The following is a 57671-nucleotide window of genomic DNA, read 5'->3' on the forward strand; positions in this document are numbered from 1 at the left end:
CCGCCGCGGCGGCACCCCCATGGGCCGGCGTGCCTCGGGCGAGATCCACACCCGGTCGGCACCCGCCGATCCGGCACGTCGCCGACGCCCCGGCGCCGACGACCGCAGCGGCGCTCCCGAGCGCGCGGACAGGCCCGCCGACGACAAGCGGGCGAAGGGCGCCGAGGCGGACGCGACCAGACGTGCCGCCGCGAAGAAGGCCGCGCCGAAGAAGCCGAAGCCGACCGGCGGTGCGGGGCCGAAAGTCGGCACGAAGCCGTCGGGTGCGAAACCGACGGGCTCCAAGCCGGCAGGCTCGAAACCGGCAGGGGCGAAACCGACGGGCTCGAAGCCCGCCAGGACCCCCTCGGACAAGACCCCGCCGTCGAAGGACACCACCCGGAAGAAGACACCCGGCACCCCGGCAGGCCACGAGACGCCGAGGAAGCGCCGGCTTCGCGCCGGTGCGGCGGCCGCGAGCGCGGTGTCGGCCGCAGATCTTCCGGCCGACGCGTCGGCCGGCGACTCGACGACCCCGCCGACCGGCACGGACATGCGCACCCGCCGAGGGTGGGCGTCGGGCGCAGGCTGGGGCCGCGCCCTGATCGCGCTCGCCTCGGTCGCGGTCCTGCTGTGCACCGGCTACGCGTGGAACACGATGTCCGACCTCGAGTCGAGCATCACGCAGCTCGGCGGGCTCGGCCTCGGCGGCGCCGAGGACGGCGCCGTCGACATCCTCCTGGTCGGCACCGACTCCCGCACCGACGCGCAGGGCAACCCACTCTCCCCCGAGGAGATGAAGCTGCTCCGTTCCGGCGACGAGGTCGCCACCAACACCGACACCATCCTGCTGATCCGAATCCCGGAGGACGGCTCGTCGGCCACCGCCATCTCCATCCCGCGCGACTCCTACGTCGACGTGCCCGGGATCGGGATGAGCAAGATCAACGCGGCCTACGGCACCACCCGCGAGGGGGTGCGCGCCCGCGCCGTCGAGGCCGGCAAGTCCCCCGAGGAGGCGGAGAAGGAGGGCACGCTCGCCGGCCGGAAGGCGTTGGTGGACACCGTCGCCAAGCTCACCGGCGTCCACGTGGACCACTACGCCGAGGTCGGCCTGCTCGGTTTCGTCCTGCTGACCAACGCGGCCGGCGGCGTCGACGTCTGCCTCAAGGCCCCGGTCCGCGATCCCTACAGCGGCGCCCGCTTCCGCGCCGGGGTCCAGACCCTGGACGGCCCCAAGGCGCTCAGCTTCGTCCGCCAGCGCCACGGACTCCCCCGCGGCGACCTCGATCGCATCACCCGCCAGCAGGCGTTCATGGCGTCGCTGACGCAGAAGATGCTGTCGGCGGGCACCCTCACCGACCCCGGCAAGCTCCGGGAGCTGCAGGATGCGGTGGCCCGCACGATCGTCATCGACGACGGCTGGAACATCCTCGACTTCGCCGACCAGCTCAAGGACCTCAGTGGCGGCAAGGTGAAGTTCGCGACCATCCCGATCGTCACCGAGCAGGGCTGGAGCGAGGACGGGCAGCAGAGCGTCGTCGAGGTCGACCCGCAGGCGGTGAAGGTGTTCACCGACGAGCTGCTCACCCCCAAGAAGGACAACGACGTCGCCCGCGGCGACTACAAGGTGGACGTGGTCAACGCCGGCACCATCGACGGCCTGGGCGCGAACGTCTCGAACATCTTGACCAACAAGGGATTCCAGCCCGGCACCACGTCGAGCGGCAAGGCCGACACCAAGGACTCGGTGGTCTTCGCGAAGGAGAACAACGACGCCGCGCGGGTCCTCGCGAAGGACCTCGGCGGCGTGAAGATCGTCGCCGACGACTCGCTCGCCGACGACCAGCTCAAGGTGGTCCTCACCAACACCTACGACGGACCCGGCTCGCTTAACGACACCGGCGATCAGGCCGACAACGTCCCGGCCAGCGAACGCGTCGGCAGCAAGCAACCCCCGATCACCGCGGGCACGAAGGGGCCGATGTGCGTGAACTGACCCCGAACACCGTCACCGACGCCGTCTTCGGCGCGGTCGCCGACCACTCGCGTCCGATGCTGACCTACTACGACGACGCGACCGGTGAGCGGACCGAGCTCTCGGCGGCGACGCTGGGCAACTGGGCGGCCAAGACCGGCAACTACCTGCTCGACGAGATCGGCCTGGCCACCGGGGACGTCGTCGTGGTCGACCTGCCCGAGCACTGGCAGACCGCCGGCATCCTGCTCGGCGCATTGTGGGCGGGCGCCGATGTGCACTGTGGCGGAAGCGATTCCGATCTCGACGCCGCCGTCGTGTTCACCTCGCTCGCCCGCCTCGACGATCATCCGGACGCCGACGAGGTCGTCGTCGCCTCGCTCGATCCGTTCGCGCTCCCGCTGCGCGACCTCCCGCCCGGCGTGGGTGACTACGGGTCCGCGGTCCGAGTGCACGGCGACCAGTTCGTCTCCCGCTCCCCCGCTGCGGCCGCGCTCCACGGCACGCCGACCGCCGAGGTGATCGCCGCGGCCCGCGCGGCCGCGGAGACCGACGGCATCTCGCCGGGAACCCGGGTGGCCTCGGCCCGTCCCTGGCACACCGCGGACGGCATCCGCGACCATCTGCTCGCCCCGCTGGTCGCCGGCGGCAGCCTGGTCCACGTGGCGGCCGGCACGCCGGAACGCCTCGCCGCCGTCGCCGAGGTCGAGAAGGCCGCACTCGTACTCTGATCCGTCCGGTTCGTCGCTCTCGCCCGACCCGATCGGCGACGTTCGCCCCACGGGCGCGCGTCTCGTGCGGCACAGTGGGGACATGCGACTGCCGAAAGCCCTCGCCCGATTCAACAAGGTCGTCACCAACCCGATCCAGCGACAGTGGGCGCCGCACCTGCCGCCGTTCGCCATGGTCGAGCACGTCGGCCGCAAGACCGGGAAGAAGTACTCGATCCCGGTGCTGGCCTTCGTCGAGCGCGACAAGGTGACCATCATCCTGACCTACGGCAGGCACACCGACTGGGTGCGCAACGTCCAGGCCGCCGGATCGTTCGGCCTGATCCGCAAGGACCGGCACTACCGGGTGACCGGCCCGCGCGTCGTGCCGTCCGATTCCCCCGACCTCGCGCGCGCGGCGAAGATCCCCGCGCTGCTGTTCGAATCGGCGCTCCTGGGCACCCTCATCGAGGACTGATCCGCGATGGCCGACGACCCGCTCGACGATTTCGCCTCCGAGGACGTGACCCTTCTCGGCCGGACACGACGCGTGCACCGCAAGGGCAGCGGTCCCGCGGTCATCGTCATCGCCGAGATGCCCGGCATCAGCCCGAAGGTCGCGAACGTCGCCCGACGCATCGCCGATCGCGGCGCGACCGCGATCATGCCGTCGCTGTTCGGCGTCGACGGCCGCGACCCTCGCCCGGACAACCTCGGCGTGGTGGGCGGGGTGACCAACATGCTCGGCACCATGGCCAGGGCGTGCATCTCCCGCGAGTTCACCGTCCTCGCAACGGGAAAGACCTCACCCGTCGCAGACTGGCTGCGGGAGCTGGCCGCCCGCGAGCACGACCGCTGCGGCGGCCCCGGGGTCGGCGCGGTCGGCATGTGCTTCACCGGCGGGTTCGCGCTGGCGATGGCGACCGACGAGCGGATGGTGGCGCCGGTCCTCTCCCAGCCGTCGTTGCCGTTCGCCCTGCTCCCGGGACGCGGCCGCAGCATCGACGTCTCCGACGCCGATCTCGCCGTCGTGCAGGCGCGATGCGCACGGGGACTGCAGGTGATGGGCCTGCGTTTCGCCGGCGACCGCCTGTCCCCGGGGTCGCGTTTCGAGCACCTGCGCGAACTCCTCGGCGACGCCTTCCTCGCCATCGAACTGCCCGACGACTCGGCGAACCCGGATTCGTTCCTCCCGCAACCGCATTCGGTGCTGACCGAGGACCTCGTCGACGAGCCCGGCCAGCCCACGCGGGAGGCCTTCGACCGGGTTCTCGACTTCTTCGCCGACAAGCTCGACCTGTCCGGGCCGGGCGGCGACGACGCGGCCGACCGGGGCGGCGGCGTCCCGCCCTCGCGGTGAGGGCGGTGCCGACAGGTCTCGGCTACTCCCCGAGCAGCTTCTGCTGCAGCGCGGCGTCCTTCTCGAGCACCATCTGCTCGAGCCCCTTCTGGAAGGACACCATCCGTTCGCGCAGTGCGGCATCCGACGAGGCGAGGATGCGGACCGCGAGCAGGCCGGCGTTGCGCGCGCCGCCCACCGACACGGTGGCGACCGGGACGCCGGCGGGCATCTGCACGATCGACAGCAGCGAGTCGAGGCCGTCGAGATGACGCAGCGGCACCGGCACGCCGATCACCGGCAACGGCGTCGCCGAGGCGACCATGCCCGGGAGATGGGCCGCGCCGCCGGCTCCGGCGATGATGACCTCGATGCCGTTGTCCGCGGCGCCGGCCGCGTAGTCGAGCATGCGCTGCGGAGTGCGGTGCGCCGAGATCACGCCGACCTCGAACGGCACGTCGAACTCGGCGAGGGCCTCGGCCGCCGCCTGCATCGTCGGCCAGTCGGAGTCGCTGCCCATGATCAGGCCCACACGTGGACCGGCCTTGAATTCCGTTGTCTCACTCATGAATGCACATCCCATCCATCGGTCCACGTCCCGTGCGACATCCAGGTCGCCGCACGCTCGGCGCGCTCGCGCACCGCCTCCACCGTCTCACCCTCGCGGCCGACGATGTTCACGTGGCCGATCTTGCGGTCCTTGCGCTCGCCCTTGCCGTAGAGGTGCACCTTGGCCTCCGGCATGCGCGCCATGAGGTGGTGCAGGCGCTCATCCATCGACATCTCGGGCGCTTCCGGCGCGCCGAGGATGTTGGCCATCACGGTGAGCGGCGCGCTCGGCGCCGGGCTGCCCAGCGGGTAGTCGAGGACGGCCCGCAGGTGCTGCTCGAACTGCGAGGTGACCGCACCGTCCATGGTCCAGTGCCCGCTGTTGTGCGGACGCATCGCGAGCTCGTTGACGACGAGCGCGCCGTCGACGGTCTCGAAGAGCTCCATCGCCATCACGCCGACCACACCGAGGTCGTCGGCGAGCCCCATCGCCATCTGCTGGGCGCGCGCGGCGACCTCGTCGTCGAGCTCCGGTGCCGGGGCGAGCACCACGGCGCATTGCCCGTTGCGCTGGATGGTCTCCACCACCGGCCATGCCGCACCCTGGCCGAACGGCGACCGCGCGATCATCGCCGACAGCTCGCGGCGCATCGGCACCTTCTGCTCGGCGAGAAGCGCAGGCGCGTCGGCCGGGTAGTCGTCGAAGACGGCCAGTGCCTGCTCGCGTCCGTCGACGAGCCAGACGCCGCGACCGTCGTACCCGCCGCGCACGGCCTTGATGACGATCGCCCAGTCGTTGGCCTCGCCGAACTCGACCAGCCGGGCGCGGGCGGCCTCGCGGTCGCCGGACAGGTCGGCGAAGCCCGGTACCGGCAGGCCGAGTTCGGCCAGCCGCGTCCGCATCGCGAGCTTGTCCTGGGCGTAGTGCAGGGCCTTCGACGGCGGGAGGACGGCGACGCCCTCGGCCTCGAGCGCCTGCAGGTGGTGCAGCGGAACACCCTCGTGGTCGAACGTCAGCGCGGCCGAACCGGCGGCGGCGCGACGCAGGTCGTCGAGTTCGTCGTGGGAGCCCAGCACGATGTCGGCGCTCACCTGCGCGGCCGGGTCGTCCTCCGACGCGGCGAGCACGCGCAGGCACTGACCGAGCGCGATCGCGGCCTGATGGGTCATGCGCGCGAGCTGGCCGCCGCCGATCATCGTGACCGTCGGCATCCCCGACGCCGACTTCTTCGCCCGGCCCGCCTCCGGGGCGGGCGGTACCGGAGAAGTCGAGGTCACGGGTGCTGCGTCCGACTCGGGTGAATTCACGCGAACCATCGTGGCATGCCCGCCGCGGCATGCGCACAGCCGCCCGCAGAACGGGTGCCGGGATTTTGTTTCGTACACTCGGATCTTGTGCCATTGATCGACGAGTTGATCGCTCGCCTCCCAGCGCCGGTCCGACGTCTCGTCCTACGGCACCACGAACTGATCAAGTTCGCGATGGTCGGCGGCACCACGTTCGTCTTCGACCTCGCGGTCTTCTACTCGTTGAGCCTGACGATCCTCGAGTCGAAGCCGGTGATCGCGAAGGTCATCGCGGGCGTGCTGGCGACCATCCTGAGCTACATCCTCAACCGCGAGTGGGCGTTCAAGAACCGCGGCGGCCGTGAGCGCCATCACGAGGCCCTCCTGTTCTTCCTCATCAGCGGCATCGGCGTCGTCCTGCAGGCCGCGCCGCTGTACATCGGCAACAACGTCTTCGACATGCGCGCGAACCTCAGCGTCTCCGAGGTCGTGGTCGTCGACTTCGTCCTCGGCTACATCATCGGCAACCTGCTGCAGATGGCGTTCCGGTTCTGGGCCCTGCGGAAGTTCGCGTTCCCCGAGGAGCTGCTGCACGGCGGCGAGGCCGGATCGACCGATCTGCACCCGAGCATCGCCGACCTCAACGATGAGGAACTCGGTCACGCCTGAGGCCGTCCGGCCCGGCGCCGTCGGGAGCCGCGCCCGGCCCTGACTCGTCGCCGTCCGTGTCGTCGTCGTCCGTGTCGTCGTCGTATCCGCTCACATCCCGGGACGGCACGACGATGGCGAACACCGGCGGGCGACGCTCGGTGAGCTCGAGCCGGCCGCCGTCAGCCTCGATCAGGGCACGTGCCAGCGACAGTCCCACGCCGCTGCGGCCGGCGCCCTGGCCGGCCGAGAAGCCGCGCCGGAAGATGTGCGCGGAGATCTCGTCGGGCACCCCGGGCCCCTCGTCGGAGACGGTGATGCGGACCAGGTCGCCCGACTGGAGGGTGCTCACCGCGATGCGGCAGGTGCCCTGCCCGTGTTGCAGCGCGTTGTCGACGAGGACGCTGACCGCCTCGCGCAGGCGACCCGACTGCGTGGTGAACGCCTGCGGAGACCCCTCGTAGGACACGGTCAGCTCCCGCCCCTGCGCCTCGAACGCCTGCCGGAAGTCCTCGGCGAGCGTCGTCAGCATGTCCCCCACGTCGACGATGTGGGGTTCGACGTCGGAGTCGTCGGCGCGGGAGGCCTCGACCAGCTCGTCGAGCTCGGTGGCGAGTCTCTCGACCTGGTCGAGCGCCGCCTCCGCCTCGGCGACGACGGCCGGGTCGTCGTGCAGGGTGAGTTCGTCGAGCCGCAACTGGATCGCCGTGAGGCGGCTGCGCACCTGATGCGACGCGTCGCCGGCGATCTCGCGCTCGCGTTCCAGCCGCAGCGCCAGCGCGGTGTTGGCGTCGGCGAGCGCCCTCGACACCCGGTCGAGTTCGGCGATGCCGTACATCTTCCACTTCGTCCGGAAGTCGGGGCGGGTGAGCGTGGCGGCCCGGTCGGCGAGGTGGGTCAGCGGTTCGATGATCCGGCCGGCGCTGACCGCCGCCACGACGGAGCCGCCGATGATCGACGCGACGGCCACCAGGATCACGGTGCCGGACGCGGTGACCTGGTCGTCGAGCACCTGGTCGCGCGGTATCGACAGCGCGATCGTGCCCGCGCCGCCCAGCCCGATCGACTCCGTGACCGCGGGGCCGTCGAAGTCGTCGCCGATGACGGTGCGGTGGACCGTGCCCTGATCGTCGGGGTAGGTGATGACCAGGCGCCCGTCGGGCGGCAACAGCAACTCGAAGGACTCGCGGTCGACCGACTCGGGGGTGAGCGTCCCGTCGGCCCCCTCCTGGCGGATGAGCTGATCGGCGATCACCTTGAGCCGCCCGTCGAGCTCCTCCTGGGCGATGTCCGACACCCACCACCAGGCGACGACGCTGAGCGGGATGCCCAGCAGGCACCCGACCGCGACCAGGACCGTGATCATGGTCGTGATCAGGCGACCGCGCATCGAGCTCTGTCGCTTCACGGTGTCGGCCTCATCCCGGCGTCGGTGTCATCGGGGCGTCAGGCGTCGTCGGCGCCTGGAGGGCCGCCGGTGCCTCGAGTGCCGTCAGGGCGTCAGGGGTCATCACGGGCTCAGGGGTCGAACCTGAACCCGACGCCGCGCACGGTGACGATGTGCCGGGGCCGGTGGTGGCGGTCGTCGCCGATCTTGCGGCGCAACCACGAGATGTGCATGTCGAGGGTCTTCGACGACCGGAGGTCGGCCGAGCCCCACACCTCGGTGAGGATCTCCTCGCGGGTGACGACCTGGCCGGCCCGTTCCATCAGGAAGCGCAACAGGTCGAACTCCCGGTTGGCCAGGGTGAGGTCCTCCCCGTCGACGAGGACGCGGCGGGCCCGGGCGTCGAGCCGGATCGACCCGCCCTCGAGCACGAGATCGCCGTCGACCGGCTGTCGCCTGCGCAGCAGGGCCCGGACCCGGGCGAGCAGTTCGGCCAGCCGGAACGGTTTGCCGACGTAGTCGTCGGCGCCGGCGTCGAGCCCGACGACGAAGTCGACCTCGTCGGTGCGCGCGGTCAGCATGAGCACCGCGAGCGACGGGCGTCGGGCGCGGACCCGGCGGCAGACCTCGAGGCCGTCGAGGTTCGGCAGCCCGAGATCGAGGATGAGCAGTCCGTACCGCGGGTCGAGGGCCTTGTCCAGTGCATCGGTGCCGGTGGCCACCACGTCGCACTCGTAGCCCTCGCGTGTCAGGGCGCGCGCGAGCGGCTCGGCGATCGCGGCGTCGTCCTCGGCCAGCAGTACGTTCCTCATCGCTCGCGTACCCCACGCTCCCCGCGCTCGTCGGGCCGGCCGGCGACGCGGCCCGGGGGATCGTCGCGCGGGTCGTCGAAGCGGTCGTCGTCCTCGCCGTACATCTCGAGAACCTCGTGGTAGAGCAGGGCGTGGACCTTCTCCACCTGCGGGATGTCGTCGAAGGACAGCGGCTCGTCGGACGCCGACTCGATGACGAGCGTGCCCGTCCGCAGCATCCGGTCGACGAGGCCGTGCCGGAACTCGACGGTGTTGATCCGCCGGATCGGGATGTCAATGCCGGACCGGGTGAGGATTCCGTTGCGGAACATCACGCGTCGGTCGGTGAGGACGAAGTGGGTCGTCTTCCACGAGAGCAGCGGCCGCGCGAAGTACCAGATGAAGCCCAGCGCCCACATCAGGCCGACGATGATGCCGAGCACCGTCTTCGGGGTCTGCCCCAGCGACGACCCGACGATGACGCCCGCCAGGACGCCGCCCGCCGCGGTGATGACCGCGAACACCAGGAGCGGCGCCAGCAGACACTTCCAGTGGGGGTGCCGGTGGAGGACGACCCGTTCCCCAGGCGCCAGGTTCTCCCGCGGGTATGCCATGCGGCCCAGCTTAATCGGCACGGGCCCGCACCGGGCTGTGCTGAGTAGACTGCGAGACGACCGGTACCGATCGACCGCCGAGCACGTGGGCGGTCGGCGAGGAGAGTGGAATGAGCTACCAGGACCCGCGCGGCCCGCACCGGGATCCCGATCCCCGGACGGCCCGATACGAGCCCGGTTACAACCCGGATTCACGTGCGTACGGCCAGCAGGGCGACCCGTACGGAGGGGCGTACCAGGCCCCCTACCCGGGCGACCCCTACCCCGCCGACACCCGCGGGGCCGCTCCCTACCGCGCCGCGGACGGCTACGCCGACAAGCCTCCGGCGCGCCGCGGCCCCCAGGTGAATCCGGCGACCTTCGCCGGCGGCGTGGTGATGACCGGCGTCGTCACCGGCCTGGCGGCGTGGCTGGTCGCCTGGATCATCTCCGCATTCGTGGAGAAGGTGAACGAGTCCGGCAAGCTCGGCGTGTGGAATCCCGTTGCGAACAGCGAGATCTGGTTCGGCGTCGTCGGATTCCTCTGCGCGCTGGCCGCGGGGGCGCTCTGGTACGTGCTGCAGCTGATCACCCCGGCGCCCAACCAGTTCTATCGCTGGATCGTGGCGCTGCTGCTGATCGCGGCCGTGGTCATCCCGATCCTGACCTACCGTCAGGTGTCGGTGGGCATCGAGACCGCGATCGTGCATCTGGTCATCGGCCTGCCGTCGCTGACGATCATCCCCGCGATGGGGAACAAGAGCCTGCAGCGGTAGCGCCGCGGGCGGAGCGGCTAGACGGGCCGCAGGTGGGTGACGTCGCCCGCCGCGGCCACCACTTGACGCCCGTCCGCGTCGACGACGATCCGGCCCGACGCGTCCACCCCGGTCGCGGTCCCGATCACCTCGTCGTCGCCCGGGAGCACCAGCCGGACCCGGCGCCCGATCGTGTCGCTGTCCTCCCGATACCGCTCGGCGAGCCCGTCGACGTCGTGCGGCCAGAGGTCGAGCAGCTCGGAGAGCGCGCGCAGGTAGGCCGCGGCGAGCTCGGTCGACGGCACGTCCTTGCCGGTCGCCAGCCGCAACGACGTGGCGGTGGGCACCGGCAGCTCGTCGGCGGCCATCGTCGTGTTGAGCCCGGTGCCGATCACCGCCACCCCTCCGTCTCCTCCGCGGGTGTGGGGCGAGCGGGTGTACTCCGACAGGATCCCGGCGGTCTTGCGTCCGTCGATCAGCACGTCGTTGGGCCACTTGAGGGCAGGGCGCACCCCGCACACCTCGGCGATGCCCTGCACGGCGGCCAGCCCGGCCAGCAGCGACAGCCAGCCGAGGTATTCGGTGTGGTCGCCGACGTCCACCGCCGCCGACATCGCCAGTTGCGTCCCGCGCGGCGCGGTCCACGTCCGCGCGTGCCGGCCGCGGCCCGCGGTCTGGTCGGTGGTCAGACGGACCGTTCCGTCGATCTCCTCGGTGGCCGCCCGGGTCACCAGGTCGGCGTTGGTCGACCCCGTCGCGTCGACCACCTCGATCCGGTGCCAGCGCGTGTCGGCGAGTCGTCTCCGGAGCAGGTCGGCGTCGAGCGTCATGTCTGAAGAACCTACCCCGGCCGCCCCGGGAGCAGACGACGGCGGACTCGGGACGGGCACACCCCCGCCGACCTGCGAAACCACCGCTGACCAGGGCACCGACCGATCGCTCGGGAACCTGAGGGATATCTCACGTTGATCCGGTTGACGTGGCTCACATCCGGGTCGTTAGCATCGTTGGTCATGACCACAGCTTCACGCGACGACTCCGCCGCTCCTGACATCCACACGACTGCGGGGAAGCTCGCAGATCTGCGTAATCGTCTCGAAGAGGCGAAGCACCCCGTGGGCGAGGCCGCCGTCGAGAAGGTGCATGCCAAGGGCAAGCTGACCGCCCGCGAGCGGATCACCCATCTGCTCGACGAGGGGTCGTTCGTGGAGCTCGACGCCCTCGCCCGGCACCGGAGCACCAACTTCGGTCTCGCCGAGCGTCGTCCGGTCGGCGACGGTGTGGTCACCGGCTACGGCACCATCGACGGTCGTGAGGTCTGCGTCTTCTCGCAGGACTCCACCGTCTTCGGCGGCAGCCTCGGCGAGGTCTACGGCGAGAAGATCGTCAAGGTCATGGATCTCGCGGTCAAGACCGGTCGCCCGCTGATCGGCATCAACGACGGCGCCGGCGCCCGCATCCAGGAGGGCGTGGTCTCGCTCGGTCTGTACGGCGAGATCTTCTACCGCAACGTCCGCGCCTCGGGCGTCATCCCGCAGATCTCGCTGATCATGGGCGCCGCGGCCGGCGGTCACGTGTACTCCCCCGCGCTCACCGACTTCATCGTCATGGTCGACCAGACCAGCCAGATGTTCATCACCGGCCCCGACGTCATCAAGACCGTCACCGGCGAGGAGGTGACGATGGAGGAGCTCGGCGGCGCGAACACCCACATGGCGAAGTCGGGCACCGCGACCTACGTCGCCTCCGACGAGGAGGACGCGCTCGAGTACGTCAAGGAGCTGCTGAGCTACCTGCCGAGCAACAACCGCGCCGAGCCGCCGCGCCTTCCGGTCGCACAGCCGGCCGCCGGGTCGATCGAGGACACCCTCACCGAGGAGGACCTCGAGCTCGACACGCTGATCCCGGACTCGCCGAACCAGCCGTACGACATGCACGAGGTCATCCGTCGCATCCTCGACGACGACGAGTTCCTCGAGGTCCAGGCCGAGTACGCGACCAACATCATCGTCGGCTACGGCCGCGTCGACGGCCGCAGCGTGGGCATCGTCGCCAACCAGCCGACCCAGTTCGCCGGCTGCCTCGACATCAACGCCTCGGAGAAGGCCGCCCGGTTCGTCCGCACCTGCGACGCCTTCAACATCCCGATCGTCACCCTCGTGGACGTCCCGGGCTTCCTCCCGGGCACCGACCAGGAGTACAACGGCATCATCCGCCGCGGCGCCAAGCTGCTCTACGCCTACGGCGAGGCGACGGTCGGCAAGATCACCGTCATCACCCGCAAGGCCTACGGCGGCGCCTACGACGTCATGGGCTCCAAGCACATGGGCGCCGACGTCAACCTCGCCTGGCCGACCGCCCAGATCGCGGTCATGGGCGCCTCGGGCGCGGTCGGCTTCGTCTACCGCAGCCGCCTGAAGGAGGCCGAGCAGAAGGGCGAGGACGTCGACGCGCTGCGCCTCGAGTTGCAGCAGGAGTACGAGGACACCCTCGTCAACCCGTACGTCGCGGCCGCCCGCGGTTACGTCGACGCGGTCATCCCGCCGAGCCACACCCGCGGCCAGATCGCGACCGCGCTGAGGCTCCTCGACCGCAAGGTGGTCAACGTGCCGCCGAAGAAGCACGGGAACATCCCGCTGTGACCGGGACCCCCACGAACGAGGCAACTGTGAGCGACAAGAGCGAAAACGCTTCGGAGAAGCCGTTTCTGACGATCGTCAAGGGCAACCCGACCGACGAGGACGTCGCCGTGCTGGTGACCGTCCTCGCCGGTGCGGCCTCGGCCGGCGGCGATCAGCAGCCGCAGCCGCGCGACGACTGGGGTCGGCCGATCGACAAGCTGCGTCCCGCGCTGTGGGGCCAGCCGACGAGCTTCACCAACCTCCGCTGGTGACGGTGGGCGACACGACAGGTGGGATCGGGCCGGATTCGTCCGGCCCGATCTTCGTTCTCGGGTCCGCCTCCCCCGCCCGGCTGAGGGTCCTGCGCTCGGCCGGCGTGGAACCGGTCGTCCGGGTGTCGGAGGTCGACGAGGACGCGGTGCTCGCCGCGCTGCCGCCGGACACCCCGGCCGACGTCGTCGTCGCCGAACTCGCGCGCGCGAAGGCCGAATCGGTGGCCGCGCTCGACGAGCTCGCCGCGGCCGCCGCCGGCGGCCGGACGGTGGTCGTCATCGGGTGCGACTCGATGCTGCTCCTCGGCGACCGCCTGCTCGGCAAGCCGCACACCCGTGAACGAGCACTCGAGCAGTGGGCCGAGATGCGCGGCGGCAGCGCAGATCTGCTGACCGGCCACCATCTCATCCGGCTGGGCGGCAAGGACGGTCCCGTCACCGCCACCGGCACCAGCTCCACGCGGATCGATTTCGCCGATGCCGACGACGAGCTCGTCTCCCGCTACGTGGACAGCGGCGAACCGCTGAAGGTCGCCGGCGCGTTCACCCTCGACGGTCTCGGCGCCTGGCTCGTCGAGGGCATCGAGGGCGACCCGTCCTCGGTGATCGGCATCGGCCTGCCGCTCGTCCGGCGACTGCTGACCGAGGTCGGGTTGTCGGTCGGCGACTTCTGGCCGCACTGATCGTCGGACCGGACCGGACCGAGACGAGCCCCGAGCCGCACCCCGGACGACGAGGGTCCGGCGGTGTCACCTCACGGAGTAGAACTCGGGCCAGTACTTCGTCAGGCAGTCCGACGGTTGTCCCTGCCGGTTGAACTGCGGACCGGTCAGCCCGATCGTCAGCGCCTTGGCGCGCTCGACGGCGGAGCCGTGCCCGGTCGCCCCGCCCGTGTCGCCGATGATCGGCAGCAGCGTCGCGACCTGCAGGATCTCCTTGGGTCCGAGCGCATCTCGCTTGTACGCGGTGGACGCCCAGTTCGACGCGAGGCAGTCGGCGAGCAGTTCGCTGTTCTTGCCCTGCGGAAGCCGTACCGCCGGGATGCCGAATCTCTGCGCCATCCGGTGGACGACGTTGTGACCGTACTCGTGGGCCACCACGATCGCGGCGGTGAAGTCGCCGACGATCGGCGACGGCACCCCGAAGACGTCGCCGTCCCAGATGGCGGCGAACGTGTCGACCGGCAGCACGACGCTGCCGACCGTGGACCGTCCGTCGCCGTCGGGTGCGCGGTCCACGCTGCAGAAGAAGGCGTTCGCCTCGTCCGACCGGATCCGCGGCGAGACCCCGTCCTCGTCGGTGCAGTCGGTGCGGTACGCCGTCCCCGACCGGATCAGGACCCGTCCCGGTGCCGGGTCGCCCCAACCGAGTTCGGTGAACCATCCTCCCCACGTCTCGTCGAGGTCGTCGAGCAGCGTCGTCAGATAGCGCGGGACGGCCGTACGCGCGTTGGAGCCGTCGACCCCGCTCCGCATCAACGACGTCGCCGGCGTCGCGAGCTTCGGGCAGTCGTCGGGGCGGCACCGGGTGGGATCGGCCTCGGACGATGACGGCGTCGGGGTCGGGATGCGCGAGCGTGACGCCGAACCCGGCGACGTCGATGTCGACGACGCGGTCGGCACCCGCGACGACTCGGCCGGCGGTGCCTGGTCGTCGGCGGGGATCAACGAGCACCCGCTCGTCGCGGCGAGCACCGCCACGACGCCCGCCGACAACAACCAACGCAGGGTCCCTGCGCCTCGCCGACGCGGCGCCGCGACGACGTCCCGGCGATCCGCGCGGGGTCCACTTCCTCGAGCCACCCGGCGAATCTAGCAGCCGGAGACCGTGTGACCTGCAGTTCGTCATCCGACCGAAGCACGTCCGCACCCTGGCCGGAGACCCGGAGCCGATCGGCAACCGGTCGGTAGGCGCGCCGATGCCCTACCCTTTGTATCCGGGACCGACGACCGGTCCGCGCGAGAGCGCAGAGACGTCCGTACAGCAAGCTGGAGAACAGACCTGTGAGTGTTGAAACCGACCCGAACCCGGCCTTCGCCGACTACGCCCATCCCGAGCGGTTGGTGTCAACGCAGTGGCTGTCGGCTCATCTCGGCGCCAAGGGCCTGAAGATCATCGAGTCCGACGAGGACGTGCTGCTCTACGACATCGGCCACATCCCGACCGCGCAGAAGATCGACTGGCATCTGCACCTCAACGACCCGGTCACCCGCGACTACATCAACGGCGAGCAGTTCGCAGAGCTGATGCGCAGCAAGGGGATCGAGCGCGACGACACCATCGTCATCTACGGCGACAAGTCCAATTGGTGGGCCGCGTACGCACTCTGGGTGTTCACGCTCTTCGGCCACGAGGACGTGCGCCTGCTCGACGGCGGCCGCGACGCGTGGATGGCCGAGGACCGGGAGACCTCCTTCGACATCCCCGAGTACCCGCGTTCGGACTACCCGGTCGTCGAGCGCGACGACTCGCTGATCCGCGCGTTCAAGCCGCAGGTCCTCGACGCGATCGGCAAGGAGCCGCTGGTCGACGTCCGCTCGCCGCAGGAGTACACCGGCGAGCGCACCCACATGCCGGACTACCCGGAGGAGGGCGCGCTCCGCGGCGGCCACATCCCCACCGCGATCTCGATCCCGTGGGCCAAGGCGGCCGCGCCGGACGGCCGGTTCCGTCCGCGTGCCGAACTCAACGAGATCTACCGCGACCTCGATCCGGACACCCCGACGATCGCCTACTGCCGCATCGGCGAGCGTTCGTCGCACACCTGGTTCGTGCTGACCTACCTGCTGGGCTTCACGAAGGTCCGCAACTACGACGGTTCGTGGACCGAGTGGGGCAACGCCGTGCGCGTGCCGATCGCGGTCGGCGAAGAGCCGGGTGCCGCACCCGGCGTCGAGTAGGGCCGGCGACCGACGATGACCTTGCCCCCAGCCCTGGCAGAGATCGTCGAAGACTTTGCCGCACTTGGTGATTCCGACAAGATCACCTTGCTCCTGGAATTCGCCGCGGAGCTTCCCGACCTCCCCGAGCACCTGCAGCAGGAGGCGATGGAACCGGTACCGGAGTGCCAGTCGCCGGTGTTCCTGTCCGTCGACGCCGGTGACCCGGAATCGGTACGGCTGTACTTCACCGCGCCGCCCGAGGCACCCACGACGCGCGGTTTCGCGGCGATCCTGCACCAGGGACTCGACACCGCGTCGGCGCAGGCGATCCTCGACGTCCCGTCCGACTTCTATTACGAACTCGGGCTGGGCAGCGCGGTGAGTCCACTGCGCCTGCGCGGGATGGCGGGCATGCTGGCCCGGATCAAGGCGCAGGTGCGCACCCAGACCGGCATCGGCGGGTCCGCACCTCCCGGGTCAGGCCGACCCGGCGCATGAAGTTCATCCAGATCCGCGACGAACCGATCGCGCCGGGCGGTCTGGTGGAGTGGACGCCGTACGTTCCCGGCGAACTGAATTCGTGGGAGCCGGATCCCCGACTCACCTCGCACAATCACGAGGAGCACCTGCGGGCGGCGTCGGAGTACCGTGCGCGCACCCAGCGCGAGGGCGGGCGCGAGGCCTGGCTGGGCCTGTCGATCGAGTTCGACGAACCCCTGTCGATCCCCGCCATCCGCAAGGTGCTGACGCAGTGGATCGACCGGCACGAGGTCCTGCGCAGCCACGTCGTGGTCAAGGGGTCGGGTCTGCAGCGGCTGACGACGCCGCCGGGCACCGTGAAGCTCAAGATGGGCCGGATCGGGTGGTACTCCGAGCCCGGTCCGCTCGTCGAGCAGCTCGGCGGCGCCTTCGACCGCGCGACGGCGCCGCTGCACTGGCCCGCCTACCTGTTCGCCACCGTCGGCCGCGCGGACTCGTTCACCCTGTTGTTCGCCGCCGACCACTCGCTCGTGGACGGGTATTCGCTGATCATGGCCCAGCAGGAGCTGGTCACCCTCTACCGCGCCGCCCGCGAGCACCGCAACCCCAGCCTCCCCGAGGTCGGCAGCTACGTCGATTTCAGCGCCGAGGAGCGGTGCCTGGCCGATCAGACCGGCGCCGACCACCCGGCCGTCGCGATGTGGTCGGAGTTCCTGCGGTCCGGCGGCGGCGACATGCCGGCGTTGTTGCGTTCCTCACAGACCTCCGCCGAGCAGGCCCGCGAGGAGCAGCAGTACATCGACGAGACGACCATCCCCCAGGAGTCCCTGTGGGGCGTCATCGCCGACGACGCGACCGCCAACCGGTTCACCGCGGTGTGTTCGGAGGCGGGCGGAACCCTCACCGCCGGAATCCTGGCCGCCTTCGCGATGGTCCACCACGAGATGACCGGCGACCCCGAGTTCCGCTGCGTGCTGCCGCGCCACACCCGCAACGACACCCGGTGGCTGGCCGCGCTGGGCTGGTTCGTGGGGCTGGCGCCGTTCTGGATCGACATGTCCGACTCCCCGACCTTCGACCAGGCGGTCGCGCGGTCCACCGAGATGCTCAAACGCGGGCGTCAGGGCGCCTCTCTGCCCTTCGAGCGGGTGGCCCAGCTGATCGGGTACAAGGGAGCCCCGCGGTTCGTGATCTCGTTCATCGACACCCGGTACGCGCCGGGCGCGGGTGCCGCCGACGCCGGGCGCGCGAAGGTCATCCGCAGCCACAGCTACTCGCCGCACGAGGTCTACATCTGGATCAACCGCACGCCGTCGGGGTTGCGGTACTCGGCTCGTTTCCCACGCGAGTCGCCACTGCACGCGTACGGCGTCGACGAGTCCTCGGCAGAGTTCCGGGCGACGGCAGGCCTCGACGGCGATCCGTCGCGTCCCCTGCCCGACGCCGACGCGGCCGACATCGACCCGACCCTCGGGCCCGTGCACGCCTACCTGCACGCTTTCGCCTTACTCGTGAGTCAGCTCGGTGATGCGAGCACATTCTCGCGCGCGATGTGACCCACGGCTCCACCGAACGATTGCTCGGTGGGCTAGGGTATTGGCCGGAAGGTCGCGATGCTGGACTCCCGGCGTCGTCCATCGCCCGAGCCGTCCGCATCCCGGTCGAGGAGGGTGTACCCCCGACTTGATCGTTGTCCGACAACCGTGTCGCACGCGCCACCGCGCGCCGCGAGCACCTGAGTACGAGTAAGGCCCAGGAGAACAAGTGCCCAGTACCTCAATCAGCAAGGTCCTCATCGCCAATCGCGGCGAGATCGCTGTTCGCGTCATCCGCGCAGCCCGGGATGCGGGCATCGCCAGTGTCGCGGTGTACGCCGAGCCGGACGCGAACGCGCTGTTCGTGAAGCTCGCCGACGAGGCATTTGCGCTGGGCGGCCAGACCTCGGCCGAGTCGTACCTGGTCTTCGAGAAGATCCTGGACGCCGCGAAGAAGTCGGGCGCGGACGCCATCCACCCGGGCTACGGCTTCCTGTCGGAGAACGCCGATTTCGCCCAGGCCGTCATCGACGCCGGGCTGATCTGGATCGGGCCGTCGCCGCAGTCCATCCGCGACCTCGGTGACAAGGTCACCGCACGCCACATCGCGCTGAAGGCCAACGCCCCGATGGCCCCCGGCACCAAGGACCCGGTCAAGGACGCCGACGAGGTCGTCGCGTTCGCCAAGGAGCACGGCGTGCCGGTCGCCATCAAGGCCGCCTTCGGCGGCGGTGGCCGCGGCATGAAGGTCGCCTACACCATCGAGGAGATCCCCGAGCTGTTCGAGTCGGCGACCCGCGAGGCCGTCGCCGCCTTCGGTCGCGGCGAGTGCTTCGTCGAGCGCTACCTCGACAAGGCCCGCCACGTCGAGGCCCAGGTCCTCGCCGACCAGCACGGCAACGTCATCGTCGCCGGCACGCGCGACTGCTCGCTGCAGCGTCGCTTCCAGAAGCTCGTCGAGGAGGCCCCCGCGCCGTTCCTGACCGACGAGCAGCGCACCCGTATCCACGAGTCCGCCAAGGCCATCTGCCGCGAGGCCGGCTACTACGGCGCGGGCACCGTCGAGTTCCTGGTCGGCAACGACGGCCTGGTCTCCTTCCTCGAGGTCAACACCCGCCTGCAGGTCGAGCACCCGGTCACCGAGGAGACCGCCGGCATCGACCTCGTCCGCCAGCAGTTCCGCATCGCCAACGGCGAGAAGCTCGAGATCACCGAGGACCCGACCCCGCGCGGCCACGCCTTCGAGTTCCGCATCAACGGCGAGGACGCCGGCCGCAACTTCCTGCCGGCCCCCGGCCCCATCACCGTCTACCGCGAGCCGTCCGGACCGGGCGTGCGCGTCGACTCCGGTGTGGTCGAGGGTGACGTCATCGGCGGCCAGTTCGACTCGATGCTCGCCAAGCTGATCGTGACCGGCGAGACCCGCCAGCAGGCCCTCGAGCGTGCCCGCCGCGCCCTGGCCGAGTTCCAGGTCGAGGGCCTGGCCACGGTCATCCCGTTCCACCGCCACATCGTGGAGAACCCCGCCTTCATCGGCGACGGCGAGAAGTTCGACGTCTACACCAAGTGGATCGAGACCGATTGGGAGAACCCGATCGAGCCGTACACCGGTGGCGAGGCCATCGAGGAGGACGAGAGCGCACCGCGCCAGAAGGTCGTCGTCGAGGTCGGCGGACGCCGCGTCGAGGTGTCGCTGCCGGGCGATCTCGCCCTTGGTGGCGGAGCGTCGGCCAACGGGGTCGTCCGCAAGAAGCCGAAGGCCCGCTCGCGCAAGAAGGGTGGCGGCGCCGCCGTTTCCGGCGACGCCGTGGCCGCACCGATGCAGGGCACGGTCGTGAAGGTCGCCGTGGAGGAGGGCCAGGAGGTCTCCGCGGGCGATCTGGTGGTCGTGCTCGAGGCCATGAAGATGGAGAACCCGGTCACCGCCCACAAGGACGGCGTGGTCACCGGCCTGTCCGTCGAGGCCGGCGCCGCGGTCACCCAGGGCACCGTGCTGCTCGAGCTGAAGTAAGCCCTCGCTGCCTGAGGTGCGAGGAGCGTAAGCGACAGCCCCCTCGCTGCCTGAGGTGCGAGGAGCGTAAGCGACGAGCCACGAAGGCCCGGTGAGACCACCTCGCCGCCTTCGTGGCTCGCTCCTTGTGGAAGGGACGTCGAAGGGACACCGTGCAACCAGTCGAGATCAACGCCGGGACGTGGTATCTGCGTGCGCTTCGTGCGGACGACCGGATCACCGACGTCCCGGCGTTGGCTCTTCTCGGGGTCGATTCCCCCGCCGACTACGTCGCGACGGCCAACGCGGACTGGGAGTCCGAGACCCGGTTCGCGTGGGCGATCTGCATCCCCACGACCGGAGAGCTCGTCGCGCTCATCGGGGTCATTCCGGACGGTTCGAGCGGCCTGCTCTGGGGCCGGGCCCGCGAGGGCTACGACGAGGCGCTGGACGCCGCGGTCGGACCCGTGTCGAGGTTCGCCGAGGGCGCGCTGGGGTTGAGTGTGTCGGACGAGTTCGCGCGCGATATCCGCTGACGGCCCCGGCTGCCCGTCGCGGCCGTGCTGGGGCCAGGGGATGTCGCACGCGACATCACCTCGGATCGGCGACCTCGGTCGATGTCGCCGATCCTGATCCTGTCGCATGCGACATCGGTCCGTGGAATAGCGCGCGGTCTGCGACGCGGGTCGTGACGCCCAGAACGAGCAGCCTGCCGACGATCAGGATCGCCGACAGGCCGGCGACAGCCCGAGGCCCGGCGGAACCTGTCCGCCGGGCCTCGGGATTCGCTCGAGATCAGTTGTCGCGCATTCGCGCTCCGCCGGCAACACCCGGCGAGGGGATCCGCTACACCGTCGCGTTGGCGAACGACTCGAGGGTGCTGGTGGCCTCGATGTACTCGCTCACCCAGCGCTCGATGACCGCGGAGGTCTTCTCGACCTTCTTGAACTGCCCGACCACCTGGCCGACCGGGTTGAAAGCGACGTCGATGCTCTCGTCGGGGTACTTGTGCGTCGCCGCGACCGCCATGCCGGACACCATGTACTGCAACGGCATTCCCAGCGGGTCCGGGTTGTTGGGGTCCTCCCACGCCTCGGTCCAGTCGTTGCGCAGCATGCGGCACGGCTTGCCGGTGAACGAGCGGCTGCGCACGGTGTCGCGGCTCGACGCGTTGATGTAGGTCTGCTGCTGGACCGGGGTGTTCTCGGCCTCCTCGACCATCAGCCACTGCGAGCCGCTCCAGGCGCCCTGCGCGCCGAGCGCGAGCGCGGCCGCGATCTGCTCACCGCTGCCGATGCCGCCGGCGGCCAGAACCGGCCGCGGCGCAACCTCTTTCACGACCTGCGGCCACAGCACGATCGAGCCGACCTCGCCGCAGTGGCCGCCGCCCTCGCCACCCTGGGCGATGATGATGTCGACACCGGCGTCGGCGTGCTTGCGGGCCTGCTTGGGCGATCCGCACAGCGCCGCGACCTTGCGGCCGGTGGCCTGGATCTTCTCGATCATGTCCTTCGGCGGCGTGCCGAGCGCGTTGGCGATCAGGGTGACCTTGGGGTGCTGCAGCGCGATCTCGACCTGCGGGGTCGCGGTCGCCTCGGTCCAGCCGAGCAGCTGCAGCGAGTTGTCGTCCTCCTCGTTGAGCGGGACGCCGTGGTCGACGAGCAGCTTGCGACCGAACTCCAGCGTCTCCTGGGGAACCATCGACTGGAGCATCTTGGTGAGCTCCTCGGCCGACATGTTCGCGTCCATGCCCTCGTACTTGTTCGGGATCACGATGTCGACGCCGTACGGGTGGTCGCCGATGTGCTCGTCGATCCAGTTCAGCTCGATCTCGAGTTGCTCGGGCGTGAATCCGACCGCGCCGAGCACGCCGTAGCCGCCGGCCTTGCTCACCGCGACGACCACGTCGCGGCAGTGCGTGAACGCGAAGATCGGGAACTCGATGCCGAGCTCGTCGCAGATCGGGGTGTGCATACAGACTCCTCGCCGGTAGGAATTAGAACGTGTTCTAATCTGGATACCAGGCCGGGCAACCACGGACAACCGTTTCGGCGAACGCTCTGTGATCTCGGCACCAGACTTGTCGGACCCCTGTCCTATCCTGCAGTTGTCAGGTGATCCTCCCGGTTCCGGTGAGGCGCCTCCCGCCCCACCTCGGGGCAGCGCAGTTCCGCCCCCGCTCGGGGCACCCCACAGTTCCGCCCCGGCCTCGGGGCGCTCAGAGCCGGCCCGTGTGCCGCGCCGGGTCCACCCGGTGCCGGGATGCCGGCTCGGAAAGGGGAACGTCATGTCCGACACCCACTTCGACCCCCCGTCCTTCGACGGCCCCGGCCTCGACAGCGCGGTCGAGAACGCCTGGCGCGAGTTCGAGGCTCGGCTCGCGCGGCGGCTGGCGACGCTCGGGGACTGCGAGATGGTCTTCATCACGCCGTCCGCCGAGATCGCGAACGACCGGCGGTTCGCGATCCGCGCAGGACGGCCGGGCGGAGTCCGGGTCACCGTCGCCTGCCCGGTCGACGAACCGCGGCGACTCGTCGAACTCGGCTGGAGATCCACCGCGGACGGCCGACTCATCCGCGAGGAGCCGCCGAGCCGGGCCGACGTGATCGCCGGACTCGTCGGGCGGACACTGCGCGAGCACTGGTCGACGCCCGCGCCGGCGTTCCTCGCCGACACCGGCCGTCCGCACCCGGATCGGTGCCCGATCGTCGCCCCCGAGGAGATGGGACCCGATGCCGTACGCGACCTGGTGAAGCACGACATCGAGACCTGGTTCGGCGGGCACCTCCCGCTCCGCGCCGACGGCACCCTGCAGCTGCCGACCGGACCGGTCGAGGCGTCCATCGGCGTCAGCCACGAGGAGCCGCGGATCGACGTCTTCGCTCGGGTCGCGACCGACATGCACCCGCGCTTCGCCGACACCGTGGTCGCCGATGTCGCGACCAGGCATCCCGGCGTCCAACTCGTCCTCGACGGCGCCGACCTGTTCGCCGTCCGGTCGATCAGCGCGGTCGCCTACCACCGCGCACGCCTGTTCATCGGTCTCCACGACTGGTTCACCTTCGTCGACACGGCCCTGCCCACAGCGCTTCGACCACTACGCGACAGGCGCACCGCTGCACGGCGAATCCCCTCGCGCGGCGCACGACTCGTCAACCGCGTGCCGTCCTTGCGGCCGCCGGCAAGCGCACATTGAGACCCCCACGTCAGACCCGACAGGAAAGGCGACGATGACCGACAACGTGCACAGCCAACCGCGCAAGAAGATCCTCTACGTCGACATGGACAACACCCTGGTCGACTTCCGCTCCGGCATCGACAAGCTCAGCGAGGCCGAACGCAAGCGCTTCGACGGCAGCCTCGACGAGGTGCCCGGCATCTTCTCTCTCATGGACCCGATGCCCGGCGCGATCGCGGCCTACCGCGAACTGGCAACGCTCTTCGACACCTACATCCTCTCGACCGCGCCGTGGGACAACCCGATGGCGTGGACCGAGAAACTGCTCTGGGTCAAGATGCACTTCGGTCGCGACGAGAGTTCACCGGCCTACAAGCGGGTGATCCTGTCGCACCACAAGAACCTCAACCACGGCGACTTCATCATCGACGACCGGACCGCGCGCGGGGTCGACGCCTTCGTGGGCGAGCACATCCACTTCGGTCAGGCGCCCTTCGAGGACTGGGAGAAGGTCCTGGAGTACCTGCGCGGCAAGGCTTGAGCGCCGGCACATCCCGGGATGAGGGCCGCGGATGGGCCGCGGTGTGCCGTGTCCGCGGCGATGGGTGGTCGCGTCTACCTCTCCCAGTGCCCGTAGGGCGTACGCGCTGTCTCGGTGTCGCCGTAGATGATCGCGCGCTCACGTCGTGAGCCCGTCAGCAGCGTGGCGCTCCAGTTCATCACGGTGCCCATCCGGTTGCGGGCACCGGCCAGGAACGCGATGTGGATCACGCCCCACGCCAGCCATCCCGGAAGGCCCCGCATGTGGAGCCGGCCGGACTGCACGACGGCGTGACGCCGCGCGATGTAGGCGGCGGTGCCGAGGTCCCGGTACTTGAACGGCGCCCTGTTCGCCTTCCCCGCAACCTCATCGGCGATCACGCGACCCGCGTGATGCCCGCTCTGCATGGCGACCTCGGCGACCCCGGGCAGATTGTCGTAGGCCATCATGTCCCCGCAGACGAAGACCTCCGGGTGCCCGGGCACGGACATGTCGTCGGTGACGGGGATACGGCCCGACCGGTCCTGCTCGACGCCGAGCGCCCGCGCCAGGGTGGCCGCGAACGGCACCGCCTCGACGCCGGTCGTCCACAGCGTGGTGCGTGCCGGGTAGATCTCCTTGTGCTTGTCGGATTTCCGCGTCGTCTCGACGAAGTCGTCACCGACGCCGGTCACGTGCACGCCGAGGACCGTCTCCACCCCGAGCTTGTCGAGGGCCTTCTGCGCACTCGACGACAGGTGCTCGTCGAACGACGGCAGCACCCGGTCCCCGCCGTGCAGGAGCAGCACCCGCGCCCGCGACGGGTCGATGGAGTCGTACTCGCGTTCCAGCGCCCGGGTGGCCAGCTCCCGGATCTGACCGGCCAGTTCGACCCCGGTCGGCCCGCCGCCGGCCACGGCGAAGGTCAGCCACGCCGACTGCTCCTCCGGGTCGTCGATCGTCTCGGCCATCTCGAAGGCGGTCATGATCTTGCGCCGGATGACGTGGGCGTCGTCGAGGGTCTTCATGCCCGGCGCGAACCTGGCGAACCGGTCGTTGCCGCGGTAGGCGGTGCGCATGCCCGCGCCCACGACGAGATAGTCGTACGGCGCCCGGAACCTCGACAGGTCCAGCCGGTCGACGACGACCTCCCGCGCGTCGACGTCGATGTCCGCCGCCTCGCCGAGCACCACGTCGAGGTTGCGGTGGCGTCGTGTCAGATGCCGGATCGGCGACGAGATCGCGCCCTCCGACAGCAGGCCCGTGGCGCACTGGTACAGCAACGGCTGGAAGACATGACTCGTGCTGCGGTCGATCAGCGTGACATCGACCTGCGCCTTCTTGAGCCTCCGGGCGCAGTGGATGCCGGCGAATCCTGCACCGATGATCACGACTCTGGGTCTCGCGTGGGCCATGCGCAGATTGTTACAGACAGGCCGGTCGGGCCGCCGGACATCGCGCCCCGATTCGACGCCGTGGCCGACCGCGTGGTTTGGACGGGGGCATGCCGGGTACCCACGCGAACGTGGAAGCCACGGTTTCGCTCTCCGTCGACGGCGTACAACGCGACGTCACGGTCGACACACGCACCACCCTGCTGGACTGCCTGCGCGACCGGCTCGGCGTCTTCTCCCCGAAGAAGGGCTGCGATCACGGTCAGTGCGGCTCGTGCACCGTGCTCGTCGACGGCCGGCGGATCATCAGCTGCCTGTCGTTCGCGGTCATGTACGACGGCGCCACGATCGTGACCGCCGACGGACTCGCCGACGGCGGACTTCATCCGGTTCAAGAGGCGTTCATCGACGCCGATGCCTTCCAGTGCGGTTACTGCACGCCGGGCCAGGTCTGTTCGGTGGTCGGCATGATCGACGAGGCGAAGGGCGGCCACCCCAGCCACGCCACCGAGGACCTGGACCCCGACGCGTCCGCCGAGCCTCTGACGGACGACGAGATCCGGGAGCGGATGAGCGGCAACCTGTGCCGCTGCGCCGCGTATCCGAACATCCTGGCCGCGATCCGACAGGTGGTCGGCGGATGAGACCGTTCGCCTACGAACGCGCCACCGACGTCGCCGGGGCCGTCGCCTTCCTCGCCGACCATCCGGGCGCCCGGGCGATCGCGGGTGGCACCAACCTCGTCGACCACATGAAACTCGGCGTCGCCGATCCTCCGGCGCTCGTGGACATCTCGCACCTCGACCTGGATCGGATCTCCGAGAACCCCGACGGCTCCCTGCGTCTCGGCGCCACCGCCCGCAACGCCGACACCGCCGCCCATCCCCTCGTCCGCCGCCGCCATCCGATGCTCGCCCGCGCCTTGCTGTCCGGCGCGTCACCCCAGTTGCGCAACCTGGCGACCAACGGCGGAAATCTCCTGCAACGCACGCGGTGTGTCTACTTCCAGGATGTGACGACGCCCTGCAACAAGCGCGAACCCGGCACCGGCTGTTCGGCTCTCGGCGGGCACACGCGCCAACACGCCATTCTCGGCGCCTCCGACGACTGCGTCGCCACCCACCCGTCGGACATGGCCGTCGCGCTCGCCGCACTCGACGCGCGGGTGGTGGTCCACGGCACCGACGGCGAGCGCCGGCTCGACCTGCGCGCGCTGTACCGGCTTCCGGGCGCCCATCCCGACCGTGACACAGTCCTCGAACCGACCGACGTGATCGTCGCCATCGAGGTGCCCGCGCCGCGCCCGGGTTCGGCGTCGACGTACCGCAAGGTCCGCGACCGCGCGTCGTACGCGTTCGCCCTCGTGTCGGTCGCCGCAGAAGTCAGCACCGACGACGGCGAGGCGATTCGCGACGCCCGCATCGCCTTCGGGGGTGTCGCACACACGCCGTGGCGGGCCGAACGAGCCGAAGCCGTCCTGCGCGGCAACCGCCCGTCGGCCGAGCTGTTCGCCGCCGCCGCTGACGCCGAACTCGCCGACGCGCGTCCCCTGGACGGCAACGCCTTCAAGATCCCGTTGCTGCGGCGCACCCTCGCGTCGGTGCTGAGGGACCTCTGCCAGACCACGGAGCAGCCGAGATGAGCACGATCGGCACCTCCAGTCCCCGAATCGACGGCGCCGGCAAGGTCCGCGGCACCGCCCCCTACGCGTTCGAGCACGTCTCCGACGCCCTGTACCTGTGGCCGATCACCGCGACGGTGGCCCGCGGCCGGGTCACGTCCGTCGACTCCTCCGTCGCCGTCGCCACCGATGGCGTCGAACTGGTCCTCACGGTGTTCGACGCGCCGCGCCTGGACGACACCTCGGACGGAGATCTCACCATCCTCCAGTCCCCCGAGATCTCCTATCGCGGTCAGCTGATCGGCGCCGTGGTCGCCCGGACTCCCGAGATCGCCCGAGAGGCAGTGGCATCGGTGCTCGTCGAACATCTCTCCGAGGACCACGACACCGTCTTCCGCGCCGACCACCCCGATTCCCATCGCCCGCAGAAGGTCAACGGCGGATTCGAGACCACCTCTCGGACAGGCGAACCCGACCGTATCCTCGACGACCCGCCGGCGGACACCGTCGTCGTCGACGAGTGGTATTCGACTCCCGAAGAACACAACAACCCCATGGAACCGCACACCGTCGTCGCGATCTGGGCACCGGCGGAGCAGGTCCTCACCCTGTACGACTCCACCCAGTCGACGCAGGGCGTGGTGTCGTCTATGGCACCGGTCCTCGGACTCGAACCCGAGCAGATGCGCGTATCCGCATGTCGGGGGCGGTTTCGGCTCCAAGGGATCACCGCACTCCCACGACGTCCTCGCCGCGATGGCCGCCATGCGACTACCCGGGCGGGCCGTCAAGTTCGCGGTGCCGCGGCAGCACATGTTCGCCTACGTCGGCCATCGCGCATCGACTCGCTCGCGCATCCGCCTCGCTGCCGGACTCGACGGCCGAGTCTCCGCGCTCGTCCACGAGGCGTGGGTCCACAGCGCACGGGCCAAGGAGTTCGCCGAGCAGGCGGCCGTCTCGTCGCGGATGATGTACACCGCCGACCACCGCCGCACCGACCACCACGTGGTCCCGCTCGACGTGCCCCCTCCGTTCTGGATGCGGGCCCCGGGCGAGGCGCCCGGCATGTTCGCCGGCGAGGTGGCGATGGACGAACTCGCCGAGCGGCTGGGCATGGACCCGATCGACCTGCGGGTCCGCAACGAGCCGGCCGACGACCCGGAGTCCGGCAAGCCGTGGTCGTCGCGGCGTCTCGTCGATTGTCTTCGTCTCGGAGCAGACAGGTTCGGCTGGGATCGACGCCCTGCGCCCGCGGCCCATCGGGACGGACGATGGCTGGTCGGGTACGGCGTCGCGTCGTCGACCTACCCGCACATGGTGAATCCCGGCAACGAGGCGGCGATCTCCCACCGCAGCGGACGCTTCTCGGTCAGGATCGCGGCCACCGACATCGGAACCGGCGCCTGGACCGCGCTGACCCTGATCGCGGCCGACGCACTCGGTGTCGCCGCGGACCGGATCGACCTGCAGATCGGCGACAGCGTGCTTCCGAAGGCCACCGTCGCGGGCGGATCGTCGGGCACGTCGTCGTGGGGTTCGGCGATCGTGTCGGCGGCCCGGCGATTCCGCGAGCGATACGGCGAGAACCCACCTGAGGCGGCGGAGGTCACGGCCACGACGGAGCAGAACCCCGACACCGAGAGGTTTCGGATCTCCTCGTTCGGTGCGCATTTCGTCGAGGCGCACGTCGACGCCGACACCGGCGAGATCCGTATCCCGCGCATGCTCGGCGTGTTCTCGATAGGACGCGTCATCAACCCGCGGACCGTGCGGTCACAGCTGATCGGCGGCATGACCTTCGGCATCTCGATGGCCCTGCACGAGGAGAGCGTCCGGGACCCGCGGTTCGGTCACGTCGTCACCCAGGACCTCGCCGAATACCACATCCCGGTGCACGCCGACATCGCCGACGTGGACGCCGTCTGGCTCGACGACGCGGACGAGCATGCGACTCCGATGGGTTCGCGCGGCGCAGGCGAGATCGGGATCGTCGGCAGCGCCGCCGCGGTGGTCAACGCGGTCCACGACGCGACCGGTGTGCGGGTCCGCGATCTCCCGGTCCGTCTCGACGACCTTCTGTACGGCCTGCCCGACCGGTAGCGCCGGCGCTCTTCGCCCGTGCGAAGTCCGTGCCCAGCTCGAGCGTTGGCATGTTGCCCGGCCGCCGGGCCCTCGTGGCCGACAGACCCTCGGTGGACGGAGCCCTGTCGGCGGATGCCTGCCTGGATGATCGACGGCCCCTCAGACCGCTCCAGGGTATGCCGACCATCCCGGCACCGACGGCGCCGTCGGCCACGGTTGGTCGTCCTCCGTGGGCAGCCACCGCGGCAGGGCCGCCGGAGTCGTTGCGTCGCACGCCTTCTGATCCGCAGTCGGCGTCGGGTAGAGCGCGGCGAAATCGTAGCGCGAGGTGTACCAGCCGCCGAACACATCGGTGCCCGGAGTACGTTCCCCACCTCGGGGAGCGGCACTCGGTTCATCGCCGACCCGCCGGATGTCGATCTCCACCGGTCGGGGTGTGTCGAACCCGATGGCCCATCGCCCGGCGTGCTGTACCGACCGATACCCATGGCGGCACAGGATGATCCGCGTCCTGTCGACGTCGTCGACCCGGCGCAGCCCGGTGTAGAACGCGGTGCCGACCTGGCGTCGGTCCGGCGTCACCTCCGTCGGGTACGCCGTGATCATCTGGTCGATGTTCGACGGTGCCGCCTCGACGAATCCCGGGTATCCCCAGGCCGGAGATGCGCCCGCGGTGGCGAGTTCGAAGGATTCCACCCAGGCGCGGACGAACGTCCCTTCCGAGGACTGCGGGTCCAGGACCGGCGTCGACGGCCACCGGAAGGTGATGTCGAGGCCGGGTGGCATGTGTTCGTCCTGCACCGGGTGCGCCGAGTGGCGGGTGTACGGCTCGGACGATCCGACGAGCACTGTCAGCCCCAGCCCGCCTACGACCGCGGCGGCCACCGCTGCCGCCACCACCATGAGGAGTCGACGGCGGTGCGCTCGCGTCATGCTGATCACCTTCTTCGGTGACGGGGCCTTCCGATGACCACATTTCTCGTGCTCACCCGATTCTTTTCTGCACCCTATTCATCGTCGTGCGACAGATATGCCTTCTACAGGCAGCGGATCGGCGACGAGAAGGTCTCGAATCGGCAAAGGCGACGGGAGCGCTGACAGATTTCTCGTCGAACGACGCCGCAATTCCCTGGCACGAGTCCCCAGGCACCGGAGGCAACCGACGACGGGAATACGGATGTTCGCGACGAAGCGGAACGGCCGCACGGCTCCCGATAAGCCCTCCGACATCTTGTGGTTTCAGCTCTACGGGGCTCCTGGTCTCCATCTGTAATCGAACATGCATTCGATATGCAGAGCTTTGGGGATGAGCGTCGTGACCGACACCGTTGCAGTTGAAATTTCCGTTCATTCCGACGGACCCGCCGACGCCGCCGAAATTCTCGATTCGATTCACGGGCTCATCGACAGGCTTCTGCAGGCCGAGCTGACCCCGCTGACCGATGCGTGGAGTTTGCGGCCGCCGAAAACCGAGCGCGCCAGAAACCGTTTGGCGTTCGCCGGGGATCAGCAGGTGGTGGAGGTCGCCGACGGCGTGCCGCAGCCGGCAGACATCAGGACCGCGATTCGTCATACTGATTATTCGTCATACCGAATTGTCTCGATGTCCCGCGAAAGGACGCCATGGTCCCCGCCGCCGCGATCTTCGTCGGCTTCCTCCTCTCCAACATGGCCAGTCCGGTGTACCCGCTGTGGCAGGACGAACTCGGGTACTCGGCCGCGTTCACGACGGTGATCTTCTCCGGCTACCCCGTCGGCGTGTTCGTGGGACTGCTGGGCCTCGGCCGACTCATCGACCGAATCGGGTGGGCGCGTGCGCTCGCCGCCGCGCTCGCCTGCTGCGTGATCGGGGCGTCGATCTTCGCCGCCGCGCCCAGCCCGTGGTGGCTGCTGGCCGCGCGGTTCGTCAGCGGCATCGCCGCGGGAATCTGCGCATCGTGCGGGGCGGCCGCGGTGACCGAGAGTTTCGAGCGCCGGGGCAGCAGGGCCGGCCCGTCCGTCGCCGGGCTGAGCATCTCCGCCGGTCTGGCCTGCGGTCCACTGTTGGGCGGCATCTTCGCGGACCTGCCGCTGTGGCCGACGCAGCTGATCTTCGTCATGGAAGCCGCGCTGGCCGCCGTGATCGGAGTCCTCGTGATCACCATGACGCGGTCGGGCGGGTCGGCCTCGCCGCGCCACCACGACGGCCACGCGCGCATACCCGACGACACCCCCGCCGATCCCGAACGGCGTCGGCAGGTGTTGACCGCCGCGTGTGCACTCGCATTCTCCTCCGGCATCACGTGCGCGATCTACATGTCGATCGGTTCGGGATTCCTGCGCGACACGCTCGGCACCACGAGCACGACGGCCGCCGGACTTCTCGTCTTCCTGGTGTTCGCCTCGGCGGTCTCCGGGCAGCTGCTGTTCGCCCGCGCATCGTGGACAGCACAGGGCGGGACGGCGCTGGCCGTCGGAGCGATCGCCGCGGCCGCTCTTGTCGTCGGCGTGGCGACGTCGACCGCATGGGTGCTGTTCGTGTCCGCGTCGTTCTCCGGCGCGGCCCAGGGGCTGGCTCAGATCGCCGGTCTCTCGATGGTCCGTTCGGTGACGAACCTTGCGCGACTTCGCGGCGGGTACGCGCTCTTCAACGCCGTGTCGTATCTCGGAGGCGGCGGGAGCGTGCTCGTCGCCGGCGGTCTGCTGACCTTCACCGCGATGGGCACGACGATGGTGATCCTCGCGGTGTCCGTCGGCGTGCTGACGGCGATGTCGGCGGTCATGCTCGCCACGCTCGTCAGGACGCGGAATCAGTCCGGGACGTCGATGTCGATCCCCGACGCGAGGTCGGAACACTCGACCTCGCGCACCTCATGACCCCGCAGATACGGCTGCGCTCCCACGTCTCCCCCGATGACCTCGACCGCCGGCCGCAGATGATCGGCACCGAGGTACACCGGGTGCCCGGGCCTGCCGTCGAAGACTGCCCGGACCAGCGCATCCGCACGATGCCCGGCAGCGTCGAGAACCCGGCTCACCACCGCGCTGCCGACGTCCGGCGTGTCAACGGTGTGTAACAGGACGCTGTACCTCCCAGACCTCGCCAAAGCCTCACCGAGCATCGCAGCCACCGAGTGCCCGACCCCCTTCGACCAGTCCTCGACGATCAGAGCAGAGGCCCCGCGGGGCGGCTCGACGATGGCCGCGCCCATCGCGACGACCACCTCGTCGCATCCGCCATCCCGCAGCGCCGCGACCGCCAGACCCAACCAATCACCGTCATGGGCAAGGATTTTCGGCTTCCCATAACGGCTGCCCGCTCCCGCGGCGAGGACCGCGCCCAGCACCTTGGCCCCGGGGGCTTCAGCGCTCGTCGAGTGGTCGATCGCGTCGTCGTGCACGCACCCACTCTTCCCTACCCGCGTCCACCGACGCCAGGTAAACGCTTGTGAAATCTTCGGTCCCCGACGAGCGGACCGCGCCGCACGGCACCACCATTTACCCTGCCGGGCCGACTCGGGAACGAGTCGCGGAATCGAGCCGCACCGATCGGGACGGTCGGTGGGGAGGGGATGAGGCAGCGATGGCCACCGACGCAGCATCCGCGGGTCAGAAGCGGAAGAAGAAGGTCCACCCCGTCGACCAGGTACCCCCGGTCGGCAAGATGATCACGCTCGGCGTGCAGCACGTCGTGGCGTTCTACGCCGGCGCGGTGCTGGTGCCGCTGCTCATCGCCCGGGCCATCGACCTCGATTCCGAGGCGCTGACGATGCTCATCACCGCCGACCTGTTCACCTGCGGCATCGCGTCGCTGTTGCAGGCGGTCGGCATCTGGAAGATCGGCGTCCGGCTTCCCCTTCTCCAGGGCATCACGTTCGCCACCCTCGCACCGGTCATCAAGATCGCCAACGACCACGGCGGCGGCCGCGTCGGCCTGCAGACCGTCTACGGCGCGGTCATCGCCGCGGGCCTGTTCACGTTCCTGATCGCGCCGTTCTTCGCGAAGCTCATCCGCTTCCTGCCGCCGGTGGTGACCGGCACCCTCATCGCGATCATCGGCATCTGCCTCATCCCGGTGGGCGCGGGCGACGCCGTCAGCGACCCGGACACCCACATCCACGACAGCTCCAACCCGAGGTGGGTCCTCTACGCGCTCGGCACCATCGTGCTCATCGTGCTCATGCAACGGTTCCTACGCGGATTCATGGGCACGATCGCGGTATTGCTGGGTCTGGTCATCGGCACCGCCGTGGCGTGGCTCCTGGGCGACACCGGGTTCGAGATCGTCGGCGAGGCGTCCTGGGTCGGCTTCACCCCGCCGTTCGCGTTCGGCTGGCCCCGCTTCGACATCGTCGCCATCGTCTCGCTGATCGTGGTGCTGCTGGTGGTGGCCGTGGAGTCGACCGGATCGGTGTTCGCGACCGGAGAGATCGTCGGCAAGCGCATCAAGAAGGAGGACATCGCCGCCACCGTCCGCGCCGACGGTCTGGCCACGATGATCGGCGGCTCGTTCAACTCGTTCCCATACACCGCGTTCTCCGAGAACGTCGGCCTGGTCCGGCTGACGGGGGTCAAGAGCCGCTGGGTGGTCGCCGCAGCCGGCGTCATCATGATCCTGCTCGGTCTGCTGCCGAAGGTCGCCAAGATCGTCGAGTGCATCCCCGCGCCGGTGCTCGGCGGCGCCGCGTTGATCATGTTCGCGACCGTCGCCGTCGTCGGCATCCAGATGCTGACCTCGGTCGACTTCACCGACCACCGCAACCTGATCATCGCGGCCACCTCCCTGGCGGTGGCGCTGTACGTCCAGTTCTCGCAGTCGTCGGGCCCCTCGCAGGTCATCGACGTCGACGGCAACGTCGTCGACACCCCGGCCACCCCGGGCGTCGACCAGGCGATGCCGAACATCTTCCTGCAGATCCCGTTCTCGACGGGCATCACGATGGGTGCGATCACCGCGATCCTGTTGAACCTCTTGTTCTTCCACGTCGGAAGAAAGGGTCCGGCCGTTGCCGGCGCGGGGTCGATCACCCTCGACGAGGTGAACGAGATGTCGCTGGAGAAGTTCCGCGAGACCTTCGGCCATGTCGTGCAGGACGTCGACTGGGTCCTCGACCGCGCCTACGCGCAGCGGCCGTTCGAGGATGTGCACGATCTGCGCAGCGCCTTCCAGGAGGCGATGCTCACCGGCAACGACGCCGAGCAGCTCGAGCTCATCCAGGCCTTCCCGGATCTCGGGGCGGAGGACGAGTCGGGCGAGATGGCCGCCGTCGACCATGTGGCGCTCTCGCAGCTCGACGAGGCCGAGCACCAGAACGTCGTCGATCTCGCGACCGCGTATCGCGAGCACTTCGGTTTCCCGCTCGTCATCTGCGCCCGCGAGGCCGAACGCTACGACCGCGTGCTGCGCAACGGCTGGTCGCGCATGGACAACTCGGAGAGCAGCGAGAAGTCGTTCGCGCTCATCGAGATCGCGAAGATCGCGAACCACCGGTTCGACGATCTCGTCGCCGACGCCAACCCGCTCACGTCCGCCCGGTTCGGCCGCCGGCCGGAACTCTCCTAGGCTGAGCGCGTGCGACGAGTCGACTGGCGTGGAGTCCTCAGCTTCAACGAGCTGACCGAGAAGCAGGCGATCGCAGCGCTGTACGAGTGCTGCAGTTCGACGATCTGGGCACTACGCGTCGCCCGGGCCCGGCCTTTCGCCGACGAGGAAGCCGTCCTCGAATACGCCGACCTCATCCTCGCCGAGCTCACCGAGTCCGACCTCGACGAGGCGCTCGCCGGGCACCCCCGCATCGGGGACCGCCCGGACAACGCGTCGTCGGCGCGCGAGCAGTCGGGAGTGACCGGCGCGGACGCCGCCGTCCTCGAGGACCTGAAGAAGTACAACAAGGAGTACGAGGACAAGTTCGGGCACGTCTATCTCGTCTTCGCCAACGGCCGCCCGGCCGAAGAACTCCTCGCAATCCTCGAGGAACGCCTGCGCAACGACCCCGAGACCGAACGCCGGGTGATGCGGATGGAGCTCGCCAAGATCAACCGCAGCCGCCTGAAACGTATGCTGGCACCGGCAGTACGAACTGACGAACCCGACGCCGGAGGTGCCCGCGGATGACCGGTCTGTCCACCCATGTACTCGACGCGACGTCGGGCTCGCCCGCGGTCGGGGTCGAGGTCTCGCTCCAGGACGCATCCGGCACCGAACTGTCCTCGGGCCGAACGGATTCGGACGGACGGATCGGGCAGGTCAACGACGAGCCCCTCGTCCCCGGCATCTACCACCTGGTCTTCGACACCGGCAACTGGTTCGCCGACAACGACGTCAAGGGCTTCTACCCCGAGGTGGACATCTGCTTCGAGGTCGACGATCCGGATGGGCACTATCACGTCCCGGTCCTGCTGAGCCCGTTCGCGTATTCGACGTATCGGGGCAGCTGAGCGGCGTGTCCGTCGCCGACGCGATCGATTCGCTGCTCGCCGGGACCGATGCCCGCGTGATCGTCGGCATCACCGGGCCACCCGGCGCCGGCAAGACGACGCTCGCGCGATCCCTCGTCGAGGGCTTCTCGACGCGACTCGCCGACGCCGGGGTCGGATACGTCCCGATGGACGGGTTCCACCTGTCGAACGCGATACTCGAAAGGCTCGGCCGCCGGCACCGGAAGGGCGCGCCCGACACCTTCGACGCCGCCGGGTTCGTCGCGGTCCTGCGTCGGGTGGCCGATGCCGATCACGACGTCTACGCGCCCGATTTCGACCACACGGCCGGCGAACCGATCGCCGGGTCGCTCCTCGTCCCGGCCTCCGCGCGGCTCGTCGTCGTCGAGGGCAACTATCTCGGACTCGACGCTCCCCACTGGCGTGAGGTGCGACCCCTCCTGGACCTGCTGGTCCACGTCGACGCCGACACCGCGATCCGCGGCGAGCGACTGCTGAGGCGACACGTGGCGGCCGGGAAGACCGGGGCGCAGGCGCGTGCATGGATCGAGTCGGTCGACGAGCCGAACGCGGCGCTCGTCGCGCAGACCCGCGTACGGGCCGAGGTCGTCGTCGACAACAGCTAGGCAGCAGCCGTTTCCGACGACGCCGGCTTCCAGCCGCTGATCGGGTCCGAGGAGCGGAAGACAAGCCTCGCCGCGGGAACCGAACCGTCTCAGCCGATCTCGATCAGCAGATCTCCCGGCGCGACCTGCGTGACGGGTCCGATGGCGACGCGCGTGACCTTTCCTGCGACCGGCGCGGTGATCGCGGCCTCCATCTTCATGGCCTCGATGGTGCCGATGGCGGCGCCCGCCGCGACCTTGTCGCCGACGCCGACCGACAGCGAGACGACGCCCGCGAACGGCGCACCCACGTGGTGCGGGTTGGAACGGTCGGCCTTCTCGGCGGAGGCGACCGTCGAATCGACGCTGCGGTCGCGGACCGCGATCGGACGCAACTGGCCGTTGAGCACGCACATCACGGTGCGCATGCCCTTCTCGTCGGCGTCGCTGATCGCCTCGAGACCGATCATCAACTCGACCCCGGGCTCGAGCGACACCCGGTGTTCCTCGCCGTACCGCAGGCCGTAGAAGAACTGGTTGGCCGTCAGCCTCGAGGTGTCGCCGTACGTCTCGAAGTGCTCCTCGAATTCCTTTGTGGGACCGGGGAACAGCAGATGGTTGAGCCGGACCTGCCGTTCACGGCCGGGCTTGTCGAGGATCGCCTCGTCGTCGGCGGTCAGCTCGGCGACCGGCGGGGCCGCCGCCCGCCCCTTCAGCGCGAGGCTGCGCAGCGGTTCCGGCCAGCCGCCCGGCGGGTCGCCGAGTTCGCCGCGCAGGAAGCCGATGACCGAGTCGGGGATGTCGTAGGCCGACGGGTCGGCGGCGAAGTCGGCGGCGGTGATCCCGCGGCCGACCAGCGCCAGGGCGAGGTCGCCGACGACCTTCGACGACGGGGTGACCTTGACCAGGCGTCCCAGGATGCGGTCGGCGTCGGCGTAGGCCTGCTCGACGGCCTCGAAGCGGTTGCCCAGCCCCAGCGCGATCGCCTGCTGGCGCAGGTTCGACAGCTGTCCGCCCGGGATCTCGTGGGAGTACACGCGCCCGGTCGGCGCCGGAATCCCGGATTCGAAGGGCGCGTACACCTTTCGCAGGGCTTCCCAGTAGGGCTCGAGGTCGCAGACCCTCCCCAGGTCCAGGCCGGTGTCGCGGTCGGTGTGCGCGGCGGCGGCGACGATGGCCGACAGCGGCGGCTGGCTGGTGGTTCCGGCGAGCGCGGCCGACGCACCGTCGACCGCGTCCGCGCCGGCCTCCCAGGCGGCGAGGTACGTCGCCAGCTGCCCGCCCGGCGTGTCGTGGGTGTGCACGTGGATCGGGAGGTCGAAGTTCTTCCGCAGAGCCGACACCAGCTTCGAGGCCGCCGGCGCGCGCAGCAGGCCGGCCATGTCCTTGATCGCCAGGACATGCGCACCGGCGGAGACGATCTCCTCCGCCAGCCGCAGGTAGTAGTCGAGGGTGTAGAGATCCTCCGCCGGGTCCATCAGATCGCCCGTGTAGCTCATGGCCACCTCGGCCACCGCCCGACCGGTCTCGCGGACCGCGTCGATCGCCGGTCGCATCGCGTCGACGTTGTTGAGCGCGTCGAAGATGCGGAAGATGTCGATGCCCACGTCGGTCGCCTCCGCCACGAACGCGGTGGTCACCTTCGTCGGGTACGGCGTGTACCCGACCGTGTTGGCGCCGCGCAGCAGCATCTGCAGGCAGATGTTCGGGATGGCCTCGCGCAACTGCGCCAACCGATCCCACGGGTCCTCCTTCAGGAACCGCAGCGCCACATCGTAGGTCGCGCCACCCCAGCACTCCACCGACAGCAGCTCGGGCGTCAGCGCGGCGACATACGGCGCCACCGTGACCAATCCGGTCGTGCGGACCCGGGTGGCCAGCAACGACTGATGCGCGTCACGGAATGTGGTGTCGGTGATGCCCAGGCGCGGGTTCTCCCGAAGATCACGCGCGAAACCCTCCGGGCCGAGCGCCAGCAGACGCTGCCGCGACCCGTCCGGCGGCGACGCCAGCAACGCCCTCTCCACCAGGGGCAGCTTGTCGCGCGGATAGACGGTGGTCGGACGCTCGCCGTGCGGCTTGTTGACCGTCACGTCGGCCAGGTAGGCGAGGATCTTGGAGCCGCGGTCGGCCGAGGACCGCGACGTCAGCAGCCCGGGACGCTCGTCGATGAACGACGTGGTGATGCGCCCGGCCCGGAAGTCCGGGTCGTCGAGCACCGCCTGCAGGAACGGGATGTTCGTGGCCACGCCCCGGATGCGGAACTCCGCCACCGCTCGACGCGCCCGTCGCACCGCCGTCGGGAAATCCCGTCCGCGACAGGTCAGCTTCACCAGCATCGAGTCGAAGTGCCCGCTGACCTCCGCGCCGAGGTTCGCGCCGCCGTCCAGGCGCACGCCCGCGCCGCCCGGGCTGCGGTAGCCGGTGATCCGGCCGACGTCGGGCCGGAATCCGTTCGCCGGGTCCTCGGTGGTGATGCGGCATTGCAGGGCCGCACCGCGAATCCGGATCGACTCCTGCGACAGTCCCAGGTCCGCCAACGTCTCACCGGCCGCGATGCGCAGCTGCGAGCTGACCAGGTCGACGTCGGTGATCTCCTCGGTCACCGTGTGCTCCACCTGGATGCGCGGGTTCATCTCGATGAACACGTGCCTGCCCTGGTGGTCGAGGAGGAACTCGACGGTGCCCGCACACGAGTAGCCGATGTGTTTCGCGAAGGCGACGGCATCCGCGCAGATCTTCTCGCGCAGCTCGTCCGGCAGGTTCGGCGCGGGCGCCAGCTCGATCACCTTCTGGTGGCGACGCTGCAGACTGCAGTCGCGCTCGTACAGGTGGATGACGTCGCCGTCATCGTCGGCGAGGATCTGCACCTCGATGTGCCGCGGATCGACCACCGCCTGTTCCAGGAACACCGTCGGGTCGCCGAAGGCGGCGTCGGCCTCGCGCGACGCCGCGGCGATCGCCTCGGGCAGATCGGCCGGCTCGTCGACCCTGCGCATGCCGCGGCCGCCCCCGCCGGCGACGGCCTTCACGAACACGGGGAACCGCATGTCGGCCGCCGCGGCGAGGAGCTCGGTGGGATCGGCCGACGGCTCCGACGACGCCAGCACCGGGATCCCCGCCTCGCGGGCGGCGGCCACCGCAGTCGCCTTGTTGCCGGTCAGGTCGAGCACCTCCGCGCTCGGGCCGACGAAGGTGATGCCGTTCTCGGCACAGGCACGCGCCAGCCCCGGGTTCTCCGACAGGAACCCGTAGCCCGGATAGATCGCGTCGGCACCGCAACGCACGGCGGCCGACACGATCTCGTCGATCGAGAGGTACGCCCGCACCGGATGCCCCGGCACACCGATCTGATACGACTCGTCGGCCTTGAGCCGGTGCGTCGAGTTGCGGCCCTCGTACGGGTAGACGGCCACCGTGCGCGCGCCGAGCTCGTACGCGGCGCGGAACGCGCGGATCGCGATCTCGCCCCGGTTGGCAACCAGAACCTTCTCGAACATGGGGCGCTCCCCTTTTCCCGCTTCGACGGAATCGGCGTGTTCCCGGTGCCGCCGGATCGACGGACCAGTGCAGTACATCACGTGATCCTACTCACGCCGCAGCCCGCCCGACCCGACGCCCGACACCCGCCGCAGCACGCCTCGATGCAACTTCCGATCGCCCACAGCCATTGGGTGTCAACAACTCTCGACAGAAGCGCAACCCGCCACCGAACGCCGACACACCCACACGCCCGCCGGCCTCAGAGCTCCGGCGCCACACACCCCCGACCCCGACCGGCCGATCCCGTCGGGATCCACGGCCCGGCCGCCGCACGACCCGACCCCTCGGCCGTTCGCACCGCCCCTCACCGGTGACCCACGCCGCAGACTTTGGCTCGTCGCGTCGGCGCGAACTACTGTTCTCACCCGGTCGGCTCTAAGCCGATCGTCATAGTCGACCAGGAGGACCAGCATCGTGGGCTTCACCCGCTACGTCGCGTTGGGCGACTCGTTCACCGAGGGAGTCGGAGACGCGGACCCGACCCGCCCCAACGGGCTGCGCGGCTGGGCCGACCGGGTCGCCGAACAGCTCGCCCGGCACGACGAGGGCTTCGCCTACGCCAATCTCGCGATCCGCGGGCGCCTGCTCGACGCCGTCATCGCCGAGCAGCTCGAGCCGGCCGTCGCGATGAACCCCGACCTGGTGACGATCTACGCAGGCGGCAACGACCTCATGCGGCCCGGGCTCGACGTCGATGCGCTCGTCGACCGGTACGACACCGCCATCGGCAAGCTCGCCGCCACCGGTGCGACGGTCGTCGTCTTCACCGCCTACGACACCGGGTGGGCGCCGGTGTTCCGCAAGCTCCGCGGCCGCATCGCCATCTACAACGAGCTGGTCCGCGAGGTCGCCGACCGCCACGGCGTCATGGTCCTCGACTACTGGCGCCTGAAGGGCTTCGACGACTACCGCATGTGGGACACCGACCGGCTGCACATGTCCTCGCTCGGCCACACCCGCATGGCCGCCGAGGTCCTAGACCTGCTCGGCGTCGACCACGACATCACCCGCGTGGAACTCGAGGCCGCGGCCGAGCTGTCGCGGCGCGAACAACGTCGGCAGAACGCCGAATGGGCTCGCACGTTCCTGGCGCCGTGGGTGATGCGACGCATCCGCGGGGTGTCCTCGGGCGACGGGATCACCCCGCGCTGGCCACAGCCGGTGTCGGCGGCCGAGCTTCTCGCACTCTGAACCCCGTGACCCCGGCTCCCTCCGACCGAGGTCTGGACTCGTCCGTTCGGACGGGATTCGCGCACGCCGACGTACTCGAACGACGCGGCACCGATACCCTGATCGTTCGGAGGTGTGAACGATCATGTGTACGACGAGCCGGACGGTCTCGTGACCAGGAGCACGGGGACCGGCGGGGTGTCCGGCGAGGAGACCCCCGACGCCGTCGAATCATCGCTGGAGTCCCGTCCCGATTCCCACGAGGACGAGAAGCCCCACCCGCGTGCCGCGGTCGTGGTGCTGTGTCTCGCCGGCATCGTCGTGGCGGTGATGCAGACGATCATCGTCCCGCTCATCCCCGAACTGCCGACCCTGCTGAACGCCGAGCCCTCCAACACCACCTGGGCGATCACGATCACGCTGCTCGTCGCCGCGGTCGCGACGCCGATCGGCGGCCGCATCGGCGACATGTACGGCAAGCGCCGGGCGATCCTCGGCAGCCTCGGTTTCGTGGCCCTCGGGTCGGTGGTCTGCGCACTGGCCACGTCGTTGCCGCTGTTCATCCTCGGCCGGGGGCTACAGGGCCTCGGCTTCGGCATCGTCGCCCTCGGCATCAGCGTGATGCGCGACATCGTTCCGCCCAGACACCTCGGCACCGCCGTCGGAACCATGAGCGCGTCACTGGGCATCGGCGGCGCCCTCGGCCTGCCGATCGCGGCGGCGATCGCCCAGCACGTCAGCTGGCACGCGCTGTTCTGGGTGTGCGGGCTCACCGCGGCACTCGCGGCGCTCGGCGTCCTGCTGACCGTCCCGTCGAACACCGTGACCGCGGGCGGACGCTTCGACGCGATCGGCGCGCTCGGGCTCGGCGCGTTCCTGATGTGCCTGCTCCTGCCGCTCTCGAAGGGCGCGTCGTGGGGCTGGGGCAGCCCGCTCACACTCGGGCTGCTCGGCGGCTTCGTCGTCCTGCTCGCTCTCTGGGCGGTCATCGAACTCCGCCGCGACAACCCGCTGATCGACCTCCGGATCCTGAGGACCAGACCGCTCTTCCTGACCAACCTCGCGTCGATCGCCACCGGGTTCGCCTTCTACGCGATGCAGCTGATCCCCATCCAGCTGCTGATGGCCCCGACGTTCACCCCGGACGGCCTCGGCTACGACATGGTCCACGCGAGCCTCATCCTCGCGCCCAGCGGCCTGGTGATGTTCGCGATGTCCAATGTCAGCGGCCGGATGAACGCCGCCCTCGGCGCGCGCGTGTCGCTGGCCCTCGGCGGCGTGGTCATCGGGATCGGCTACCTCATCTTCATCGTCGGCGTCGCGGGACCGTGGGGCATCTCCTGGATCCACATGCTCGTCCTCAGCTGCTGTATCGGCGCCGGCCTCGGCATCGCCTACTCGGCGATGCCGGCGCTCATCATGCAGGTGGTCAGCGTCGAGCAGACCGGCGAGTCCAACGGCGTCAACGCCCTGATGCGGATCATCGGCACCTCCACCGCCTCGGCGGTCGTCGGCATGCTGCTGACGTGGTCGATGACGTCGTTCACGGGCCCGGACGGCGCGGCCGCCGCGGTCCCCACCACCGACGGGTACCTCTGGGCGTCGGTGATCGGCCTCGGCGCGTGTGCGGTCGCGGCGCTGGTCGCCTTCGCCATCCCGGCGCACAAGGGCATCACCGAGACCTCCGTCTGAGCCCGAGACGCCGGATGGGAGCCCGCTTCCCATCCGGACGTCGGGCTTCGTGACACGAGATGCGCACGGGGTCGGATGCACGTAGCGTGACGCCGTGGCCCCCGCGATCCTGATCGAGAACACCCACGTGCTGACGCTCGACGCGCAGCGCCGGGAACTGCCCGGGGCGTCGGTGCTCGTGGACGGAACCCGGATCGCGGCGGTGTCCGCCGAGCCGATCCCGGCGGCATCGGTCGACGGCGACGTGGTGCGGGTCGACGGTCGCGGATGCGTCCTCACCCCGGGTCTGGTGAACACGCATCACCACCTCTACCAATGGATCACGCGCGGTCTCGCCGCCGACCACACGCTGTTCGAGTGGCTGCAGACCCTCTACCCGATCTGGGCCGGGATCGACGAGGAGGCGCTGCACGCGGCGGCCCTCGGCGGGCTGGCCCAACTGGCGCTGTCCGGATGCACCACGACGACCGACCACCACTACGTCTTCCCCCGCGAGGGCGGTGACCTGCTCGGTGCCGAGATCGCCGCGGCGGGCGAGATCGGCCTGCGGTTCCACCCGACCCGCGGTTCGATGGACCTCTCGGAGAAGGACGGCGGCCTCCCCCCGGACTCGGTGGTCCAGACCATCGACGAGATCCTCGCCGCCAGTGCCGACGCCGTCGCCCGCTGGCACGACCCGGAACCCGGCGCGATGCTGCGGATCGCACTCGCCCCCTGTTCACCGTTCTCCGTCACGACCGACCTCTTGCGCGAGTCCGCCGTGCTGGCACGCGATCTCGGCGTCCGCATGCACACGCATCTCGCGGAATCGGTCGACGAGGACGCCTACTGCGCCGAGCACTTCGGCTGCGCCCCCTTGGAGTACATGGAGTCGGTCGGCTGGGTGGGCGACGACGTCTGGTACGCCCACGGCGTGGAGTTCGACGACGCCGCGATCGCCCGCCTGGCCGCGACGCAGACCGGTGTGGCCCACTGCCCCACCTCGAACGCCCGCCTGGGCAACGGGATCTGCCGAACCCGCGATCTCGTCGACGCGGGCGTCCCGGTGGGTCTCGGCGTCGACGGCGCGGCGTCGAACGAATCGGCCCGACTCCTCGAGGAGGCCCACCAGGCCGTCCTGATGGCGCGTGCCCGCGGCGGCCCCACCGCCCTGACCACCCGCACCGCGCTCGAACTCGCCACCCGCGGCGGCGCACGCGTGCTCGGCCGGGAAGACGAGATCGGCTCCATCGAACCGGGCAAGTTCGCCGACCTCGTGCTCTGGGACCTGTCCACGGTGGCCCACCGCGACATCGACGACCCGGTCGCCGCGCTGGTGCTCGGAGCGATCCCGCCGATCAAGGCGTCGTGGGTGCACGGGCGCCGGGTGGTCGCCGACGGAGAAATCCTCACCATCGACACCGCCGCCATGACCGAGTCCGTCGCGGTCGCACACCGCCGCCTGATGGACAAGGCGCGCTGATGGACCTCGCCGCCGTCACCCGCTACCGGTTCGCACGCTCGCGCGAGCAGGTCTTCCCTGAACCCGGCGAGCAGATCGTCGCCGGCGGGACCTGGGTGTTCTCCGAGCCGCAACCCGCGACGACCGGCCTGGTCGATCTCAGCGAGATGGGCTGGCCGTCGTTCGAGGAGCTCCCCGACGGCGGCCTGCGCGTCGGCGCCACCTGCACTGTCGCCGAACTCGCCGCCCTCCCGCCACGTCCCGGCCTCCGCGCCCACCCCCTGTTCGCGCAGTGCGCGAACGCCCTCCTCGCCTCGTTCAAGATCTGGAACATGGCCACCGTCGGCGGGAACATCTGCCGCTCGTTCTCCGCCGCGTCGATGGTGTCGCTGGCCGTCGGCCTCGACGCGACCGCCCACATCTGGCATCGCGACGGCGCCGACCGCGACCTGCCGGTGGCCGATCTGGTGATCGGCAACGGCATCAACGTCCTCGGGCCGGGCGAGGTCCTGCGCGCCGTCGACTTCCCCGGGCACGCGCTGGCCGCGCGCACCGGGTTCCGGAAGATCGCCCTCGCCGAACTCGGCCGCTCGGGCGCGGTGGTCACCGGGCGCATCGACCCGGACGGCACCACGGTGTACGGGATCACCGCGGCCACCGAATGGCCCACGGTCCTGCGGTACCCCTCACCGCCGAGCGCCGACCGGCTGCGGCACGACATCTCCGCCGCGCCCGGCTACCACACCGACCCGCTCGGCTCGGCGGACTGGCGGCGGGCCGTCTCCGCGGTGCTCGCCGAGGAGATCCGTCTCGAACTCGAAGGGACGGCGTGACGATGGAATTCGAGATCAACGGAGAGCGCGTCGACGCCGAACCCGCACCGGGACAGTGCCTTCGGACGCTGCTGCGGCAACACGCCCACTTCGAGGTGAAGAAGGGGTGCGACGCGGGAGACTGCGGCGCCTGCTCGGTCCTCGTCGACGGCAAGCCGGTGCACTCCTGCATCTTTCCGGCGCAGCGCGCCGCCGGGCGGGCGGTCACCACGGTGGCGGGCCTCGGCACCCCCGAGGATCTCCATCCCGTGCAACAGTCCTTCGTCGACCACTTCGGGTTCCAGTGCGGGTTCTGCACCGCCGGGATGATCGTCACCTCGTCGACGCTGACCCCCGCCGACCTCGACGACCTGCCGCGGCGGATGAAGGGAAACCTGTGTCGCTGCACGGGATATCGCTCCATCCGGGAGGCGATCGCCGGCGCCGTCACCGGCGAGACGGGCCGGGCAGGCGCGCCCGACGCCTCCCCGGCCGTCACTCGACAGGCGGTGGGCACCTCGGTGACCCCGCCGGCGGCGCGCCGGGTGGTGACCGGGACCGAGCCCTACACCTTCGACGTGCCGCTGACCGACGCCCTGCACATCCACGTCCTCGGGTCGCCGCATCCGCATGCGCGCATCGTCGCCATCGACACCGCCGACGCCTCGGCCCTGCCCGGCGTCGAGCTGATCCTCACCCACGAGAACGTCTCCACGCCGAGGTTTTCCACCGCCCGCCATGAGAACCGCCTCGAGGACCCCGACGACACGCTGGTCTTCGACCCGGTCGTGCGATTCGTCGGCCAACGGGTGGCCGCGGTGGTCGCGACCACGCCGGGCGTCGCCGAACAGGCGGCACAACTGATCCGCGTCACCTACGACGTCCTGCCCGCGGTCTTCGACCCCGAGGAGGCACGCTCGCCCGGAGCACCGCTCCTGCATCGCGACCGCACCCCCGAGGAGCGGGTCGCCGAACCCGAGCGCAATGTCGTGGCGACCTTCCACGAGGGCTTCGGCGGCGACATCGACGTGGCCCTGGCCGGGTCGTCGACGACGGTGCGCGGAACCTGGCAGACCCAGCGGGTGTCCCACGCGCAGTTGGAGACACACGGCTCGGTGGCATGGCTGGACGCCCAGGGTCGCCTGGTGGTGCGCACGTCCACGCAGGTCCCGTACCTGGTGCGTGACGAACTGGCCCGCATCCTCGACCTGCCGGTCGAGAGGGTGCGGGTGTTCAGCGGCCGCGTGGGCGGCGGATTCGGCGGCAAGCAGGAACTCCTCACCGAGGACCTCGCCGCCATCGCCACCCTGCGCACCGGCCGGCCCTGCGTCTACGAGATGACCCGCACTGACGAGATGACCCGCACCACCTACCGGCATCCCATGCGGGTGACGGTCGAACTCGGCGCCGACGACGACGGGCGGCTGGCCGCCCTGCGCGTGGAGGTTTTCTCGGACACCGGCGCCTACGGCAACCACGCGATCGGCGTCATGTTCCACGCCTGCGCGGAGTCGGTGTCGATCTACAACTGCCCCGTCAAACGGATCGACGCCGAGGCCGTCTACACCAACAACCCGCCGTCGGGAGCCTTCCGCGGATACGGCCTCGGCCAGGTGATCTTCGCGGTCGAGTCCGCGATGGACGAGCTCGCCCTCCGCCTCGGCATCGACCCCTTCGAGCTGCGCCGCCGCAACGCGGTCGCCGACGGCGACCCGCTGCTGATCGCCCGGCCCGAACCCGAGGTCGACCTGGTGTACGGCAGTTACGGGCTCGACCAGTGTCTCGACGCCGCCGAGGCCGCGCTGCGGCGCGGCAACGGGGTCGCCCCGCCGCCCGGGCCGCGGTGGCGCGTCGGTGAAGGCATGGCCATCGCCGCGATCGCCACGATGGCCCCGCGCGGACACATCTCCGAGGTCACCGTCTCCGTCGATACCGGCGGGACCTACCACGTCGGCGTCGGGACGTGCGAGTTCGGCAACGGCACCACCACGGTGCACACGCAGATCGTCGCCACCGCACTGGCGACGGACGTCTCGCGGGTCTCCCTGCACCACGGCGACACCGACGCCGCGGCATATGACACCGGTGCGTTCGCGTCGGCCGGGACCACCGTCGCGGGCAAGGCGGTGCACGCCGCGAGCCTCGCGCTGCGCGACGCCCTCGTCGATGCGGCCGGCCGGCTCACCGGAGCCGATCCGGCGGAGATCCGGATGGGCCCGGACGGGGCGATCGTCGGCGAGGGTCTCATCGGCTTCGGCGACCTCATCGCCGCCGTGGACAGCCGCCACCGCCTCGACCTGCCCGACGGCTCCCGCGCCTACGCCGCCGGCGAGGAACGCGGCGAGATGCGCTCGATCGCGTTCAACGTGCAGGCATTCCGCGTGGCCGTGGACACCGATACCGGCAAAGTCGTGATCCTGCAGTCGGTCCACGCCGCCGACGCGGGCACCGTGATGAATCCCGAGCAGTGCCGGGGACAGGTGGAAGGCGGTGTGGCGCAAGGTATCGGGTCTGCGCTCTACGAGGAGATCATGCTCGACGAGGGGGTGCCCGTGACCAAGGTCTTCCGCACGTACCGGGTGCCGCAGATGGCCGACATCCCCTACACCGAGGTCTATTTCGCCGACACCGCCGACGAGCTCGGGCCGTTCGGCGCCAAGTCGATGTCGGAGTCGCCGTTCAACCCGGTCGCGCCCGCGCTGGCCAATGCCATCCGCCGCGCGATCGGCGTGCGGCCCCACGAGACCCCGATGTCGCGGGATCGGGTCTGGCGGCTGGCTCAGGCCGCGACCCCATAGCCCGAAGCCGCGCGAGGCGCGGCTCCGGTCCATGGAGCCGACGGCTCAGCCGCGCAACAGCCCCTTGGCGACGTGGGTCACCTGGATCTCGTTGCTGCCCGCGTAGATCATGAGCGACTTCGCATCCCGGGCGAGTTGCTCCACCCGGTACTCCGCCATGTAGCCGTTGCCGCCGAACAGCTGGACCGCCTCCATGGCGACATCGGTCGCCGCCCGCGACGAGTACAGCTTCATCGCCGACGCCTCGGCCAGGCTCAGCGGCTTGCCGGCCTTGGCGCGCTCGATCGCGTTGAACAGCATGTTCTGCACGTTGATCCGCGCGATCTCCATCTCGGCGAGCTTGAGCTGGATGAGCTGGAAGTCGCCGATCGGCTGGCCCCACAGCTTGCGGTTCTTGGCGTAGTCGACCGACAGGCGCTGCGCCTCGTTGATGATGCCCAGCGACAGGGCGGCGATGCCGATGCGCTCGGCGACGAACCCGGCCTTGGCGCCCTCGGCGCCGCGGGCGTCGGCGCCGGTGTCCTCGGTCTCGCCGAGCAGGCGGTCCTTGCCGAGGCGGACGTTGTCGAAGAACAGCTCACCGGTCGGCGAGCTCATCATGCCCATCTTCTTGAACGGCTTGCCCTGCGTGAGACCGGGCATGCCCTTGTCGAGGACGAAGGTGAGCACCTTGCGGTCGCGGATCGGGGTGTCGCTGCCGTCGTCGAGCTTGGCGAACACGACGATGGTGTCGGCGTACGGGCCGTTGGTGATGAAGGTCTTCTGACCGTTGAGGATGTAATCGTCGCCGTCGCGGCGCACGGTGGTCTTCATGCCGCCCAGCGCATCCGAGCCCGAGTCGGGTTCGGTGATGGCCCAGGCGCCGACCTTCTCCATCGTCACCAGTTCCGGCAACCAGCGCTTCTTCTGTGCGAGGGTGCCGCGGCTGCGGATCGTCGACGCGGTCAGACCCATGCTCACGCCCAGCGAGGCGACGAGGCCGAGACACACGCCGGCCAGTTCGATGTTGACCATCATGAACATCGAGCCGCCCATGGCGCCGCCACCGCCGCCGGACGACTCCTTCTTCTCCCCGGCGGCCTCGGCCGCGAGTTCCTTCTCCAGCGCGTCCTTGGCCATCTGGTCGACGCCGAAGGTCTGCAGCAGCTTGCGGGTGATGTCGTAGGGCGGGAGCTGGCCGGCCTCGAGCTCGTCGACATGTGGCCGGATCTCCTTGTCGATGAACGCGCGCAGCGCATCCCGAACCATCAGGTCTTCTTCGGACCACTCGAACATCGTCACTCTCCCAGACCGGTAGCCACCGAGGTGGAACACGTTTCACTTTGCCGGTTCAACTGTGTCAGGAGTCACTGTCGATGTCTAGGCACATCACGGCGATTCCGTCTCTTCGTGTCTTCGCCGTGCGTCGTCTCACCCGCCGGTACGGTCCCGGGGCCACCGGTACACGGCCGCCGGCCGGACCTCGGCCCGGAAGTAGTCGGATGCCTCTCGGCACAGCAGGGCCTGGGCGACGGGCATGGCCACGACGACCGCACGGCCGGCGATCTCGTCCATCATGTGGTCCCGCCAGGCGTGGACGCGATCGACGAGGCCGGCGATGCTCTCCCCTCCGTGCGGTGTCGCGCCGGGGTCGGCGAACCAGGCCGCGAGTTGGTGCGGCGGGACCTGTTCCGGCGCGAGGCCGGCCCATGCCCCCACGTCCAGGGTGCGCAGCGCGTCGTCGACGATCTGCTCGACGGGTGCGCCGAGGAGACGGGCGCTCTCGAGCGTCGCCGGCTCGGGCCCACAGGCGACGACGGGTTCGATGCCGCCTGCCACCGCGACGACGTCCCGGCGCCCCCGGTCGTCCAGCGGCGCCTCACCGCCGAAGCGCACCGACCTGTTGGGGCCGGTGCGCCCGGCGGTGATGATCTGCATCAGCGGTGAGTGCACCCGGCCGCGCTCACCTCGAACCGGCGCCGACGACGGTCCGCCCGTCGCTCCTCGAACGCGACATCGCGCCGAGGGCCACCGCGAAGGTCAGCGTCAGGACGGTCCAGAGGATGACCTGGTTGGCGATCGCGTACACGCGGAAATCGCCCACCACGTCGGCCGGGAATCCCGGGAACACGATCTGCCCGGCGTCGTCGCGCAGGGGTTCGGGGACCTCGTGGAACGACGGCAGCACCGCGATGGTGACGCCCACGGCGACCAGATACGCCGCCGTGCCGGCGATCCCCGAGACGAGCCCGCCGATCCGCGGTCGCAGCCACAGCGCGAGCACCACGGCCGCGATGGCGAGCACCACCGACGCCACGGTGATCGTCAGGAACGCCGCGGTCCGCTCGCCGATGGTGTCGTCGTCGCCGACCGCGGGCGGATTGCCCGGGTAGGCGAAGAACGGCACGCCGAAGACGGCGACGAACCCGATCACGCCGAGCGCGCCCGCGACCGCGCGCGGGTCGGTCGCCGGGTACCGCCTGCCGACGTAGGACCACAGGACCGTGAACGCGACCGCGAAGAACGCTCCCATGCAGAGCGCGAACACCAGAGTGCCGACACCGGCCCCGAGGTTCTCCTGCATGGCGCGGGTGAAGACCTCACCCTCCTCGCCGTGGTGGTGGTGTCCGCCCGCCGCGTGTTCGAGGGTCTCCTCGGCCTCCGAACGCGCGCCCTCGTAGTCGATGGCCTTGCCCACGACCGGTTCGATGAACAACCGGGCGAAGACGAACGAGATGATGCCGGCGATCAGACCCGACAGCAGGCCCGCGCCGATGAACTTCTTCTCCATGTGAACTTGTCCCCTTCCGCCGGTCGCTCAGTGGCAGGGGAAGCCGAGGAAGTGGCGTGCGTCGTGCACGAACTCGTGCACGTAGGTGTTCTCGCCGAACACCGACACCACGCCCTGGTCGTACCCGAGGAAGTAGTAGGCCAGTGCGGCGAGCAGCACGGTGAGGCTCAGCCAGAGCGCGGCGCTCGCCGCGGAGAGGTTCGGCACCGCGATGGCCCGCGGTGCGGCCGCGGCCGCTGTCGTGCCGGATACGGGGATTCCCTGATCAGGGGTTCCGATGGTCATGTGTCGGTGTCCTTTCGCCGATCTCGCGTCGGAGAGTTGTGGATCTCATCCGCCGGCACGGCATCCTGGCTCGCGTCGACATCGGACACCGTCGAGATACTCCCGACCGCGTCCGGTTGTCGTCGCTCACAGTGGCGCGACCGCTCCGGATTCTCACCGGATTCCCCGTACAGGCGTACGTCGACCTTATACGCACGCGATACGGCCGTCTGTCGCACCGGTGAGACATAGTGGAGAGATGCCCCGCCCCTCGGTGCTCGACCGCTTCACCGCCCCCACCCGGCGGTGGTTCACCAGCGCCTTCACCAAGCCCACCGCCGCGCAGAAGGGCGCGTGGACCTCCATCGCCGACGGCGCGAACACCCTCGTCATCGCACCGACGGGCTCCGGCAAGACCCTCGCGGCATTCCTGTGGGCCCTCGACCGGCTCGCCGCCGAGGCCGCCGAGCGGGCCGCCGAGCCGAGACGGACCGGTACCCGCGTCGTCTACATCTCGCCGCTGAAGGCGCTCGCGGTCGACGTCGAGCGCAACCTCCGCGCCCCGCTGACCGGCATCACGCGCGCCGCGCAGGAGCTGAACCTGCCCGAGCCGAACATCACCGTCGGCGTCCGCTCCGGCGACACCCCGGCGGCCGAGCGCCGCAGTTTGATCAAGTCGCCGCCGGACATCCTGATCACCACGCCGGAGTCGCTCTACCTGATGCTTACGTCGGCGGCGCGCGAGACGCTCACCGACGTCGAGGCGGTCATCGTCGACGAGGTGCACGCCGTCGCCTCGACCAAGCGCGGCACCCATCTCGCGCTCACCCTCGAACGTCTCGACGAGCTGCTCGAGAAGCCGGCGCAGCGCATCGGCCTGTCGGCGACGGTGCGGCCGCCCGAGGTGGTGGCCGGCTTCCTGTCCGGGGCCGCCCCGTGCACCGTCGTGAAGCCGAAGGCCGAGAAGACCTTCGACCTGCGCGTCGACGTTCCCGTCGAGGACATGGCGAACATCCCGCCGCCTCCGGGTCCCGAGGGCGCCGGCGCAGAACTCGACGACGCGTTCTCGCCGACCGCGGGATCGCTGTGGCCCTACGTCGAGGCCGCCATCGTCGACCAGATCGAGGCAGACCGCGCGACCATCGTGTTCGCGAACTCGCGCCGGCTCGCCGAGAAGCTGACCGCCCGTCTCAACGAGATCCACGCCGAGCGTCACGGCTCGCCCGCCGAGCAGAAGGCCAACCCGTCGGTCGCCGGCGGCGCACCGGCGCTGGTGATGGGAAGCGGTGCCAGTTCGGGAGCCGAGCCCGTACTCGCGCGCGCCCACCACGGCTCGGTCAGCAAGGAACAACGCGCGCAGATCGAGGACGACCTCAAGTCGGGCCGCCTGCGATGCGTGGTCGCCACGAGTTCGCTCGAACTCGGCATCGACATGGGCTCGGTGGACCTCGTCATCCAGGTGGAGGCCCCGCCGTCGGTGGCCAGCGGCCTGCAGCGCATCGGTCGCGCCGGCCACCAGGTCGGCGAGATCAGCCAGGGCATCCTGTTCCCCAAGCACCGCACCGACCTGCTGCACTGCACGGTCACCGTCGAGCGCATGCTCGACGGTCAGATCGAGCAGATCAGCGTGCCGCAGAACCCGCTCGACATCCTCGCCCAGCAGACGATCGCGGCGGCCGCCGTCGACGACCTCGACGTCGACCACTGGTACGAGGTGGTGCGCCGCGCCGCGCCGTACCGGGAACTCGGTCGCGGGGTCTACGAGGCCACGCTCGACCTCATCGCGGGCCGGTTCCCGTCCGACGAGTTCGCCGAACTGCGGCCCCGCGTGAACTGGGATCGCGACGCCGGAGTCCTCACCGGACGCCGGGGCGCGCAACGGCTCGCGGTCACCTCGGGCGGTTCCATCCCCGACCGCGGCCTGTTCGGCGTCTTCATGGTCGGCGAGAAGGCCACGCGCGTGGGCGAACTCGACGAGGAGATGGTCTACGAGTCCCGCGTCGGCGACGTCTTCGCGCTCGGCGCGACGAGCTGGCGGATCGAGGACATCACCCACGACCGCGTGCTGGTGTCGCCGGCGTTCGGCCAACCCGGCCGGCTCCCCTTCTGGATCGGCGACGCGGTGGGCCGCCCCGCCGAACTCGGCGCGGCCATCGGCGCGTTCACCGGCGCGATCGCCGACGCCGAGAAGCTCGACGCCCACGTCGAACGGCTCGGCCTCACCGACAACGCCCGCACCAACCTCGCGAACCTGATCGCCGAACAGCGCGAGGCCACCGGGCACCTGCCCACCGACAAGACACTGGTGGTCGAGCGGTTCCGCGACGAACTCGGCGACTGGCGGGTGATCCTGCACTCCCCCTACGGCCTCCGCGTGCACGCCCCGTGGGCCAGCGCCATCTCCCAGCGCCTACTGGCCACCCTCGGCATCGAGGGCGCCACCACCGCCTCCGACGACGGCATCATCGTCCGCCTCCCCGACACCGACGACGACCCGCCGGGGGCCGGCGTCTTCCTGCTCGACCCCGACGAGGTGGAGCAACTCGTGACCGACGGCCTGGCCGATTCCTCGCTGTTCGCCTCCCGCTTCCGCGAATGCGCCTCGCGCGCACTGCTTCTGCCGCGGCGCGACCCCGGCCGACGGGCACCGTTGTGGCAGCAGCGGCAGCGCAGCGCGCAGCTGCTGTCCGTGGCGTCGAAGTTCCCGGACTTCCCGATCGTGCTCGAGGCGGTGCGGGAGTGCCTCCAGGACGTCTACGACCTGCCCGCCCTGCTCGACCTGCTGGGTCGCATCCGGGCACGCCGCATCCGGGTGGTGGAGACCGAGACACCCAGTCCCTCGCCGTTCGCCGCATCGCTGCTGTTCGGCTACGTCGGCGCCTTCATGTACGCCGACGACGCCCCGCTCGCCGAACGCCGGGCGGCCGCCCTCTCCCTGGACACCAGTCTGCTCGCCCAGCTGCTCGGGCGCGTCGACCTGCGCGAACTGCTCGACCCGGGAGTGATAGCCGACGTGATCGCCCGGCTGCAGCGGCTCGCGCCGGAGCGTCAGGCGCGTGACGCCGAGGACGTCGTCGACCTGCTGCGCTGGCTCGGTCCGCTGACCACCGAGGAGGTCGAGGCACGCTATCGCGGCGAGGAGCCCGTCGCCGCTGTCCTGGCCGACCTGCATCGCAGCGGCCAGATCATCTCGGTCAACCACAACGGCCGCGCGCTGTGGGCGTCGATCGACGACACCGCACGCCTGCGCGACGCCCTCGGGGTCCCGGCGCCGATGGGCGTGCCCGCCGCCTACCTCGAGCCGGTGCCCGACCCGGTCGGCGACCTCGTCGGGCGGTACGCGCGCACCCACGGCCCGTTCACCGTCGCCGAGGCCGCCGGCGCGCTCGGCATCGCGACCGCCGTCGTGCGCGACACCCTCGCCCGGCTCGCCGGCGAGCGACGCGTCGTCGAGGGAGACTTCCTGCCCGAGAACCGGACCGGTGATCCGGCAACCGATTCCGTCTCGCCCGCGGCGACGCAGTGGTGCCACACCGATGTGCTGGGCCAGATCCGCCGCGGGTCGCTGGCCGCGAGCCGGGCCGAGGTGGCACCCGTCGGACCCGAGGTCCTCACCCGCTTCCTGCTCGACTGGCAGCACGCCTCCCCCGAAACCGCCCTCCGCGGCGTCGACGGGGTCGCGACGGTCATCGACCAGCTCGCCGGTTTCCCGTTGCCGGCGTCCGCCTGGGAGTCGCTGATCCTGCCCGCCCGGGTGTCGGACTATGCGCCGTCCATGCTCGACGAGTTGCTGAGCACGGGTGAAGTGGTCTGGTCGGGGCACGGCCGGATCGGGAACGCGGACGGCTGGATCGCGCTGCACCCCGCCGACGTCGCCGCGTTCACGCTGCCCGCTCCCGACCCGATCGACACCACCGCGGTCCACGAGGCGATCCACACCGCTCTGGAACCCGGTGGCGCGCTCCGTTTTCCGCAGTTCGCCTCCGGCATCACCACCGGCACGACCACCCCGTCGGCCGGTGTCGAGAGCGCGCTCTGGGATCTGGTGTGGGCCGGGCAGGTCTCGAACGACACCTTCGCGCCGGTCCGCGCCCTGCTCCATCCGCGGAGAAGTCCGTCGGCCCCGCGGTCGGCCCCCGCCCACCGGGCCCGCGGCCGGGCGCCGAGACTCCGCGCAGGGCGGCTGTCCGCGCGGTACCTGGCCGGGCACGCCGAGGCGCCCTCGGTGTCCCCGACCGCGGCCGGCCGCTGGTTCGCCCTCGACCGCGCCGAGATCGACCCGACGGTCGCGACGCAGGCCCTGTGCGATCAGCTCCTCGCGCGGTACGGGGTGATCACCCGCGGCAGCGTCATGACCGAGGAGGTGACGGGCGGGTTCGCGCGGGTCTACAAGGCGCTCAACGTCTTCGAGGACAGCGGACAGGTACGTCGCGGGTACTACGTCGACGGACTCGGCGGCGCGCAGTTCGCCTCCCCCGCCACCGTCGACGAGCTGCGCCGCCACGCCCTGCCCGACCGCAAACCGCCGCGCGAGGCGAGCGTGCTCGCGGCCACCGATCCGGCGAATCCGTTCGGCGCGGCGCTGGAGTGGCCGCGCTCCCGCGACGCCGACGCCGGTCATCGGCCCGGCCGCAAACCCGGTGCGCTCGTGGTGATCGTCGACGGTGAGCTCGTGTGTTTCGTCGAGCGCGGGGGCAAGACGTTGCTGACGTTCACCGATTCCATCCCCGCCCTGGAGTCGGCGGCCGGCGCGCTGGTCGCGCTCGTGCGGGCGGGGCGGGTGTCGCGGCTGACCATCGACCAGATCGACTCGGAGCCGGTGCGCGCCACCGACTTCGGCAAGGTCCTCGTCGAGGCCGGTTTCGCGACCACGCCGCGCGGCATCCGGCTGAGGTACGGCACCCATGCCTGAGGGCGATACCGTCTACGCGGCCGCGTCCCGGCTCCGCGCGGTGCTCGAGGGGCGTCGACTCGTCTCGTCGCAGTTCCGCATCCCGTCGCTGGCCACCGCCGACCTGTCCGGACGCGACGTGGTGGCGGTCCGGTCGAGGGGCAAGCACCTGCTCATCGACGTCGACGAGAGCACGCCGGGCGCGGGCGACGCGGTGAGCGTCCACTCGCACCTGAAGATGGAGGGGGTCTGGCACGTCCACCCCATCGGACGCCGCTGGCGCCGCCCCGCCTACCGGGCCCGGGTCGTGCTGCGCACCGAGACCCACGAGGCCGTCGGCTTCGACCTCGGCATCCTCGAACTCCTGGCCGACCCCGACGCCGCACTCGCCTACCTCGGCCCCGACCTGCTCGCCGACGACTTCGACCGCGACGAGGCGATCCGGCGGCTCGCCGCCGACCCGGACCAGCCCGTGGGTGCCGCGTTGCTCGACCAGCGGCTCATGGCCGGTGTCGGCAACGTCTTCCGCAGCGAGATCTGCTACCTGCGGAAGGTCCTGCCCACCCGACCGGTGGGCGAGGTCGACCTGGGACCGATGGTCGACCTGAGCCGACGCCTGTTGTGGGCCAACAGGTTACGGTCCGCACGCACGACGACCGGTAACACCTCGCCCAATGGCCGGATGTGGGTGTACGGCCGCCAGGGCCAGTTGTGCCGGCGCTGCGCGACCCTCATCAAACGCGGCGAGCTGGTGTCGACCGGCGGCGAGCGGTCGATCTACTGGTGCCCACGCTGCCAGACGTGACACCACACCCACCCCGTTCGGCTTATCCGCCCCCGCACAGGGCTGCGGGTTCACCGAAAAGGGGTGGGTGTGCGTGGCTCAGACCGGGTACCGCTCCGGCTCGGGACCGAATTCGAAACGGCGCGCGGAGATCTCGTCGACGGCGATCTCGACGTAGTTGTACTTCAGCGTCGGGATCCACGGGCGTAGCGGGAGCTTGTCGGCTTCCTCGATCTCGCCCAACCCGGTCAGGATCCGCGCCTCGCCCTTGGCGATGACGCTCCACCCGCCGGCATCGGTGTAGGCGTCGGTCTCGAACGCGACGCGGCCGTTGACCGCCAGCTCCGCGAGTTTCGTGCCCTCGCCGGAGCGGAAGGTGATCTTGCCGTCCGCGGCGTGGTAGTTCACCGGGAAGATGTCGGGAACACCGTCCACGCACGTCGCCAGGCGGCCCAGCTCGCCCGAGCCGAGAAGTTCCCAGGCCTCTTCGGAGCCGAGTACCTGAACCGGAGTCTCTGTCATGATCCGTCCCTTCTCTCCCCCCTGTTCCCGATGGTGCTCCCAGAACCGCTGTCGGAAAAGAGACCTAGGTCCCGCAGGTGACCGGTGTCAGTCGGGGACCGGAACCGGTTCGAGGATCTCCTTGCGGGCCTCGGGGGCCGCGGCCCGCAGGGCGTCGGCCGAGTCGTCGTCGGGCTGCTGCTGCGAGGCGATCTCGGCCTCGACGCGCGCCCGGTAGTTGGCGATCTCGAAGTCGCGCTGCTCGGGCGTCCAGTCGAGGATCGGCGCCAGCAGGTCGGCGACCTCCTCTGCGCAGTCGACGCCGCGGTGCGAGTACTCGATGGCGATCCGGGTGCGGCGTGCCAGGACGTCCTCGAGGTGCAGGGCCGCCTCGTCGATCGCCGCGTAGACCACCTCGACGCGCAGGTACTGCGGCGCGGCCGCGAGCGGCGCGAGCAGCGACCTGTCCTCCTGCGCGCAATAGAGGACGTCGTCGATGAGCGACCCGTACCGGTTGAGCAGGCGCCGGACGCGGTAGGGATGGAGCCCGTACCGTTGCCCCAGGTGCTCGCACTGGTTGATCAGCGCGTAGTAGCCGTCGGCGCCGAGCAGCGGAACGCGCTCGGTGATCGACGGCGCCACGCGGGTGGGGATGAAGTCGTTGCACGCGTCCACCGCGTCGGCGGCCATGACGCGGTAGGTCGTGTACTTGCCGCCCGCGATGGACACCAGGCCCGGCGCGACGGTGGCCACCGCGTGCTCGCGCGGCAGCTTCGACGTCTCGTCGTCCTCCCCCGCCAGCAGCGGACGCAGACCCGCGTAGACGCCCTCGATGTCGTCGTGGGTCAGCGGCGTGACGAGCACCTCGTTGACCCGCTCCAGGATGTAGTCGATGTCCTTGCGGGTGGCCGCCGGATGCGCGAGATCGAGGTTCCAGTCGGTGTCGGTGGTGCCGATGATCCAGTGGGTCTCCCACGGGATGACGAACAGCACCGAGTTGGCCGTGCGGAGGATGATCGCGGTCTCGCTCACGATGCGGTCGCGCGGGACCACGATGTGGACGCCCTTCGACGCGCGGACCCGGAAGTGGCCGCGCTGCTTCGACAGCGCCTGCACCTCGTCGGTCCACACCCCCGCGGCGTTGATGACGCAGTGCGCCCGCACCTCGGTCATCTCGCCGGTCTCGGTGTCGCGCACACGGACGCCGAGCACGCGATCGGCCTCGCGCAGGAAGTCGACCACCTGCGTCGAGGTCCGGATCACCGCGCCGTACTGCGCCGCGGTGCGCGCCACCGTGAGACTGTGCCGCGCGTCGTCGACGACGGTGTCGTAGTAACGGATTCCGCCGATCAGGGAGTTGCGTTTGAGCGCGGGGGCCACGCGCAACGCACC

The 57671-nt window shown here is 70.2% G+C and carries 48 protein-coding genes, 1 pseudogene and 1 riboswitch (1 of these 50 running past the window's edge); of the genes and pseudogenes, 31 read left to right on the top strand and 18 right to left on the bottom strand.

Going from position 1 to position 57671, the window contains the following annotated elements; translation table 11 throughout:
* Positions 1 to 19 precede the first annotated feature (19 nt).
* The 4 genes from GP2_RS17085 to GP2_RS17100 all read left to right on the top strand — a co-directional run bounded on the left by GP2_RS17085 (position 20) and on the right by GP2_RS17100 (position 4027).
* Positions 20 to 1978 carry an LCP family protein gene (locus tag GP2_RS17085; RefSeq protein WP_083900273.1) on the top strand — a complete coding sequence of 653 codons (1959 nt, stop codon included), beginning with the start codon at positions 20 to 22 and terminating at the stop codon, positions 1976 to 1978.
* A complete protein-coding gene (locus GP2_RS17090) occupies positions 1966 to 2688 on the top strand; it encodes a TIGR03089 family protein (RefSeq protein WP_006901793.1) in 723 nt (240 codons plus the stop codon). Before GP2_RS17085 ends, GP2_RS17090 begins: the two co-directional genes overlap by 13 nt.
* Before the next feature lie 82 nt (positions 2689 to 2770).
* The gene (locus GP2_RS17095) at positions 2771 to 3145 is read left to right on the top strand and encodes a nitroreductase family deazaflavin-dependent oxidoreductase (protein WP_006901794.1); all 375 of its coding nucleotides are present in this window, start codon (positions 2771 to 2773) and stop codon (positions 3143 to 3145) included.
* Positions 3146 to 3151: 6 nt separating this feature from the next.
* Complete coding sequence (locus GP2_RS17100; protein WP_006901795.1) at positions 3152 to 4027, top strand: dienelactone hydrolase family protein; 876 nt, start codon at positions 3152 to 3154, stop codon at positions 4025 to 4027.
* Positions 4028 to 4049: 22 nt separating this feature from the next.
* Here GP2_RS17100 and purE read toward each other — a convergent pair whose 3' ends face one another.
* Positions 4050 to 4574: a 5-(carboxyamino)imidazole ribonucleotide mutase gene (purE, locus tag GP2_RS17105; protein ID WP_006901796.1), complete on the bottom strand. Its 525-nt coding sequence runs from the start codon at positions 4572 to 4574 to the stop codon at positions 4050 to 4052.
* Positions 4571 to 5872 (bottom strand): 5-(carboxyamino)imidazole ribonucleotide synthase, encoded by a 1302-nt coding sequence (locus tag GP2_RS17110; protein WP_040527332.1) that lies wholly within the window; start codon positions 5870 to 5872, stop codon positions 4571 to 4573. Before GP2_RS17110 ends, purE begins: the two co-directional genes overlap by 4 nt.
* A gap of 78 nt (positions 5873 to 5950) precedes the next feature.
* Between GP2_RS17110 and GP2_RS17115 the strand changes: the two genes are divergently transcribed.
* Positions 5951 to 6511 carry a GtrA family protein gene (locus tag GP2_RS17115; protein WP_040527333.1) on the top strand — a complete coding sequence of 187 codons (561 nt, stop codon included), beginning with the start codon at positions 5951 to 5953 and terminating at the stop codon, positions 6509 to 6511.
* Here the strand turns inward: GP2_RS17115 and GP2_RS17120 are convergent.
* From GP2_RS17120 to GP2_RS17130, 3 genes are all read right to left on the bottom strand, one after another.
* Positions 6483 to 7880 (bottom strand): sensor histidine kinase, encoded by a 1398-nt coding sequence (locus tag GP2_RS17120; protein WP_040527338.1) that lies wholly within the window; start codon positions 7878 to 7880, stop codon positions 6483 to 6485. The two genes, GP2_RS17115 and GP2_RS17120, sit on opposite strands and share 29 nt — an antisense overlap.
* A 128-nt stretch (positions 7881 to 8008) precedes the next feature.
* Positions 8009 to 8689, bottom strand: coding sequence for a response regulator transcription factor (locus tag GP2_RS17125; RefSeq protein ID WP_006901800.1), 681 nt, complete (start codon positions 8687 to 8689; stop codon positions 8009 to 8011).
* The gene (locus GP2_RS17130; RefSeq protein ID WP_006901801.1) at positions 8686 to 9282 is read right to left on the bottom strand and encodes a PH domain-containing protein; all 597 of its coding nucleotides are present in this window, start codon (positions 9280 to 9282) and stop codon (positions 8686 to 8688) included. The genes GP2_RS17125 and GP2_RS17130 overlap by 4 nt, the downstream gene beginning before the upstream one ends.
* Before the next feature lie 110 nt (positions 9283 to 9392).
* On the opposite strand from GP2_RS17130, the gene GP2_RS17135 reads away from it, so the two are divergent.
* Positions 9393 to 10037 (top strand): hypothetical protein, encoded by a 645-nt coding sequence (locus tag GP2_RS17135; protein ID WP_006901802.1) that lies wholly within the window; start codon positions 9393 to 9395, stop codon positions 10035 to 10037.
* A 17-nt stretch (positions 10038 to 10054) separates the two neighbouring features.
* Here GP2_RS17135 and GP2_RS17140 read toward each other — a convergent pair whose 3' ends face one another.
* Positions 10055 to 10846, bottom strand: coding sequence for a biotin--[acetyl-CoA-carboxylase] ligase (locus tag GP2_RS17140; protein WP_006901803.1), 792 nt, complete (start codon positions 10844 to 10846; stop codon positions 10055 to 10057).
* Positions 10847 to 11029: 183 nt separating this feature from the next.
* On the opposite strand from GP2_RS17140, the gene GP2_RS17145 reads away from it, so the two are divergent.
* The 3 genes from GP2_RS17145 to GP2_RS17155 are packed head-to-tail and all read left to right on the top strand — an operon-like array spanning position 11030 to position 13592.
* Entirely contained in the window at positions 11030 to 12658 is a 1629-nt protein-coding gene (locus GP2_RS17145) for an acyl-CoA carboxylase subunit beta (RefSeq protein ID WP_006901804.1), read from the top strand.
* Entirely contained in the window at positions 12655 to 12909 is a 255-nt protein-coding gene (locus GP2_RS17150) for an acyl-CoA carboxylase subunit epsilon (protein ID WP_006901805.1), read from the top strand. Before GP2_RS17145 ends, GP2_RS17150 begins: the two co-directional genes overlap by 4 nt.
* A gap of 2 nt (positions 12910 to 12911) precedes the next feature.
* A complete protein-coding gene (locus GP2_RS17155) occupies positions 12912 to 13592 on the top strand; it encodes a Maf family protein (protein ID WP_006901806.1) in 681 nt (226 codons plus the stop codon).
* A 66-nt stretch (positions 13593 to 13658) separates the two neighbouring features.
* On the opposite strand, the gene GP2_RS17160 is transcribed toward GP2_RS17155, so the two are convergent.
* Positions 13659 to 14711 carry a neutral zinc metallopeptidase gene (locus GP2_RS17160; RefSeq protein ID WP_255218654.1) on the bottom strand — a complete coding sequence of 351 codons (1053 nt, stop codon included), beginning with the start codon at positions 14709 to 14711 and terminating at the stop codon, positions 13659 to 13661.
* Between the two features lie 201 nt (positions 14712 to 14912).
* Between GP2_RS17160 and GP2_RS17170 the strand changes: the two genes are divergently transcribed.
* From GP2_RS17170 to GP2_RS17190, 5 genes are all read left to right on the top strand, one after another.
* Positions 14913 to 15809, top strand: a complete 897-nt coding sequence (locus tag GP2_RS17170) for a sulfurtransferase (RefSeq protein WP_006901809.1) — start codon at positions 14913 to 14915, stop codon at positions 15807 to 15809.
* A 15-nt stretch (positions 15810 to 15824) separates the two neighbouring features.
* Positions 15825 to 16289, top strand: coding sequence for a SufE family protein (locus GP2_RS17175; RefSeq protein ID WP_006901810.1), 465 nt, complete (start codon positions 15825 to 15827; stop codon positions 16287 to 16289).
* Positions 16286 to 17827: a condensation domain-containing protein gene (locus GP2_RS17180; protein WP_006901811.1), complete on the top strand. Its 1542-nt coding sequence runs from the start codon at positions 16286 to 16288 to the stop codon at positions 17825 to 17827. The genes GP2_RS17175 and GP2_RS17180 overlap by 4 nt, the downstream gene beginning before the upstream one ends.
* 208 nt (positions 17828 to 18035) lie before the next feature.
* Entirely contained in the window at positions 18036 to 19817 is a 1782-nt protein-coding gene (locus tag GP2_RS17185) for an acetyl/propionyl/methylcrotonyl-CoA carboxylase subunit alpha (RefSeq protein WP_006901812.1), read from the top strand.
* A gap of 152 nt (positions 19818 to 19969) precedes the next feature.
* Positions 19970 to 20332, top strand: coding sequence for a hypothetical protein (locus GP2_RS17190; protein ID WP_006901813.1), 363 nt, complete (start codon positions 19970 to 19972; stop codon positions 20330 to 20332).
* A gap of 310 nt (positions 20333 to 20642) precedes the next feature.
* Here the strand turns inward: GP2_RS17190 and GP2_RS17195 are convergent, their stop codons facing one another.
* Entirely contained in the window at positions 20643 to 21770 is a 1128-nt protein-coding gene (locus tag GP2_RS17195) for a nitronate monooxygenase (protein ID WP_006901814.1), read from the bottom strand.
* A gap of 313 nt (positions 21771 to 22083) precedes the next feature.
* Here GP2_RS17195 and GP2_RS21885 point away from each other — a divergent pair, with 313 nt between their 5' ends.
* Together GP2_RS21885 and GP2_RS17205 are read left to right on the top strand one after the other, a co-directional pair.
* Positions 22084 to 22992 (top strand): TY-Chap domain-containing protein, encoded by a 909-nt coding sequence (locus GP2_RS21885; RefSeq protein WP_006901815.1) that lies wholly within the window; start codon positions 22084 to 22086, stop codon positions 22990 to 22992.
* 34 nt (positions 22993 to 23026) lie between these two features.
* Positions 23027 to 23515 carry a 5' nucleotidase, NT5C type gene (locus GP2_RS17205; protein WP_006901816.1) on the top strand — a complete coding sequence of 163 codons (489 nt, stop codon included), beginning with the start codon at positions 23027 to 23029 and terminating at the stop codon, positions 23513 to 23515.
* A gap of 74 nt (positions 23516 to 23589) precedes the next feature.
* Here the strand turns inward: GP2_RS17205 and GP2_RS17210 are convergent, their stop codons facing one another.
* The gene (locus GP2_RS17210) at positions 23590 to 24909 is read right to left on the bottom strand and encodes an NAD(P)/FAD-dependent oxidoreductase (RefSeq protein WP_006901817.1); all 1320 of its coding nucleotides are present in this window, start codon (positions 24907 to 24909) and stop codon (positions 23590 to 23592) included.
* A 110-nt stretch (positions 24910 to 25019) separates the two neighbouring features.
* Between GP2_RS17210 and GP2_RS17215 the strand changes: the two genes are divergently transcribed.
* The 3 genes and pseudogenes from GP2_RS17215 to GP2_RS17225 all read left to right on the top strand — a co-directional run bounded on the left by GP2_RS17215 (position 25020) and on the right by GP2_RS17225 (position 28609).
* On the top strand, positions 25020 to 25532 hold the full coding sequence (locus tag GP2_RS17215; RefSeq protein WP_040527341.1) for a 2Fe-2S iron-sulfur cluster-binding protein: 513 nt from the start codon (positions 25020 to 25022) through the stop codon (positions 25530 to 25532).
* Positions 25529 to 26530, top strand: coding sequence for an FAD binding domain-containing protein (locus tag GP2_RS17220; RefSeq protein WP_006901819.1), 1002 nt, complete (start codon positions 25529 to 25531; stop codon positions 26528 to 26530). Before GP2_RS17215 ends, GP2_RS17220 begins: the two co-directional genes overlap by 4 nt.
* A pseudogene (locus GP2_RS17225) lies at positions 26527 to 28609 on the top strand (xanthine dehydrogenase family protein molybdopterin-binding subunit). Before GP2_RS17220 ends, GP2_RS17225 begins: the two are co-directional and overlap by 4 nt.
* A gap of 141 nt (positions 28610 to 28750) precedes the next feature.
* Here the strand turns inward: GP2_RS17225 and GP2_RS17230 are convergent.
* Entirely contained in the window at positions 28751 to 29524 is a 774-nt protein-coding gene (locus GP2_RS17230; protein WP_255218655.1) for a hypothetical protein, read from the bottom strand.
* A gap of 690 nt (positions 29525 to 30214) precedes the next feature.
* On the opposite strand from GP2_RS17230, the gene GP2_RS17235 reads away from it, so the two are divergent.
* Entirely contained in the window at positions 30215 to 31447 is a 1233-nt protein-coding gene (locus GP2_RS17235; RefSeq protein ID WP_006901822.1) for an MFS transporter, read from the top strand.
* Here GP2_RS17235 and GP2_RS21370 read toward each other — a convergent pair.
* Positions 31381 to 31971 carry a nucleotidyltransferase family protein gene (locus tag GP2_RS21370; RefSeq protein ID WP_006901823.1) on the bottom strand — a complete coding sequence of 197 codons (591 nt, stop codon included), beginning with the start codon at positions 31969 to 31971 and terminating at the stop codon, positions 31381 to 31383. The genes GP2_RS17235 and GP2_RS21370 overlap by 67 nt on opposite strands.
* 182 nt (positions 31972 to 32153) lie before the next feature.
* Between GP2_RS21370 and GP2_RS17245 the strand changes: the two genes are divergently transcribed.
* Genes GP2_RS17245 through GP2_RS17260 form a run of 4 tightly spaced genes read left to right on the top strand, consistent with a single transcriptional unit; the run spans position 32154 to position 35634 of the window.
* Positions 32154 to 34133 carry a solute carrier family 23 protein gene (locus GP2_RS17245; protein ID WP_006901824.1) on the top strand — a complete coding sequence of 660 codons (1980 nt, stop codon included), beginning with the start codon at positions 32154 to 32156 and terminating at the stop codon, positions 34131 to 34133.
* Between the two features lie 9 nt (positions 34134 to 34142).
* Positions 34143 to 34685, top strand: coding sequence for a 2-oxo-4-hydroxy-4-carboxy-5-ureidoimidazoline decarboxylase (uraD, locus tag GP2_RS17250; RefSeq protein ID WP_006901825.1), 543 nt, complete (start codon positions 34143 to 34145; stop codon positions 34683 to 34685).
* Entirely contained in the window at positions 34682 to 35008 is a 327-nt protein-coding gene (gene uraH / locus GP2_RS17255; protein WP_006901826.1) for a hydroxyisourate hydrolase, read from the top strand. Before uraD ends, uraH begins: the two co-directional genes overlap by 4 nt.
* Before the next feature lie 5 nt (positions 35009 to 35013).
* Positions 35014 to 35634 (top strand): nucleoside/nucleotide kinase family protein, encoded by a 621-nt coding sequence (locus GP2_RS17260; RefSeq protein WP_006901827.1) that lies wholly within the window; start codon positions 35014 to 35016, stop codon positions 35632 to 35634.
* 89 nt (positions 35635 to 35723) lie between these two features.
* Here GP2_RS17260 and GP2_RS17265 read toward each other — a convergent pair whose 3' ends face one another.
* On the bottom strand, positions 35724 to 39113 hold the full coding sequence (locus GP2_RS17265; protein WP_006901828.1) for a pyruvate carboxylase: 3390 nt from the start codon (positions 39111 to 39113) through the stop codon (positions 35724 to 35726).
* Between the two features lie 457 nt (positions 39114 to 39570).
* Between GP2_RS17265 and GP2_RS17270 the strand changes: the two genes are divergently transcribed.
* The 5 genes from GP2_RS17270 to GP2_RS17290 all read left to right on the top strand — a co-directional run bounded on the left by GP2_RS17270 (position 39571) and on the right by GP2_RS17290 (position 47069).
* Positions 39571 to 40347: an SGNH/GDSL hydrolase family protein gene (locus GP2_RS17270; protein ID WP_006901829.1), complete on the top strand. Its 777-nt coding sequence runs from the start codon at positions 39571 to 39573 to the stop codon at positions 40345 to 40347.
* 150 nt (positions 40348 to 40497) lie between these two features.
* Entirely contained in the window at positions 40498 to 42018 is a 1521-nt protein-coding gene (locus GP2_RS17275; RefSeq protein ID WP_083900275.1) for an MFS transporter, read from the top strand.
* 94 nt (positions 42019 to 42112) lie between these two features.
* Positions 42113 to 43480 carry an 8-oxoguanine deaminase gene (locus GP2_RS17280; protein ID WP_006901831.1) on the top strand — a complete coding sequence of 456 codons (1368 nt, stop codon included), beginning with the start codon at positions 42113 to 42115 and terminating at the stop codon, positions 43478 to 43480.
* Positions 43480 to 44292 carry an FAD binding domain-containing protein gene (locus tag GP2_RS17285; protein ID WP_006901832.1) on the top strand — a complete coding sequence of 271 codons (813 nt, stop codon included), beginning with the start codon at positions 43480 to 43482 and terminating at the stop codon, positions 44290 to 44292. Before GP2_RS17280 ends, GP2_RS17285 begins: the two co-directional genes overlap by 1 nt.
* Before the next feature lie 2 nt (positions 44293 to 44294).
* Positions 44295 to 47069, top strand: coding sequence for a molybdopterin-dependent oxidoreductase (locus GP2_RS17290; RefSeq protein ID WP_006901833.1), 2775 nt, complete (start codon positions 44295 to 44297; stop codon positions 47067 to 47069).
* A 45-nt stretch (positions 47070 to 47114) separates the two neighbouring features.
* Here GP2_RS17290 and GP2_RS17295 read toward each other — a convergent pair whose 3' ends face one another.
* From GP2_RS17295 to GP2_RS17310, 4 genes are all read right to left on the bottom strand, one after another.
* A complete protein-coding gene (locus GP2_RS17295) occupies positions 47115 to 48344 on the bottom strand; it encodes an acyl-CoA dehydrogenase family protein (RefSeq protein ID WP_040527342.1) in 1230 nt (409 codons plus the stop codon).
* Between the two features lie 135 nt (positions 48345 to 48479).
* Positions 48480 to 48986 carry a histidine phosphatase family protein gene (locus tag GP2_RS17300; RefSeq protein WP_040527343.1) on the bottom strand — a complete coding sequence of 169 codons (507 nt, stop codon included), beginning with the start codon at positions 48984 to 48986 and terminating at the stop codon, positions 48480 to 48482.
* Positions 48987 to 49011: 25 nt separating this feature from the next.
* The gene (locus tag GP2_RS17305) at positions 49012 to 49839 is read right to left on the bottom strand and encodes a CbtA family protein (RefSeq protein ID WP_006901836.1); all 828 of its coding nucleotides are present in this window, start codon (positions 49837 to 49839) and stop codon (positions 49012 to 49014) included.
* Between the two features lie 27 nt (positions 49840 to 49866).
* The gene (locus tag GP2_RS17310; protein ID WP_006901837.1) at positions 49867 to 50124 is read right to left on the bottom strand and encodes a CbtB domain-containing protein; all 258 of its coding nucleotides are present in this window, start codon (positions 50122 to 50124) and stop codon (positions 49867 to 49869) included.
* Between the two features lie 37 nt (positions 50125 to 50161).
* Positions 50162 to 50349: riboswitch (cobalamin riboswitch) on the bottom strand.
* Positions 50350 to 50362: 13 nt separating this feature from the next.
* Here GP2_RS17310 and GP2_RS17315 point away from each other — a divergent pair.
* Complete coding sequence (locus GP2_RS17315) at positions 50363 to 55015, top strand: ATP-dependent helicase (RefSeq protein WP_006901838.1); 4653 nt, start codon at positions 50363 to 50365, stop codon at positions 55013 to 55015.
* On the top strand, positions 55008 to 55799 hold the full coding sequence (locus GP2_RS17320; protein ID WP_006901839.1) for a DNA-formamidopyrimidine glycosylase family protein: 792 nt from the start codon (positions 55008 to 55010) through the stop codon (positions 55797 to 55799). The genes GP2_RS17315 and GP2_RS17320 overlap by 8 nt, the downstream gene beginning before the upstream one ends.
* A gap of 78 nt (positions 55800 to 55877) precedes the next feature.
* On the opposite strand, the gene GP2_RS17325 is transcribed toward GP2_RS17320, so the two are convergent.
* A complete protein-coding gene (locus tag GP2_RS17325) occupies positions 55878 to 56300 on the bottom strand; it encodes a pyridoxamine 5'-phosphate oxidase family protein (RefSeq protein WP_006901840.1) in 423 nt (140 codons plus the stop codon).
* Positions 56301 to 56387: 87 nt separating this feature from the next.
* A protein-coding gene (glpD, locus tag GP2_RS17330; protein ID WP_006901841.1) for a glycerol-3-phosphate dehydrogenase crosses the window boundary here: on the bottom strand, positions 56388 to 57671 show its 3' portion. 459 nt of this gene lie beyond the right edge of the window; 1284 of the gene's 1743 nt are visible here — the last part of the coding sequence; its start codon lies beyond the right edge, outside the window; it ends in the stop codon at positions 56388 to 56390.

Origin of the sequence: Gordonia paraffinivorans NBRC 108238 (assembly GCF_000344155.1) — a bacterium.
Taxonomy (GTDB): domain Bacteria; phylum Actinomycetota; class Actinomycetes; order Mycobacteriales; family Mycobacteriaceae; genus Gordonia; species Gordonia paraffinivorans.

Coding starts and splice junctions, on each gene's coding strand:
- GP2_RS17085 (WP_083900273.1), top strand. CDS start 20: ATGGGCCGGCGTGCCTCGGGCGAGATCCACACCCGGTCGGCACCCGCC.
- GP2_RS17095 (WP_006901794.1), top strand. CDS start 2,771: ATGCGACTGCCGAAAGCCCTCGCCCGATTCAACAAGGTCGTCACCAAC.
- GP2_RS17100 (WP_006901795.1), top strand. CDS start 3,152: ATGGCCGACGACCCGCTCGACGATTTCGCCTCCGAGGACGTGACCCTT.
- purE (WP_006901796.1), bottom strand. CDS start 4,574: ATGAGTGAGACAACGGAATTCAAGGCCGGTCCACGTGTGGGCCTGATC.
- GP2_RS17110 (WP_040527332.1), bottom strand. CDS start 5,872: ATGGTTCGCGTGAATTCACCCGAGTCGGACGCAGCACCCGTGACCTCG.
- GP2_RS17120 (WP_040527338.1), bottom strand. CDS start 7,880: ATGCGCGGTCGCCTGATCACGACCATGATCACGGTCCTGGTCGCGGTC.
- GP2_RS17125 (WP_006901800.1), bottom strand. CDS start 8,689: ATGAGGAACGTACTGCTGGCCGAGGACGACGCCGCGATCGCCGAGCCG.
- GP2_RS17130 (WP_006901801.1), bottom strand. CDS start 9,282: ATGGCATACCCGCGGGAGAACCTGGCGCCTGGGGAACGGGTCGTCCTC.
- GP2_RS17135 (WP_006901802.1), top strand. CDS start 9,393: ATGAGCTACCAGGACCCGCGCGGCCCGCACCGGGATCCCGATCCCCGG.
- GP2_RS17140 (WP_006901803.1), bottom strand. CDS start 10,846: ATGACGCTCGACGCCGACCTGCTCCGGAGACGACTCGCCGACACGCGC.
- GP2_RS17145 (WP_006901804.1), top strand. CDS start 11,030: ATGACCACAGCTTCACGCGACGACTCCGCCGCTCCTGACATCCACACG.
- GP2_RS17175 (WP_006901810.1), top strand. CDS start 15,825: ATGACCTTGCCCCCAGCCCTGGCAGAGATCGTCGAAGACTTTGCCGCA.
- GP2_RS17180 (WP_006901811.1), top strand. CDS start 16,286: ATGAAGTTCATCCAGATCCGCGACGAACCGATCGCGCCGGGCGGTCTG.
- GP2_RS17195 (WP_006901814.1), bottom strand. CDS start 21,770: ATGCACACCCCGATCTGCGACGAGCTCGGCATCGAGTTCCCGATCTTC.
- GP2_RS21885 (WP_006901815.1), top strand. CDS start 22,084: ATGTCCGACACCCACTTCGACCCCCCGTCCTTCGACGGCCCCGGCCTC.
- GP2_RS17205 (WP_006901816.1), top strand. CDS start 23,027: ATGACCGACAACGTGCACAGCCAACCGCGCAAGAAGATCCTCTACGTC.
- GP2_RS17210 (WP_006901817.1), bottom strand. CDS start 24,909: ATGGCCCACGCGAGACCCAGAGTCGTGATCATCGGTGCAGGATTCGCC.
- GP2_RS17220 (WP_006901819.1), top strand. CDS start 25,529: ATGAGACCGTTCGCCTACGAACGCGCCACCGACGTCGCCGGGGCCGTC.
- GP2_RS17230 (WP_255218655.1), bottom strand. CDS start 29,524: ATGACGCGAGCGCACCGCCGTCGACTCCTCATGGTGGTGGCGGCAGCG.
- GP2_RS17235 (WP_006901822.1), top strand. CDS start 30,215: ATGGTCCCCGCCGCCGCGATCTTCGTCGGCTTCCTCCTCTCCAACATG.
- GP2_RS17245 (WP_006901824.1), top strand. CDS start 32,154: ATGGCCACCGACGCAGCATCCGCGGGTCAGAAGCGGAAGAAGAAGGTC.
- uraH (WP_006901826.1), top strand. CDS start 34,682: ATGACCGGTCTGTCCACCCATGTACTCGACGCGACGTCGGGCTCGCCC.
- GP2_RS17265 (WP_006901828.1), bottom strand. CDS start 39,113: ATGTTCGAGAAGGTTCTGGTTGCCAACCGGGGCGAGATCGCGATCCGC.
- GP2_RS17285 (WP_006901832.1), top strand. CDS start 43,480: ATGGACCTCGCCGCCGTCACCCGCTACCGGTTCGCACGCTCGCGCGAG.
- GP2_RS17290 (WP_006901833.1), top strand. CDS start 44,295: ATGGAATTCGAGATCAACGGAGAGCGCGTCGACGCCGAACCCGCACCG.
- GP2_RS17295 (WP_040527342.1), bottom strand. CDS start 48,344: ATGTTCGAGTGGTCCGAAGAAGACCTGATGGTTCGGGATGCGCTGCGC.
- GP2_RS17300 (WP_040527343.1), bottom strand. CDS start 48,986: ATGCAGATCATCACCGCCGGGCGCACCGGCCCCAACAGGTCGGTGCGC.
- GP2_RS17305 (WP_006901836.1), bottom strand. CDS start 49,839: ATGGAGAAGAAGTTCATCGGCGCGGGCCTGCTGTCGGGTCTGATCGCC.
- GP2_RS17310 (WP_006901837.1), bottom strand. CDS start 50,124: ATGACCATCGGAACCCCTGATCAGGGAATCCCCGTATCCGGCACGACA.
- GP2_RS17315 (WP_006901838.1), top strand. CDS start 50,363: ATGCCCCGCCCCTCGGTGCTCGACCGCTTCACCGCCCCCACCCGGCGG.
- GP2_RS17320 (WP_006901839.1), top strand. CDS start 55,008: ATGCCTGAGGGCGATACCGTCTACGCGGCCGCGTCCCGGCTCCGCGCG.
- GP2_RS17325 (WP_006901840.1), bottom strand. CDS start 56,300: ATGACAGAGACTCCGGTTCAGGTACTCGGCTCCGAAGAGGCCTGGGAA.